Source organism: Methylobacterium currus (genome assembly GCF_003058325.1).
GTDB classification, from domain to species: domain Bacteria; phylum Pseudomonadota; class Alphaproteobacteria; order Rhizobiales; family Beijerinckiaceae; genus Methylobacterium; species Methylobacterium currus.
In genome coordinates, this window is record NZ_CP028844.1 from 925,565 (window position 1) to 974,745 (window position 49,181).

44 protein-coding genes and 11 pseudogenes (1 of these 55 cut by a window edge) are annotated in these 49,181 nt (G+C 67.1%); 32 read left to right on the plus strand and 23 right to left on the minus strand.

Annotation, left to right across the window (positions count from 1 at the left end; all coding sequences use genetic code 11):
* The 3 genes from tnpB to DA075_RS34370 all read left to right on the plus strand — a co-directional run.
* Positions 1-206: the 3' portion of an IS66 family insertion sequence element accessory protein TnpB gene (gene tnpB / locus DA075_RS34360; RefSeq protein WP_099957520.1), read on the plus strand. It extends 142 nt beyond the left edge of the window; the window shows 206 of its 348 coding nt (coding positions 143-348); its start codon lies beyond the left edge, outside the window; it ends in the stop codon at positions 204-206.
* A gap of 79 nt (positions 207-285) precedes the next feature.
* A complete protein-coding gene (gene tnpC, locus DA075_RS34365) occupies positions 286-1,842 on the plus strand; it encodes an IS66 family transposase (protein WP_099957521.1) in 1,557 nt (518 codons plus the stop codon).
* On the plus strand, positions 1,839-2,039 hold the full coding sequence (locus DA075_RS34370; RefSeq protein ID WP_091890630.1) for a hypothetical protein: 201 nt from the start codon (positions 1,839-1,841) through the stop codon (positions 2,037-2,039). Before tnpC ends, DA075_RS34370 begins: the two co-directional genes overlap by 4 nt.
* 117 nt (positions 2,040-2,156) lie before the next feature.
* Here the strand turns inward: DA075_RS34370 and DA075_RS34375 are convergent, their stop codons facing one another.
* Positions 2,157-2,414 (minus strand): hypothetical protein, encoded by a 258-nt coding sequence (locus DA075_RS34375; protein WP_123834576.1) that lies wholly within the window; start codon positions 2,412-2,414, stop codon positions 2,157-2,159.
* 97 nt (positions 2,415-2,511) lie between these two features.
* Between DA075_RS34375 and DA075_RS37275 the strand changes: the two genes are divergently transcribed.
* On the plus strand, positions 2,512-2,781 hold the full coding sequence (locus DA075_RS37275) for a hypothetical protein (RefSeq protein WP_091890636.1): 270 nt from the start codon (positions 2,512-2,514) through the stop codon (positions 2,779-2,781).
* A gap of 205 nt (positions 2,782-2,986) precedes the next feature.
* On the opposite strand, the pseudogene DA075_RS34385 reads toward DA075_RS37275, so the two are convergent.
* From DA075_RS34385 to DA075_RS34400, 4 genes and pseudogenes are all read right to left on the minus strand, one after another.
* Positions 2,987-3,883: pseudogene (locus tag DA075_RS34385) on the minus strand (IS256 family transposase); the annotation flags it as partial.
* A gap of 79 nt (positions 3,884-3,962) precedes the next feature.
* Positions 3,963-4,829, minus strand: a complete 867-nt coding sequence (istB, locus tag DA075_RS34390; protein WP_099952836.1) for an IS21-like element ISMex13 family helper ATPase IstB — start codon at positions 4,827-4,829, stop codon at positions 3,963-3,965.
* Entirely contained in the window at positions 4,826-6,091 is a 1,266-nt protein-coding gene (gene istA / locus DA075_RS34395; protein WP_200602002.1) for an IS21-like element ISMex13 family transposase, read from the minus strand. Before istA (DA075_RS34395) ends, istB (DA075_RS34390) begins: the two co-directional genes overlap by 4 nt.
* 153 nt (positions 6,092-6,244) lie before the next feature.
* Positions 6,245-6,619: pseudogene (locus DA075_RS34400) on the minus strand (IS256 family transposase); the annotation flags it as partial.
* Between the two features lie 206 nt (positions 6,620-6,825).
* On the opposite strand from DA075_RS34400, the gene flgB reads away from it, so the two are divergent.
* A complete protein-coding gene (gene flgB, locus DA075_RS34405) occupies positions 6,826-7,212 on the plus strand; it encodes a flagellar basal body rod protein FlgB (protein ID WP_091890657.1) in 387 nt (128 codons plus the stop codon).
* Between the two features lie 581 nt (positions 7,213-7,793).
* Here the strand turns inward: flgB and DA075_RS37995 are convergent.
* Positions 7,794-7,898: pseudogene (locus DA075_RS37995) on the minus strand (ATP-binding protein); the annotation flags it as partial.
* Positions 7,899-8,040: 142 nt separating this feature from the next.
* Here DA075_RS37995 and DA075_RS34415 point away from each other — a divergent pair.
* Positions 8,041-8,205, plus strand: a pseudogene (locus tag DA075_RS34415) (cation transporter); the annotation flags it as partial.
* A 64-nt stretch (positions 8,206-8,269) separates the two neighbouring features.
* Here DA075_RS34415 and istB (DA075_RS34420) read toward each other — a convergent pair.
* Together istB (DA075_RS34420) and istA (DA075_RS34425) are read right to left on the minus strand one after the other, a co-directional pair.
* Positions 8,270-9,058 carry an IS21-like element helper ATPase IstB gene (istB, locus tag DA075_RS34420; RefSeq protein ID WP_091891708.1) on the minus strand — a complete coding sequence of 263 codons (789 nt, stop codon included), beginning with the start codon at positions 9,056-9,058 and terminating at the stop codon, positions 8,270-8,272.
* Positions 9,058-10,305 carry an IS21 family transposase gene (istA, locus tag DA075_RS34425; RefSeq protein WP_091891726.1) on the minus strand — a complete coding sequence of 416 codons (1,248 nt, stop codon included), beginning with the start codon at positions 10,303-10,305 and terminating at the stop codon, positions 9,058-9,060. Before istA (DA075_RS34425) ends, istB (DA075_RS34420) begins: the two co-directional genes overlap by 1 nt.
* Positions 10,306-10,458: 153 nt before the next feature.
* On the opposite strand from istA (DA075_RS34425), the gene DA075_RS34430 reads away from it, so the two are divergent.
* Positions 10,459-10,611: a hypothetical protein gene (locus DA075_RS34430; RefSeq protein WP_164712562.1), complete on the plus strand. Its 153-nt coding sequence runs from the start codon at positions 10,459-10,461 to the stop codon at positions 10,609-10,611.
* An 11-nt stretch (positions 10,612-10,622) separates the two neighbouring features.
* Here the strand turns inward: DA075_RS34430 and DA075_RS34435 are convergent, their stop codons facing one another.
* Positions 10,623-14,768: a DUF4082 domain-containing protein gene (locus DA075_RS34435; protein WP_244936671.1), complete on the minus strand. Its 4,146-nt coding sequence runs from the start codon at positions 14,766-14,768 to the stop codon at positions 10,623-10,625.
* Between the two features lie 850 nt (positions 14,769-15,618).
* Here DA075_RS34435 and DA075_RS34440 point away from each other — a divergent pair.
* The 3 genes and pseudogenes from DA075_RS34440 to DA075_RS34450 all read left to right on the plus strand — a co-directional run.
* Positions 15,619-15,747: pseudogene (locus tag DA075_RS34440) on the plus strand (efflux RND transporter permease subunit); the annotation flags it as partial.
* Between the two features lie 312 nt (positions 15,748-16,059).
* Positions 16,060-16,884 carry an outer membrane protein gene (locus DA075_RS34445; RefSeq protein WP_244537691.1) on the plus strand — a complete coding sequence of 275 codons (825 nt, stop codon included), beginning with the start codon at positions 16,060-16,062 and terminating at the stop codon, positions 16,882-16,884.
* A gap of 112 nt (positions 16,885-16,996) precedes the next feature.
* On the plus strand, positions 16,997-17,377 hold the full coding sequence (locus tag DA075_RS34450) for an adenylosuccinate synthase (protein WP_091891723.1): 381 nt from the start codon (positions 16,997-16,999) through the stop codon (positions 17,375-17,377).
* 83 nt (positions 17,378-17,460) lie between these two features.
* On the opposite strand, the gene DA075_RS34455 is transcribed toward DA075_RS34450, so the two are convergent.
* Complete coding sequence (locus DA075_RS34455) at positions 17,461-18,126, minus strand: c-type cytochrome (RefSeq protein WP_091891719.1); 666 nt, start codon at positions 18,124-18,126, stop codon at positions 17,461-17,463.
* Between the two features lie 364 nt (positions 18,127-18,490).
* A pseudogene (locus DA075_RS34460) lies at positions 18,491-18,993 on the minus strand (IS30 family transposase); the annotation flags it as partial.
* A 335-nt stretch (positions 18,994-19,328) separates the two neighbouring features.
* On the opposite strand from DA075_RS34460, the gene DA075_RS34470 reads away from it, so the two are divergent.
* Together DA075_RS34470 and DA075_RS34475 are read left to right on the plus strand one after the other, a co-directional pair.
* Positions 19,329-19,718, plus strand: coding sequence for a copper-binding protein (locus DA075_RS34470; RefSeq protein ID WP_099957524.1), 390 nt, complete (start codon positions 19,329-19,331; stop codon positions 19,716-19,718).
* Between the two features lie 117 nt (positions 19,719-19,835).
* Positions 19,836-20,051 (plus strand): transposase, encoded by a 216-nt coding sequence (locus tag DA075_RS34475; RefSeq protein WP_276330947.1) that lies wholly within the window; start codon positions 19,836-19,838, stop codon positions 20,049-20,051.
* On the opposite strand, the gene DA075_RS38000 is transcribed toward DA075_RS34475, so the two are convergent.
* From DA075_RS38000 to DA075_RS34485, 3 genes are read right to left on the minus strand one after another with little or no spacing between them, the layout of a single operon-like run.
* Positions 20,029-20,484 (minus strand): hypothetical protein, encoded by a 456-nt coding sequence (locus tag DA075_RS38000; RefSeq protein ID WP_244936672.1) that lies wholly within the window; start codon positions 20,482-20,484, stop codon positions 20,029-20,031. The genes DA075_RS34475 and DA075_RS38000 overlap by 23 nt on opposite strands.
* A gap of 39 nt (positions 20,485-20,523) precedes the next feature.
* Positions 20,524-21,537 (minus strand): recombinase family protein, encoded by a 1,014-nt coding sequence (locus DA075_RS34480; RefSeq protein ID WP_244936673.1) that lies wholly within the window; start codon positions 21,535-21,537, stop codon positions 20,524-20,526.
* Positions 21,527-21,739, minus strand: a complete 213-nt coding sequence (locus DA075_RS34485) for a hypothetical protein (protein WP_091891446.1) — start codon at positions 21,737-21,739, stop codon at positions 21,527-21,529. The genes DA075_RS34480 and DA075_RS34485 overlap by 11 nt, the downstream gene beginning before the upstream one ends.
* Before the next feature lie 404 nt (positions 21,740-22,143).
* On the opposite strand from DA075_RS34485, the gene DA075_RS34495 reads away from it, so the two are divergent.
* Together DA075_RS34495 and DA075_RS34500 are read left to right on the plus strand one after the other, a co-directional pair.
* Positions 22,144-22,563 (plus strand): DUF305 domain-containing protein, encoded by a 420-nt coding sequence (locus tag DA075_RS34495; RefSeq protein ID WP_244537682.1) that lies wholly within the window; start codon positions 22,144-22,146, stop codon positions 22,561-22,563.
* 87 nt (positions 22,564-22,650) lie between these two features.
* On the plus strand, positions 22,651-24,174 hold the full coding sequence (locus DA075_RS34500) for a multicopper oxidase family protein (protein ID WP_091891449.1): 1,524 nt from the start codon (positions 22,651-22,653) through the stop codon (positions 24,172-24,174).
* A gap of 206 nt (positions 24,175-24,380) precedes the next feature.
* On the opposite strand, the gene DA075_RS34505 is transcribed toward DA075_RS34500, so the two are convergent.
* Positions 24,381-25,616 carry an ABC transporter ATP-binding protein gene (locus DA075_RS34505; RefSeq protein WP_244936674.1) on the minus strand — a complete coding sequence of 412 codons (1,236 nt, stop codon included), beginning with the start codon at positions 25,614-25,616 and terminating at the stop codon, positions 24,381-24,383.
* A gap of 246 nt (positions 25,617-25,862) precedes the next feature.
* Between DA075_RS34505 and DA075_RS34510 the strand changes: the two are divergent.
* The 6 genes and pseudogenes from DA075_RS34510 to DA075_RS36225 form a co-directional block, all read left to right on the plus strand.
* Positions 25,863-26,372 (plus strand): annotated as a pseudogene (locus DA075_RS34510) (transposase); the annotation flags it as partial.
* A gap of 770 nt (positions 26,373-27,142) precedes the next feature.
* Entirely contained in the window at positions 27,143-27,556 is a 414-nt protein-coding gene (locus DA075_RS34515; RefSeq protein ID WP_244537684.1) for a hypothetical protein, read from the plus strand.
* A 62-nt stretch (positions 27,557-27,618) separates the two neighbouring features.
* Entirely contained in the window at positions 27,619-29,163 is a 1,545-nt protein-coding gene (locus tag DA075_RS34520) for a TolC family protein (RefSeq protein ID WP_091891455.1), read from the plus strand.
* Between the two features lie 49 nt (positions 29,164-29,212).
* The gene (locus tag DA075_RS34525; protein ID WP_091891458.1) at positions 29,213-30,634 is read left to right on the plus strand and encodes a multicopper oxidase family protein; all 1,422 of its coding nucleotides are present in this window, start codon (positions 29,213-29,215) and stop codon (positions 30,632-30,634) included.
* 172 nt (positions 30,635-30,806) lie between these two features.
* Complete coding sequence (locus DA075_RS34530; RefSeq protein WP_091891462.1) at positions 30,807-31,541, plus strand: copper-binding protein; 735 nt, start codon at positions 30,807-30,809, stop codon at positions 31,539-31,541.
* A 415-nt stretch (positions 31,542-31,956) separates the two neighbouring features.
* Positions 31,957-32,178: a hypothetical protein gene (locus tag DA075_RS36225; RefSeq protein WP_123834578.1), complete on the plus strand. Its 222-nt coding sequence runs from the start codon at positions 31,957-31,959 to the stop codon at positions 32,176-32,178.
* A gap of 147 nt (positions 32,179-32,325) precedes the next feature.
* Here DA075_RS36225 and DA075_RS34535 read toward each other — a convergent pair whose 3' ends face one another.
* Positions 32,326-32,970 (minus strand): NrsF family protein, encoded by a 645-nt coding sequence (locus DA075_RS34535; protein WP_091891465.1) that lies wholly within the window; start codon positions 32,968-32,970, stop codon positions 32,326-32,328.
* Positions 32,967-33,524 carry a sigma-70 family RNA polymerase sigma factor gene (locus tag DA075_RS34540; RefSeq protein ID WP_091891468.1) on the minus strand — a complete coding sequence of 186 codons (558 nt, stop codon included), beginning with the start codon at positions 33,522-33,524 and terminating at the stop codon, positions 32,967-32,969. The genes DA075_RS34535 and DA075_RS34540 overlap by 4 nt, the downstream gene beginning before the upstream one ends.
* Positions 33,525-34,469: 945 nt before the next feature.
* Here DA075_RS34540 and DA075_RS34550 point away from each other — a divergent pair.
* The 12 genes and pseudogenes from DA075_RS34550 to DA075_RS34610 form a co-directional block, all read left to right on the plus strand.
* Positions 34,470-34,808 carry a hypothetical protein gene (locus DA075_RS34550; protein WP_123834580.1) on the plus strand — a complete coding sequence of 113 codons (339 nt, stop codon included), beginning with the start codon at positions 34,470-34,472 and terminating at the stop codon, positions 34,806-34,808.
* Positions 34,809-35,242: 434 nt separating this feature from the next.
* Positions 35,243-35,590 (plus strand): annotated as a pseudogene (locus DA075_RS34555) (sigma factor-like helix-turn-helix DNA-binding protein); the annotation flags it as partial.
* A gap of 709 nt (positions 35,591-36,299) precedes the next feature.
* The gene (locus DA075_RS34565) at positions 36,300-36,599 is read left to right on the plus strand and encodes a hypothetical protein (RefSeq protein ID WP_091891478.1); all 300 of its coding nucleotides are present in this window, start codon (positions 36,300-36,302) and stop codon (positions 36,597-36,599) included.
* Positions 36,600-36,685: 86 nt separating this feature from the next.
* Positions 36,686-37,069, plus strand: a complete 384-nt coding sequence (locus tag DA075_RS34570; protein ID WP_244537685.1) for a FixH family protein — start codon at positions 36,686-36,688, stop codon at positions 37,067-37,069.
* A complete protein-coding gene (locus DA075_RS34575) occupies positions 37,069-37,632 on the plus strand; it encodes a FixH family protein (RefSeq protein WP_091891481.1) in 564 nt (187 codons plus the stop codon). The genes DA075_RS34570 and DA075_RS34575 overlap by 1 nt, the downstream gene beginning before the upstream one ends.
* On the plus strand, positions 37,632-39,152 hold the full coding sequence (locus DA075_RS34580) for an efflux RND transporter periplasmic adaptor subunit (protein WP_091891484.1): 1,521 nt from the start codon (positions 37,632-37,634) through the stop codon (positions 39,150-39,152). Before DA075_RS34575 ends, DA075_RS34580 begins: the two co-directional genes overlap by 1 nt.
* Positions 39,149-42,343, plus strand: a complete 3,195-nt coding sequence (locus DA075_RS34585) for an efflux RND transporter permease subunit (protein WP_091891487.1) — start codon at positions 39,149-39,151, stop codon at positions 42,341-42,343. Before DA075_RS34580 ends, DA075_RS34585 begins: the two co-directional genes overlap by 4 nt.
* A gap of 69 nt (positions 42,344-42,412) precedes the next feature.
* A complete protein-coding gene (locus DA075_RS34590; RefSeq protein WP_091891490.1) occupies positions 42,413-43,408 on the plus strand; it encodes an NAD(P)/FAD-dependent oxidoreductase in 996 nt (331 codons plus the stop codon).
* A 756-nt stretch (positions 43,409-44,164) separates the two neighbouring features.
* Positions 44,165-44,542: a copper-binding protein gene (locus DA075_RS34595; RefSeq protein WP_091891494.1), complete on the plus strand. Its 378-nt coding sequence runs from the start codon at positions 44,165-44,167 to the stop codon at positions 44,540-44,542.
* A 25-nt stretch (positions 44,543-44,567) separates the two neighbouring features.
* Positions 44,568-45,005 (plus strand): DUF411 domain-containing protein, encoded by a 438-nt coding sequence (locus DA075_RS34600; RefSeq protein WP_091891497.1) that lies wholly within the window; start codon positions 44,568-44,570, stop codon positions 45,003-45,005.
* 47 nt (positions 45,006-45,052) lie between these two features.
* A complete protein-coding gene (locus DA075_RS34605) occupies positions 45,053-45,316 on the plus strand; it encodes a hypothetical protein (protein ID WP_091891500.1) in 264 nt (87 codons plus the stop codon).
* A gap of 103 nt (positions 45,317-45,419) precedes the next feature.
* A pseudogene (locus tag DA075_RS34610) lies at positions 45,420-45,542 on the plus strand (integrase core domain-containing protein); the annotation flags it as partial.
* Positions 45,543-45,548: 6 nt separating this feature from the next.
* On the opposite strand, the gene DA075_RS38005 reads toward DA075_RS34610, so the two are convergent.
* From DA075_RS38005 to DA075_RS38035, 6 genes and pseudogenes are all read right to left on the minus strand, one after another.
* Positions 45,549-46,580 carry a hypothetical protein gene (locus DA075_RS38005; RefSeq protein ID WP_244936675.1) on the minus strand — a complete coding sequence of 344 codons (1,032 nt, stop codon included), beginning with the start codon at positions 46,578-46,580 and terminating at the stop codon, positions 45,549-45,551.
* A 39-nt stretch (positions 46,581-46,619) separates the two neighbouring features.
* The gene (locus DA075_RS38010) at positions 46,620-46,757 is read right to left on the minus strand and encodes a hypothetical protein (RefSeq protein ID WP_244936716.1); all 138 of its coding nucleotides are present in this window, start codon (positions 46,755-46,757) and stop codon (positions 46,620-46,622) included.
* A complete protein-coding gene (locus DA075_RS38015; protein WP_338068032.1) occupies positions 46,724-47,212 on the minus strand; it encodes a recombinase family protein in 489 nt (162 codons plus the stop codon). The genes DA075_RS38010 and DA075_RS38015 overlap by 34 nt, the downstream gene beginning before the upstream one ends.
* Before the next feature lie 122 nt (positions 47,213-47,334).
* Positions 47,335-48,260: pseudogene (locus DA075_RS38020) on the minus strand (NADH-quinone oxidoreductase subunit N).
* Positions 48,260-48,787 (minus strand): proton-conducting transporter membrane subunit, encoded by a 528-nt coding sequence (locus DA075_RS38030; protein WP_244936717.1) that lies wholly within the window; start codon positions 48,785-48,787, stop codon positions 48,260-48,262. Before DA075_RS38030 ends, DA075_RS38020 begins: the two are co-directional and overlap by 1 nt.
* Positions 48,788-49,052: 265 nt before the next feature.
* Positions 49,053-49,139 (minus strand): annotated as a pseudogene (locus DA075_RS38035) (hypothetical protein); the annotation flags it as partial.
* Positions 49,140-49,181 lie beyond the last annotated feature (42 nt).

The following is a 49,181-nucleotide window of genomic DNA, read 5'->3' on the forward strand; positions in this document are numbered from 1 at the left end:
GGCGCCAGGGCCACCTGATCAAGGTGCTGTGGTGGGACGGCCAGGGCCTGTGCCTGTTCGCCAAGCGCCTGGAGAAGGGCCGCTTCGTCTGGCCGTCCACCGCCGGTGCCGCCGCCGCGCTGACGCCGGCCCAGCTCGCCATGTTGCTGGAGGGGATCGACTGGCGCACGCCGCTGCGCACCGACCGGCCGATGATCGCGGGCTGAGAGCGGCAGACTACCGAGGGAGCCGCGTCCGTGGTCAGGGCCGGTAGCGACGGCTCCTGGCAAGGGCTAAGCTGTTGGCATGGCTCTCGATCCTGCCACGCTGCCCGACGACGTCGACGCGCTCAAGCGGCTGATCGTCAGCCTGACGCGCGAGGCCGTCCACGCCAGCACCCTGATCGAGAAGCTACGCGGCGAGCTCGCCCGGTTGAAGCGGGCGCGGTTCGGCACCTCGTCCGAGAAGTTCGGCCCGCGCCTTGAGCAGCTCGAACTGGCCATCGAGGCGCTGGAGGTCGACGAGGCCGAGCGCCTGGCCGGCACGCCGGTCGTCGCCGAGGCGAGGGAGGCCGCCCGACTCAGGCCGGCCCGGCGGGACCTGCCGGCGCACCTGCCGCGCGAGAGCGTGGTCCACGCCGGTCCCTGCGCTTGCCCGGCCTGCGGCGGGAGCTTGCGCCGGATCGGCGAGGACGTCACCGAGAGCCTCGACTACGTGCCGGGCCGGTTCAAGGTCGTGCGCCACGTGCGCGAGGCGTTCGCCTGCCGTGCCTGCGAGCAGGTGGTTCAGGCGCCCGCTCCCCACCATGCGGTTCCCCGCGGGCGGGCTGGTCCCGGGCTCCTGGCCCACATCGCGGTGGCGAAGTTCGACGACCATCTTCCGCTATATCGCCAGGCCGAGATCTACGCGCGCGACGGCGTCGAACTGGCGACCTCGACGCTCTCGGGCTGGCTCGGCGCGACTGCGGCCACGCTGCAGCCGCTGACCGACCTTCTGCGCCGGGAGGTGATCACTGGCTCGGACGTCCTGCACGGCGACGATACGCCGATCCCGGTGCTGGCGCCCGGCACGGGCAAGACGAGCATCGGACGGCTGTGGACCTATGTGCGGGATGAGCGTCCCCACGGCGGCGTGCGCCCGCCGGCGGCCGTGTTCTTCGCCTCGCCCGACCGTCGAGGCGAGCGCCCGCTCGCCCACCTGGCGGCCTTCTCCGGCGTGCTGGTGGCCGACGGCTATGCCGGCTTCAACGGGCTGTACGAGGCCGGGCGTGTGGGCGGTGCCCTGACCGAGGCAGCGTGCTGGGCGCATGTACGCCGCAAGATCTTCGAGGTGCACGCCGCGACGAGCTCGGCCCTCGCGGCGGAGGCGCTGGAGCGGATTGGGGCGCTCTACGGGATCGAGCGCGACCTGCACGGCAAGCCGCCCGACCTCCGTCACCGCGAGCGACAGGTGCGCTCGAAGCCGCTGGCCGAGGCGCTGAAGGTCTGGGCCGAGACGAGCCTGACCCAGGTGCCGGGCCGGTCCGAACTGGCCAAGGCGTTGCGCTACATGCTGGCACGCTGGCCGGCGCTCATGCGCGCCTTCGACGACGGGCGTCTCGCCCTCGACAACAACGCGGCCGAGCGGGCTCTGCGCAGCGTGGCGGTCGGGCGCAAGAACTACCTCTTTGCCGGATCCGCCTTGGGCGCTGAGCGCGCGGCAGCGTTCTACACGCTGATTGAGACGGCGAAGATGAACGGGCTCGATCCCGAGAGCTACTTGCGCGATGTGCTCACGCGCATCGCCGATCACCCGGCCAAGCGCCTGTCCGATCTGCTGCCTTGGAACTGGACGCCGACCGACTGGACCCAGCAGGCTGCTTGACCAGTTGCTCCGTCACCGAGCGCTTACGCTACGCCGGCTACTACGGCGGTTATCGAGGTCACCACGGCCACTACGGCGGCGGCCTCGCAGCAGGCCTCATCGGCGGCTTGGCTCTCGGAACTCTCTCTGCGGCCACCTATCCCTACGGCTACGGTTACGCCCCAGCCTACGGCTACGGCTACGATGATGGCTTCTGAGCCGTCCGGGCCTCCCGCTGGCGGCCTATGGGCTTCTCAAGCTACCTGAAGGATCTTTTTCTTAGGCTCGCACGTTCCAGAGCACCGATATGCCTAAGGAGTTTATGTATGCCTAGATCACTGCTCGCGACCATGCTCATGGGCGCCGCTCTCGCCCTCAGTCCCGCCGGTGCGTATGCCCAGCATGTCGAGGTCGGCCCGGGCGGGATCGGACTGCATGCCGAACCCGGCGCGCATTCCACGCCAATCGAGCGCCATCTCGTTGCAGACGAGCAGCACGGCGAGGCGCACCACGAGACAACCCATACCACGCACGAGGGCGACCACGGCGAGGCGCACCATGAGACGACCCACACCACCCACGAGGGCGGCCATGACGGGGAGCGCCACTAACCCGCGCAGCCCTCCGACCTCAGTCCGGCCACGCTGATCGCGGACCGGCCAATCACTCTGCCTTTTCAGGAGCAACCCCATGCACCGCTTCACCCCGGCCGCCGTTTTCGCGGTCCTCCTGACCTTCGGACCGGCCCAGGCCGCACCCCTGCCAGTCTCGACCGCTGCAGCAGTCCCGGATGGTCCGCTGATCCAGGTTCGTGACGAGATGGGTCACGGCCGGATGAGCGGCATGCGCCATGGCGGTCGAATGAGCAACATGCGCGGCATGAAGCACGGCTCGATGCGCGGCATGCGCCATGGAGGACGGATGGGCAACATGCGCGGCATGAACCACGGCGGTATGTAAGCTCCTGCGCTCCGCCTGAACCCCATTCAGGTATAAGTTGCGGACGTGCGAGGGACGGGCCTGGTTCGTCCCTTTCGCATGACCAGATCCCGACAGAATCCAGGGTCAGCTTGGCCCTGCGACGAACAGGCATGATCGAGATCATCCTGAACTGGTGTCCCTTGATCGTGCATGAGCTATGCGGGGATTTGTGTGACGAGGCTGGTCAGGCGGCGCGGTGATCTGGGCTCGCGGTGACCTCGGTCCCGTCCCGGAAGATGACGCCGGCCACCACTTTCGGCAACTGGTTCTCGCCCGTCAGCCGCCGCCAAGTCTTGGCGGCGGCCATCACCAGCTTGAACACCATCAGCTTGGCAGTCGTCGGCGAGAGTGCCCCCTTCGTGCGCACCGTGCGGTGCCGGACCGTCGCGAACACACTCTCGATTGGGTTCGTCGCTCGCAGATGGTCCCAATGCTCCGCCGGCATGTCGTAGAACGCCAGCAGCGCTTCTTTGTCCTTCGTCAGGCATTCGCTCGCACGGGCATACTTCACTCCGTACTTCTCCACGAACACGTCCATCGCCACCTCGGCTTCCGCCCGCGTCGACGCGCCGGTGATCTCACGCAGATCCGCCTTCATCGCCGATTGCACAGACTTCGGGACCTTGTTGAGGACGTTGGCCGTCTTGTGCTGCCAGCAGCGCTGGTGACGTGTGCCGGGAAAGACCTCGTCCAGCGCCTTCCAGAAGCCCAGAGCCCCGTCTCCCACAGCCAGCGTTGGCGCCACCGACAACCCGCGCCGCTTCACATCGACCAGCAGTTCCCGCCAACTCTGCGCACTCTCGCGCACCCCAACCTGGAAGCCGACCAGTTCCTTCCTACCTTCCGGCGTGGCGCCGATCAGGACCAGCATGCATTCGGCCTGCTCCTCCATCCGGGCCTGCAGGTAGACCCCGTCGGCCCAGACGTAGACGTAGCGGCGCGCCGAGAGATCGCGGGACTGCCAGCGGGCGTACTCGTCAGCCCAGCTCGCCGTCAGCCGGGCGATGACCGCCGGCGAGAGGTTCGGGGTGTCCTTGCCCAGGAGGGCGGCGAGCGCCTCCTGGAAGTCGCCGGTCGAGATCCTGTCAACGGGCACCGAAGTCTCCGCAATTGTGGGCTTTCAAAATTCCCTGGCCGGCGGGTTCGGTGCGGATCGGTGATCAGCCGGCCGTGTGATCGGAGGCAGCCTTTCCGGGTGGACGACCGCGACGCCTGGGTGCGGGCGGCGGAACGATCAGGGCCTTGGAGCGGACGTGCTCGGGGACGAGGTCGGCGTGCTGGCGCAGGCGGTAGCTCGCCCCCTCGATCTGGATCACCACGGCATGGTGGAGGAGTCGGTCGAGCAGGGCTGTCGCCACGACCGGATCACCGAACACCTCGCCCCACTCGGCGAAGCCGCGGTTCGAAGTCAGGATCATCGCCCCGCGCTCGTAGCGCGCGTTGACGAGTTGGAAGAACAGGTTGCCGCCACCGGGGACGACGGGGAGGTAGCCGATCTCGTCCACGACCAGCAGCGAGGCCCGGCAGAGATAGCGGATGCGCTCGCGCAGGGAGCCGTCGCGCTCGGCCTTGGCCAGCGAGGTCACGAGGTCGGCCAGCGTCGAGAACACGACGCTGCGCCCGGCCTTGACCGCCTCGACGGCGAGCGCGATCGCCAGATGGCTCTTGCCGGTGCCGGGTGGTCCGAGCAGATGGACGACCTCGGCCCGGTCGATGAAGGTCAGTTCCGCCAGCGCCAGGACGCGCTCGCGGTCGAGCGAGGGCTGGAAGGCAAAGTCGAACCCGGACAGCGTCTTGATCGTGGTCAGGCGCGCGACCAGCAGGGCGGTCTTCACGCGGCGGTTCTCGCGCAGCGTCAGTTCCTCGGTCAGGATCACGTCGAGGGCGGCCAAGCCGTCGATCTCGCCCTGCTCGATGCGCCGGACCGTCGCGTCGAGCACCTCCAGGGCGCGCGGCATGCGCAGGCCGACCAAGCTGCGCTTGATGCTGTCGAGGGTCGTGATGGCACAGGATGCGGTGCGGCTCATCGCTGGCCTCCGATCCCGCCGGCGAGCCGTTCGCCGACTGCCTGGTAGACAGCCAGCGAGCGCCGGGCGACGTGATCGCCATGGCGGCCGATCGGCAGACTGTCGGGATGGCCGTGGCGCATGGCCCGAGCGGCCGTGCCTTGCCGATGGTCGGGGTCGATGCGGTACTGCCGTCGTCCCTCCAGGATCGGATGGCTCGCGACGAGCCGGCCACCATCGAGGATGCGGATCGTGTCGGGCAACTGATGCACCTCGACGACGCGCCGGGTCCGATCCGGTACGCTGTAATAGTTGCCACCGATCGAGACGAGGCCATCGTGGCTGACGCGCCGCTCCAGCGTGAGCAGAGCGTCGAAGGGCAGAGCCGGCAAGGGCTGCAACTCGGGCCGCTCGGCGGCGAAGGCTTCCGAGACGATCCGCTGCGTGGTGCCGTGCAAGCGGACGTTGGCGACGGTATCGAGCCAGCTCCGAAGCTGGCGGTTGAGGTCGTCGAGGTCGCGGAAGGAACGTGCGAGGAAGAAGTCCTGGCGGATGTAGGAGAACGGTCGCTCGACCTTCCCCTTGGTCTTGGCCCGGTACGGGCGGCAGGCGCGCGGCAGGAATCCGTAGTGCTGGGCGAGTGCCAGCAGGGATCGGTTGTAGACGATGTGGCCGTCCGCATCCTCGCCGGTGACCGCCGTCTTCATGCGATCGTAGAGGATCTCGATCGGCACGCCGCCGATCGCGGTGAAGGCCTGCATGTGACAGCGCAGCAGCGTTTGCAGGTCCTGATGCAGGACGAAGCGCGCCTCGATGTGCCGGGAATGGCCGAGCACCAGCGAGAACAGCCAGACGATGCAGGTCGTGTCCGGCGCATCCGTGAAGGTGACGAGGAAGCGGGCGAAGTCGACCTGCGCCTGCTGGCCGGCCGGGGTCTCGAAGCGGACCTCGTAGGGCTTGGCCTCGGGCGGCCGGATCGCGGCGGCGAACCGCTTCACCGCGGTGTAGGCACCGGTGTAGCCGCGCTCGCGCAACTCGCGGGTCAGGCGCACGGCACTCAGGTCGGGGAAGGCGGTGATCCGCTCGCGCAGATAATCGAGATAGGGCGCGAGCTTGCTCGGGCGGCCGGGCTGACGCGGGCCGTAGGCCGGCGGCTCGAGGCCGCGCTCGATGTACTTGCGGATCGTCTTCGGATCGCGGCCGGTCCGGCGGGCGATGGCGGAGACGGACAGGCCCTGTCGGTGCAGGTCCAAGATCATGACGAGTTCTCCCAGCAGAACCATCCTCGTCGCTCCCAGCCGATCGGTATCGGCAGGCATGGTGGCTGAGGATGGAAAAGCCCGAGAGGGCGCGGGGCGTCGCGACCCTACGGGCCAGGGCACCGACCAGGGAATTTTCGATGCCCACAATCAGGGAGTATTCAACGCCCGCTGACAGATCCCGCGCAGGTAGAGGACTGGCAGCAAGGCATCCAGGCTGCGGCTGCGCCGAGCCCACTTCGGCAGGAGGCTCGAGGAGAAGCGGATCCGATCCCCGGGGCTGGTCGCGCCGCGGTCACGGATGCGCACCCGCGCCACCGGCACCAGACCGATGCCGGTCTGGATCGCGCGCTCGGGGCCGTGCCCGTGACGCACCAGACGGGCACACCCGTCCGGCAGCCGCAGATGCTGCAGGGCGGTGAGGAAGGCCTCGGCCTCGAGCTTGACCGCCTGGGCGAGCAGGCGGCGGGCACCCGACCGCAGCACTTCGGTCAGGGGGTCGTCGATCTCTTCAGGCTGACGAAGCCGGACGATGTTGGTAGGGCTGTCCATGGCGTATCGCTCTCAACGAGAGGGTCTGGCGGGCTCGACACCCGCCTCGATAGGCCGCCTTCACCCAAACCGCGTCACCCATTCTCCCGCATAGCTCATTGTGTAATTACCCTACTTCGGGGCTGATACATAACAAGCTTCGTCAGCTTCGGACAAGGCTGCACTGATAGACCTTGAATTGCCTCAAATGCGGATTGGAGTTTGAAGTGACAGGCGTCTATCTCTTTGATCTTGTGTCGCAGCAGGCTCACTACCTTACGGTCCGTCAGTCCATGATCGCCGGCAATGTCGCGAACGCAAACACACAGGATTACAAAGCGCGTGACATTATCCCTTTCGCCGAAATCATGGCCCGTACGGCGACGGCTAGCCTGTCGACGACAGCAAGCGGCCACTTAAACGCAGCAGACCCATCATTTAGTACAACGAAGATCAAGGCTTCCGATGCCTGGGACAGACTTTCGACCTCGAGCTCCGTCAGTCTTGAGCAGGAAATGCTCAAGGCCGCTGAGATCAGCCGAGCCCATTCTCTGAATGTGGCAATCACGAAAGCATTTGATCGTATGTTGACGTTGAGTCTAAAAAATTCCTGATGATCGCTTGTTATTTTTTCACAAATCTGGACGAGTCTTTCTGGAATGGCGAACGGATGAAATGGCGCGACGAATGCAGCAGTCTAGTGCGTGATATGAGTCGGCTTGCTATCAAGAGAAAATCAGATGGAAAATAGAGTCTATCTTCCAACATCATTGAGCGCGCACGATGTAGTTTTTAAAATATTCACCCGCTCAACTGCATGATCTCACTGCTTCCGACCGCGGACCAGAGCCATTCGGCCGATCCAGCTGGGATGTTCCAACAGCGGCGCACGCCCATAAAGCCCGCTTCCGACAGGAGCTTCGGCCATGTCCCTGACGGATGGGATTTGATTGCCTCCGTGCCATAGAGCATCTGCGTAGTTCGCAAGATCGGGCTTACGGATTTGAGTGTATAGTTCTCCTAAATGTGATTATGCTTGGAATAATACCAACGGCCTTCATTTGTAAATGATATGGGTCCACTCGCGCAGTCTGCATATTCCGACGAAGCCGGCCGGGTGGTCCGATCTGAAGGCGTCCGGTGACGGCGTGCTCCCAGGGATCAGAGGGGAAGATCACGAGGTTGAGTCAACGGGTCAAGCGGCGGGCTCGGCAGCCTTGCACTTGCGCAGGCTCTCGCCGGCCGGCTCGATGCGATGAGCGTCGTGGACCAGCCGGTCGAGAACGGCGTCAGCCAGCGTCGATCGCCTGGTGCATCACGCCACGATCTTTGAGATGAACGTCGAGAGTCATCGCCATCGCGTCGCCCTCGATCGCAAGCGAAGGCCCGGTCGCCCTGCGACCCGGGCGACTGGACTTACATCAAATTAGTGGAGAGCGGTTTGGCTGGCGCTGGCGGCCAGTCTCGCCTCGGTGCTGCTACTGATGCGCTACAACGACGCCAACGTGCGCTTGGTCTGGCTGTGCTCGCGCAACGATGCGATCGGCAACGTGGTGGTGATCGCCGCCCTGGGTGTGTGGGGTACGGCCACCGCGTGGCCAGATGTCAAGCGACGCCCGGAACTGACCCCTTAGCGTCACGAAGAACTGGCCCCCCCTCCAGTTTCCAATCCTAAACGGGTGTGGGTTGAGGGACGGGCGTCGCCCTCTGCAGCAGACCGCTGCGCCGCTTCTCGCGCAGCCGGTAGCTGTCGCCCCGGATCGTGACCACATGGCTGTGGTGCAGCAGGCGGTCGAGGATCGCGGTCGCCACCACGGCGTCGCCGAACACCGTGCCCCACTCGCCCACCGCCCGGTTCGAGGTCACCAGCATCGCGCCCCGCTCGTAGCGCCGGCTGACGAGCTGGAAGAACAGGTGCGCGGCATCCGGCTCGAACGGCAGGTAGCCGAGCTCGTCCACGATCAGCAGCTTGGGCTTGGCGTAGTGCGTCAGCCGCTCCTCCAGCCGGCCCTCGGTATGGGCCTTGGCCAGCTGCGCCACCAGGGTCGTAGCCGGCGTGAACAGCACGCTGTAGCCGGCCACGATCGCCTCCCGGCCCAGCGCCACCGCCAGGTGCGTCTTGCCGACGCCCGGAGGACCCAACAGGAGCACCGCCTCGCCGTTGGCGATGAAGCGGCCGGTGGCGATCTCGCGGATCTGCCCCTTGTCGAGGGAGGGCTGAGCCGCGAAGTCGAAGCCGGTCAGGTCGCGCACGAACGGGAAGCGCGCCAGCCCGAAGGCCATCTCGATCCGCCGCTGGTCGCGCCGCGCCACCTCCCGCTCGCAGAACAGGGTCAGCGCCTCGCGGATCGTCAGCTCGCGCCGGCCGGCCTCGTCGATCAGCGTGTCGAGCTGGTCGCGGAGCGCCGTCAGCTTGAGCCGCCCGAGCAGCGCCGTGAGGTGATCGTGCCCCTCGCTCATCAGAAGCCTCCCCCGGCCACGGCCTCGTATTCCGAGAGCGGCCGCAGCAGCGTCGGCGGGGGCGCCTCGTCGAGCGGGACGGGATCGCGCCGGTACGCGGGCCGGTCCCGGCTGCCGACCAGCCCAGCCAGATGGGCGTCGTCGACCGCGCGCCCATGGCGTCCCGTCAGTTCGGCATGGCTGGCGATCTCCTGCCCGCCATGGTGGACGCGCACCCTCGCCCCGCTCACGGTGACGCGCACCGCTTCGCCGATCAGCCGCCAGGGCACCGAGTAGGCGTTGCCGTCGACGGCGACCGCGCAATCCGCCCCGACCCGGCGCACCAGGTCGCGCGCGGCGGTGAAGGGCGGCACGCCGCCGAGCGGCGTGAGGGCCCCGGCCTCGTCGCGCGCGAAGCGGTCGGCCGGCGCCTCGCCGGTCGTGCCGTGGGTGCGCTGGTCGGCTACCTCGCGGGTCCAGGCGTCGAGATGCGCTTCCAGGCCGGCAAAGCTGGCAAAGCAGCGTCCGGCCACGGCGTTCCTCTTGACGTAGCCGACCCCGCGCTCGTCCTTGCCCTTGGTGCGGGCACGGTACGGTGCGCAGGCCCGGACCCGGAAGCCCCAGTGTCTGGCGAAGGCCTGCAGGCGCGGGTGGAACACGACCTCGCGGCTGACCGGGTCGTGGTGCAGGACCAGGGCGCGGGCGTTGTCGAGCAGCACCTCGCGCGGCACGCCCCCGAAGGTCCGGAAGGCGCTCTCCAGGCCGGCAAACCAATCCTCCTGCCGCTCGTGGCCGAAGGCCCGCACGTGCAGGCGGCGCGAGTAGCCGAGCGTGGCCACGAACAGGAACACGCGAATGGGCTCCTCGCCGATCGTCACCCGGCGCTCGCCGAAGTCGATCTGCATCTGCTCGCCCGGCGGCGTCTCGAACCGCACCGTCGCCCGGGCCGCCGCGACCAGGTCCTGGCGCAGGGGAGCCACGGCGCGCTCGACCGTGCGCAGGCTGACGTGGATGCCCTTCTCGGCCGCCAGATCCTGGCGCACGACGTCGGCATTGCCCGCATGCTGCCGGAAGCGGGCGGCCAGCCACTCGGTGAGACCGTCGAGCTGCTTGGAACGTGAGGGCTTGGCGCAGGGCCGCCACTCGCCCCGCCGCAGCCAGTCCTTCACGGTGGTCTTCGAGCAGCCAAGCTCCGCCGCGATCCGCTTGGCGCCCCAACCGAGAGCCTTGAGCCGGCGCATCGCCGTCACGTCATCCGGCGTCTTCATCTCGGCCCTCCGCGGATCGTCCGTCCGCTCCAGAGCCTGAGCCTCGTTCTTCATCATCGCGACCGCCTCGCTCATCGAGGGGCCAGATCCTCATGACGCCAGGGGGTCAGTTTGTCGTGTCGCCTGACACCAGACCTGTTAGTGGCAGGCCTGATGGCCGCGATCTTCTTCACCCCGGCGGTGCAGATCCTGCGGCAGGACTGGGCAGAGTACCGCGACGGCGTGGTGATCGACAGCCATCCGGTGCCGGCCGAGTATCGAAATACCGTTATAAATACGATTTATCCACATTATACCCTCGAGTAAATACTGTATTATTAGGCAGCAGCTGATGGGTTGAAGATGACGTCGACCCAGTAGTTGGACCGATTGAAGGATTGTGTTGGGAAAAGACTGGAGCTGCCGTAAGCATAGACGCCATTGCCACCCGAAGCATCGCTCGCTGGCGCGGTGAGTGGCCCACTCGTGACGGCGTTTGCGAAGGCGTTGGCGGTCGTCGAGTAACGGCCGACACTGGTGTGGTAGGAGGCGGTGTAGGTGGCGCCAGGCGTCAGCGTCACCGGGTTCGAGAAGGTGGCGGTCTGCCAGCCGCTCGCGCTCTCGTTGGTGAAGGTGGCGGTGGCGAGCGCCTGACCCGAGCTCGACCAGAGTGTGCCGGTATGGGTGCCGGTGTCCTGGGTGCCCTTGTAGAACTTGATCGCGCTGACTGTGCCGGCGCTGGAGCTCTGGAATTTCACGCCGAGCTCGACCGGGCTGGTGTCGTTGGCGTTGGTCGAAGCCGGGGTCGCCGAGGCGGAGAACAGGCTGACCGGGGCGGTGCCCGGCGCCGAGACGGTGAGGGCGACGTTGGCGGACGCCGTGCCGCCGCGCCCGTCCGAGATCGTGTAGGTGAAGCCGGCGGGACCGGTGTAGCCGGTCGTCGGCGTGAAGGTGACGGTGGAGTCGGTGGTGTTGAGCGCGACGGTGCCGTTGGTGGGGCCGCTGACGCTCGTCACCGTCAGCGGGTCGCCGTTCGGGTCGGTGTCGTTGGCGAGAAGCGTCGACGTCCCGAAGGTGACAGCGGTGTTGCGGGTCACCGCCGGACCGGTGTCGTTGACGGCGGTTGGGGCCTGGTTTGTGGCGCTGCTGTTCGGGTTGAAGACGACGTCGACCCAGTAGTTGGTGTTCTGGAAGGTGTTGGTCGGGAACAGGCTGGAGCCGCCATAGGCGTAGACGCCGTTGCCGGAGGCCGGCGCGGTGAGCGGCCCACTCGTGACCGCGTTGGCGAAGCCGTTCGCCGTCGTCGAGTAACGGCCGACACTGGTGTGGTAGGAGGCGGTGTAGGTGGCGCCAGGCGTCAGCGTCACCGGGTTCGAGAAGGTGGCGGTCTGCCAACCGCTCGCGCTCTCGTTGGTGAAGGTGGCGGTGGCGAGCGCCTGACCCGAGCTCGACCAGAGTGTGCCGGTATGGGTGCCGGTGTCCTGGGTGCCCTTGTAGAACTTGATCGCGCTGACTGTGCCGGCGCTGGAGCTCTGGAATTTCACGCCGAGCTCGACCGGGCTGGTGTCGTTGGCGTTGGTCGAAGCCGGGGTCGCCGAGGCGGAGAACAGGCTGACCGGGGCGGTGCCCGGCGCCGAGACGGTGAGGGCGACGTTGGCGGACGCCGTGCCGCCGCGCCCGTCCGAGATCGTGTAGGTGAAGCCGGCGGGACCGGTGTAGCCGGTCGTCGGCGTGAAGGTGACGGTGGAGTCGGTGGTGTTGAGCGCGACGGTGCCGTTGGTGGGGCCGCTGACGCTCGTCACCGTCAGCGGGTCGCCGTTCGGGTCGGTGTCGTTGGCGAGAAGCGTCGACGTCCCGAAGGTGACGGCGGTGTTGCGGGTCACCGCCAGGCCGGTATCGTTGACGGCGGTTGGGGCCTGGTTCGTCGTGGTGCCGTTAGGATTGAACAGCACGTCGACCCAGAAATTAGTGTTATTGAAGCTCTGGGTCGGGAACTGGCTCGTGTTGCTGTAGACGAAGACGCCATTGCTGCCGCCCGCGGCGCTGAGCGGGCCGCTGGTCACGGTGTTGTTGAAGTAGTTCACGTCGCTCGAGTAGTGACCAAGCGTCGAGTAGTACGAGGCGGTGTAGGTCGCGCCCGGGGTGATGGGGACTGGGTTCGAGAAGGTGGCGGTCTGCCAACCATCCGTGGTCTCGTTGGTGAAGGTCGTGGTGGCGAGCTTCTGCCCGGTGCTCGACCACAGGGTGCCGGTATGGGTGCCGGTATCCTGCGAGCCCTTGTAGAAGCGGATGCCGCTGACCGTGCCGGCGGCCGAGCTCGTGAACTGGACGCCGAGCTCGACCGAGGTGGTGTCGGCAGTGTTGACGACCTTCGGCTTCGCCGAGCCCGGAAACAGCGTCTGGGAGGGCGACGACGTCACCGTCAGGGTCCTGCCGGCGGAAGGGCTCTCCACGTTGACGCTGTCGTCCGTCGCCCGGGTGCGGATCACGTAGGTGCCGGCGACCTGCGGCGCGAAGGTGTAGCTCCAGTCCTCGTCGCCCGTTGCCGCGCGCCAGGTCGCGCCGTTGTCGGTCGAGACCTCGACGCCCGCGACCACGCCCCCGCCCGCATCGCTCGCCGTGCCGGTGATCGTGACGGGCGTGAACGCCGCCACGCTGGTGCCGGTGGTCGGCGTGGTGATGGTCGAGGTCGGGGCCGTGTGGTCGGTCGAGGCGGTGGCGGGGGTGAGGCTCGGGTCGAGGGTCTGGGGCTGGATCCCCATATCGGCCAGCAGGTTGACCATCGCCTGCTGGATCCGCGGATCGGTCGGCGTCGCCTCGTTGTCATGGTTGGCCGACAGGCCCCAGGACCAGTAGACCGTGCCGGCCCCGAACACGAGGGCGCCGCTCGGTGCGCGGTAGAGCGTCAGGCTGTGGGTCGCCGTGCCCTTGCCGACGGTGTTGCCATAATCTTGGAGGTAGCTCGCCTCGTTGATGGTGGTCGAGGACAGGCGCACCAGGCCGGCCGGGGCGTTGGCGTTGTCGGGTGCCTCGTCCCACTCGTAGCCGAGATAGTTCTTGTTGAGCGAGGCGGTCTGGCCCGGCTGCAGGTTGGCGACGCTGGTATTGCGCCAGAAGCGCAGGTTGGCGTCGTCGTACGGCACCGTGATCGTGTCGAGGACGTAGGAATCGACCTGGAACATCGTGCCGGTGAGGGAATTCTCCGGGTTGTTGTTGCCGATCGTCCCGGCCGGCCCGCGGGGGTCGCGGAAGGTCCCGGTCCACTGGTTGGTCGGGTCGAGGTCCTGGTTGGCGCCCCAGGTCTCCTTGTAGGAGACCAGCGTGCGGTAGGGCGTGGCGTCGCTGCTGATGCTATTGGCGAACCGCGTGCGCCAGTAGACCTCGTTGCCGCTCCAGAACGACAGGTTCACGCCGGCGTCCCGCGCCGCCTCGACGTTAGTGCGCTGCTGGCCCGACCAGTACTCGTCGTGGCCGACATCGAGGTACATCTTGTGGTTCTTGAGCAGGCTGCCGTAGCGGTCAGCATCGACGCCGGCCATGTAGGAGACGTCGTAGCCATTCTGCTCGAGCCACATGATCGCCGGGAACTCGGCGCCGTAGATGTAGTCCTGGGGCCCGGCCGCGAGGCCGCCGCCCCGGGTGGTGATCGGCCGGTTGTAGCTGACCGCATACGCCCGCCCCTGGCCCTGGCCGGTCGCCGGTCCGTTGCCGCCGTAGAAGTTCGCCCCGCCCCAGGGATTGTAGGCCTGCCAACTCTGGTCGGCTGTTTGGAAGATGATGTCGCTGCGACTTGCGTCGTCCCGGACGATGAACGGGATCTCGTTGACGCCTGCCGTGCCGTCCTGGCGCGTCAGCTTGGCGATGTAGACGCCCGAGACCGCATCCGCTGGCACGTTCCAGGAGGCTGAGACCGACCAGTTGCCGGCATCGACCAGGCCGGTCGCCCCGTCGCGCAAAGGCGTCGGCTGGTTCTGCACCCCGGTATGCTGGATCGTGTCGATCTTGCGCGCACCCAAGCCCCCGTAATAGCCGAGCCGGTAGATGTCGATCCGGTAGTTACTCGAATTCGTATTGATCTTGAAGTCGATCGTGTTACCAACATTCACGCTGATGTCAGTGGCAAAGCCTTCGATATTGGCGCTACCACTACCATCGATGCCCCACTCGCTGACCGGATTGCCGACCTTCTGGTTCTCCAGGACGATCTTGTTGGTGGTCGAGGCGGTGGCGGTGCCGGTGGTGCTCAGCGAGTTCGGCGTCAGGGTGTTGGTGGTAATGGACTTCGTCGGAGCCACCGCACTGGTGATCGGGCCGCTCAGCTTAGCGATCTGGGACTTGGACGGACCGGTCGTGGCGGTTTCTGCCCCGCCGGGCAGGGTGGTGACGGCGCCCACCGGGGCGCTGCTGCCGTAGCCGGGCAATTGCCCGCTCGCCGACAGGATGGTGCTGGACCGCAGGTCGAGGATCCGCGTCGGGCAGTTCACGTAGCCGCACGTGCCGCAGCAGAAGATCGCGTTCGAGGCCGCCGACGGGCCCGGCTTTACCGTTGGATCCTGGGGAGTCTGGGCAGCGACACTCGAGCCGATCGGCGATACAACGCTCGGGGTAGATGCTTTCGACTTAATAGGGGCCGCGCCGACATTAGGCGGCGCAGCTGCAATCAGGAAACTCCCAGCTTCCATCATCGAGCTGGTTGAAGCCGTCTCAGATGTTGAGGAGGATGGTGTAGAGAACGATGCGTCTGTGAGATTGGCGGCCTCGATTGCGAGACCATCATCTGGTGCCACGATTTCTCGGGGCGCAGCAACGGCGTTGATAGGCGCCAGGCTGATGGAGGTGAGAGCGAGGCGCGGGAGAGTACCAGTGCCTGCGTCCGCCACCTGACGCCATGCACTCAGCGGGAGGACGGAAGGCGTTGTAGTGCTACCATCGTTGTCAGCTAGGTCTACCCCGTCATTGGTATCACGGACATTCATCTGGCGTGCGCCGGAGAGATAGCGTCCCATTCGTCGGAGATCCGCAAGAAATTTGGAACGGATCGGTACAGACCAAGAAGCATCATGGCTGTTGAACCGCATGGTGCTGGCCCTCGGAAAATAACGACACGGGGCAGTACTATCACTGCAGTCGGTTCCAGGATGACGATGTTCATCGTTCGGGATCGATCCCGTTTAGTTCAGTTTCCTAATTTTTGGCACATACTACAAATCTTATTTAAAATATTTTGCGTAATAAATAATAATTAAGCCAATTTTTCAATTGACATATTATATGATTATAGCAGTTCCGCCATAGTGATAAATGCCTATGCTGCAGGCGTACAAATCCCCCCATCCTGTCGCCATGACCGCCCTCGTCGCCTCGCTCGGGTTCGTCCCGACGGCGTTGGCGACAAGGACTGGCGCGGAGGTCGAGAAGCCGCTCGCGACCGTGGTCATCGGCGGCCTGATCAGCGCCACTCTGGGGTCATCGCAGAATGTCTCCCAAAACGTACGCTAAGCCCGCTCGGCTGAGCCCGTGGTGCGCAGGGATGTTCGCGCAGGCAGCGTTCGCGCAGGCAGCGCACCTCAACTACCGCTTCGCCGATAGCCTCCTACTCAGCGGTAGGCCCCCTGCCTCGACGGGAGCCATGAGGCCGTCGCGTTCTGCAACCCACCGTCAACCCCGCAGGCTGCCCGAAAGCGCTAACCTTAACACTCCCGTAACACCGATGTGAGATGCGTCGATCCAAGCGTGATCAGATGTGCGGACAAGAGGCCAACGATGTCGGCGAGAATGCCCCTCCTGCTCGCTTGCGGCCTGATGAGCGCGGTCGCATCGGGTGCCGCAGAGGCCGCCGACCTGCCGCCGAGCGCACCGCTGCCGGAACTGCGCGGAAGTCTGACGGCGGATGTCGAGGTCTCGGGTTTCTATCTGCGCGGCGACATTGGTTTCAGCAACCAAACCGTGGAACGGCTGTCTAACAGCTTGGACGCGCTCGGCACCATCGAGAAGGTCAATCTCGGCTTCGCGGGCGCACCGCTCGCCGGAGGCGGTGTTGGCTACCGATTCAACCGATGGTTTCGAGCCGACGTCACGGGCGAGTATCGCAGTGCCGCCGCGTTCACTGGGCTGGAACGCTACCGCGACGCGAGCCTGTCGCTCGGTTACGGCACCGACGAGTACACCGCGTCGAAGCGTGAAGTGGCCGTGCTTCTCAACGGCTACGTCGATCTCGGAAGTTGGTATGGCCTCACGCCCTTCCTCGGCGCCGGCGTCGGCGCTGCGCGGATCACGCTCGACAATTTCAAGGATACCAACGTCGTCACGCAGGGCCTCGCCTACGCGAAAGCAGGTTCCAAGACGAACCTTGCTTGGGCGCTGCACGCAGGCGTCGGCTACGAGGTGAGCCCGAGCTTCACCGTCGAGCTAGCCTACCGCTACCTCAATCTCGGCGACGGAAGGACCGGCACGGTCTACAACTACGCCGGCCAGTGCGGGTCCTGCGAGGCGCTGACTTTCAAGAACGTCGACTCGCACGACGTGAAGCTCGGCTTGCGCTGGACGCCCGGGGCCGCGGCCGTTCCGGCCGAACAGGCACCCCTGGTGCGCCGGTACTGAGTTTCGTCTACTATCCCGGTGGCGTGACGCGGTCGCCTCCCGCATGGGTGGAGCTTGGCCAAAGCCATTCGGCGTATCTCGGCGCGCCAAAGTAGGTTAAGGAACGGACATGATGAGACGATTTGCCGTACCGCTGTTGCTCGCTCTGGCGCTGACGCCCGGCGCCGTCTCGGCGCATGGGGAGGCTCCCCGGGCGGCGCATGGCGGCCTGATGCAGGAAGCGCAGGAACTTTGGGTGGAACTTGTCGTGAAGGGCGCCGACGTGGCCGTCTACGTCGTTGATCAGGATCGCAAGCCTGTTCCGGCGGCACAGATCTCCGGCACTGCAACCGTGCTCGCCGGCGGTCAGAGCTACAAGGTCGAGCTGAGCGCGGCCGGCGGCGAGGGTGTCCAGGGTAGGCTGCCGGCTCCGGTTACAGGAAACGTTGTGGCGACGGTAGCGTTGAAGGTCGTCGGCAAAGCGGTCTCGGCCCGCTTCGCCGGCAAGGCGTGACGCAACACGCACGCAAGCCTCTGGAGAGCAGCTCCGCTTGGGAGCGCACAAACACCTGACGGTTTGATCACGCGCTCACCAGGCTACTTGTGACTGTGTCCCGCTGGCGTCTGCGCGCTCCCAGCACCTGTGCCCGCAGGTGCCCCCGTGTGGTCGTCCGCGGACTGGCCCGCAGGGCCGACGCCGTCCATGTTCATCGCGCCGTGGTTCATGCCGCCCTGGCTGCCCGCCGCCTGAGCCTGCATCCACAGATCGTTGTAGGCCTCGTCCGACATCCGCGGCAGCTTCTCCAGGAACGCCACGGTCGACCAAAGCATCGCGTCGCCATCGCTCGCCATCGACGGCATGCCGCTCATCTTGATCCCGTGCTTCAGGATCCAAAATAGCTCGCCTGAGGTATAGCGGCCCGCGGCCTCCTTCAGATTGGGAGGGCGTGGATACATGCCCTCGGCCACGTCGCTCTGCTTGGCGCCTGGCGCACCGTGACAGGTTGCGCAATGCTCGGAGAAGTGCCCGACCGCCGCGACAATCCTGCTCGGCGCGTCATAGTCAGCCGGAGGAGTGAGCCCGGCCGCGTGCATCTGGATCGAGCGCACGCGCGCCCGCTCCAGCACCCAGTAGGTTGCAGGCCAATGTGGGTCTGTGGCCGCCACGTTGAAGAGGCCAGCGTAGATCACTGCGGCTGCGATCATGGCGGACAGGACGCCAGCCGACAGCAGAGTGGCGAGGACAATCTTGACGGTTCTCATGCTGTCGTAAAACGCATCTGACGCGACCGCCGTCAAGGGCACCGATGGCACAACCCTTGGTTCGGGGCAGGCTTGATCCAACACTCAGAGCAGGAACTGGCCAGCGAGGTATGCGGCCGCGAGCAGGGCGAGGACGAGCAGAACACGCGCAACATGCGCGGTCCTTGAGCCAGTCCTCTCTTGCCGGGCCTCCTCGTCGCAGTCGTACCAGAGTGGATTATCGCCATTCATGGTTTCATCTCCTGAGTTCTTACTCACCGACTGGCGCATAGGGCTTGTGGCGGCGGCCGTAATCTTGCATAGACGGATGCCTGCGCTGTTACCAGACCTGCCGCGGCTTGACGGCGAACCACTGCCTGCTGGACTGCCGCAGCAACCCATTCATATTCTCGTTCGTCCCCCGCTGCCAGGGTGAGCATGGATCGCAGAACTAGACCTGCAGACCCGCGTCGATCCGCAAGCGTGCATGCTCGGCCATCTCGGCCCCCTGGTCCCAGGTCAATGAGCGCCGCAACTGCTCCGGCAAGCGCGCGGTCGTGCCGGTGATTGCCTCGCGGACCGCCTCGGCCCCATGCCCCGTCAGCGCTGGGCCGTTCTTCGCACGCAGTATCACCCCATAACCGTCCATCAGCTGAAGATGCAGTAGCACCGTGAAGCGTGTAAGCGCTCGGCTAGGATCCCAACCGCCGAGCTCTTCAGACCCAGGATCAGGTCTCCTTCCCAGTGACCCAGCACCGCGCGGTCCTCCACCTCGGGCGGACGCTCGCTGATGAGCACCTTGGGGATGACAAACGACTTGCCTCGGCGCAGGCCGCGGGCCCACGGCACCCGCAAAGCCCGTCCTATGCGAAGACACGTAAGCGCTCGATGACGCTTCCTTTTACCCACATCCTGGCGATGTCCGCGCGAGGGCGGCTCCGAGCGCAATGTCGGTGAGCCGTGCAAAGCCGCGCCGCATGACGAGATTGCCGGGCGGCGGATCACGTGAGCGGGCGAGGTAGCCGCCGAGGCGCGCGACCTTCACCACACTGAGAACTCGTGTTAGTAGCCGGCTGGCTCTGCGACTCGCCCGATTGCGCCGTCAGGGCGGATCCGCAAATGTCGTGTCGCCCGCCGTTCCCCCTCACAATCTGGCCAGGAGGAGAGCGCATGCGACGCGTGATCGGAATGGAGGGCAGCGGGCTCAACTCTGGAGGTCCAAGATGAAGCGCATCGTACTAATGCTCGCCGCGGGGCTCGCTCTCGGTCAGTTGGCGCCATTCACGAGCATCGCTGAGGCCGCGTGGTGGGAGAGCGTTCAGCCAGAGGCACGCGTCTGGATAAAAAAGGTCGACCCCGATTACCAGAAGTACCGCTCCGACGACGAGCGCCCCTGGATTAGCGCCGAGGTCCACGGCGTCGATGTTGAGAATGGGGCATTGACGATTCACCATGACTCGCTGCCCAAGGTGGGCATGCCGGCGATGACGATGAGCTTCCCTGTGCGTGAGTCGGTCCACTTCAACATGCTCAAGCCGGGCGACAAGGTCCAGGTTCAGGTAGCCGATGTCGGCGGCGTGATAAGAATTATCAACTACCGCATGCAGCACTGAAGTCCCGTAATAAGATACGGTTCGGCCGAACCCAGCTTGACGACCCCTTATGGCTTTGGTCCAGCCTGAGTGCGATTTTTCCCGGTTTTGTGAGCCCCTGATAGGAGGAGCGGAGCCGTGACGACGAGCAGGTTTACTGAGGAGCAGATCGCCTTCGCGCCGAAGCAGACCGAGACCGGAACGCCGGTGGCGGAGGTGCTGCGCCGGATGGGGATCTCCGAGCAGACGGTCTACCGCTGGGAAAAGCTCTACGGCGGCCTCGGCACGGGCGAGCTACGGCGTGATCCTCCTCCGCGAAAGCGGGGAAGGATCAGCGCACGATCCGCTTCTTGAGCCGTGCATCCGTCGTCGGCGCTGCCCAGACGCCTTGCAGGTCCGCGGCGAGCGTCTCCAGCGCGACCGGAGGAAGGGCGGGCCGAGGGGCGAGCGCGTCGTGCGCGCCGATGCGCGTCTCGCAGGCGCCGACCCGGGACAGAGCTCGGTTCCAGCGCGCTTCGAGTTCGCCGGTCACCAAACGGTTCTCGGGGTCGGCCGCATCGTACTGCCAGAAGGCCCGGTCGGCCGCGTAGCGCGCCGCCTCCAGGTCTCGCACCATCGCCTCGCGCGCTTCGTCGCGTCGCGTGCTCGCCTGCGCCTCGGCTGCCCGCGCCGCCTCGATCGCGCCCGGCTGCATGACCGCTAGGAGCGCGGCCTCGACCACATCGTCGACGCGCAGACCGCCGAAGGCGATGCAGTTCGGCTCTCCATAGTCGATCCGCCCGCGCACGCAGGCGTAGCGCGGGATCTGTCCCTTGGCTCCAGTGTACTACACGCTGAGCTTGCGCCCGCAGCGCCAGCACCGCAGCAACCCTGCGAGCAGCGCCGCACCGAGCTTGGGCGCGCCGCGGGAACTGGTCGGAACGTTCTCGCTCACCATCGCCCGGATCGCCTCCGCCCGTTCCCACTCCACGTAACCTTCATGCGAGCCCGGCTTCAACGCCAGCCACTCCGAGCGCGGCGTGCGCCTGGCCCGCGCCTTGGCGCCGGCCGCGTCGTAGCTGGCCGTGACGCGGCTGCGGCCGTAGGCGTAGGCGCCGCCATAGGCCGGGTTGGCGATGAACTCGCGAAGCGTCGAGTAGCGGGGGCGGCGCCAGACGACCGGGCCGGCGTTGACACGTGTCGGCAGATCGAGCCCGTGCTCCAGGAACCAGAGCAGGGCCTGGCGCACGCTGCCCAGCTCGGCCACCTTGTCGATGCCGAGGCGGATCGCGGCCTGCACGCGTCGATCGGGATCGATCTCGAGCCGATCCCCGGCCTTGATGAAGCCCACGGGCGCCGCGACCACGAGCTCACCCCGGCGGGCCTTCTCGTAGCGCGCGGCGAGCGAGCGCTGGCGCAGGAGGTCGAGCTCGTACTCGTTGAGGCTGCCCTTGAGCCCGAGGAGCAGGCGGTCGTTGCCGAGACGCGGCGCGTCGATCGTCTTCTGATCGACGAGCAGGGTATCGACGACGCGACACATCTCCACCAGTTGCTGCCAGTCGCGGCTGTTGCGGGCGAAGCGGGAGACCTCGCGGGCGGCGACCGCGCCGACCTTGCCCAGGCAGACCTCGGCGACCATGCGCTCGAAGCCGGCGCGCGGCGTCCCGCCGGCGGCCGAGCAGCCGAGATCCTCATCGATCACCTCGACCTCGGTGAAGCCGAGCCCGACGAGGCGCTCGCGCATGGCGTATTGCAGAGCCTGGCTCTCGCGGTTGTGCTGGACCTGCTGCACCGAGGACTGGCGGACGGAGAAGACGGCCTTGCGAGCCCGGTGCTGCGGGCCGATCTTCTCAGCGCTCATCGGCGCCTCCGGCCCGGACATCCGGCTGTGGCATGCTGTCGGCGTGGGCAACGAGCAGGTGGGTCAGCAGACGGGTGAGGGTCTGCTGTGTCGCCGTCGGCAGGGCGCTCCAGGCCGGCGGCGTGAGCTTCGCCGGTTCTTGCGTCAGGCCGAGGTCGAGCTGCGGATCCGACCGGCGCGGTCGGCGTGGAGGCTGTGGCATGGCGATCTCCCGAGGGCTCGGGCGATGCGAGCGTTGCTCGGCGCGGGACAGGGCCTGCGCCGCCCCTCGCGGCGGCGAGGAGAGCGTGCAAGCTGATGAGTGCGGACAAGGCCGCGACCGGCTGCGCCGCTGCCCGCGTCGCGCCGCACGCGACGGGATCGAGCATCCAGACCGGGATCTCCTGCAAGCGCGCCATGGGCGCATCCGCCAGCGTGCAGCGCGCTGCCGTCCCGGTTGCCCGCTCGATCACGTCGTGGACACGGACCGCGCGTTCGCCACGCCGGTTTTCGATTAGAATCTTGGCAGGATTGTTCGCGACGTACGGAGCTGGGATCGTTGGCGCTGCGCTGAACCCAATGAGCCCTGGAAACGTTGCTCGATAATCACCGACCGAACAGGAGATCATGATGCGTCATACGTCGCTGCTGCCGATCGCCGCCGTCCTTCTCGGCTTTGCACTGCCGGCTTCGGCCCAGCAGGCTCAAACGGGCCAGGGAGGGGGATCAATGCCCGGTATGCAGATGCAAGGAAGTCAGGGCATGTCTGGCATGCAGAACATGACCCCATTCCAGAAGGACACCATGGCCGCGATGGACAAGATGAACAAGGCCATGATGGACGGAATGATGGATTCAGATCCTGGGATGGCGTGGATGAAGAGCATGGCGGCCCATCATCAGGGCGCGATCGACATGTCGGAAATCGTGCTGAAGCACACGAAAGATGCGGACGTGACAAGGGAAGCACGCAAGACCGCCCAGCAGAATGAGAAGGATCTTAAGGAATTGCATGCGAAAATACGGAAAGAAGATAAGAAGAGCTAATTATAACTGAGGGTCGGGGCGCGCCGGGCTGGGCGCTCTCCATAGTGTATTTTCAGATGAAGCCATGAAGTTGCTGGAGGCCCCTCGATGAACCGTCGAGAGTTTATCGCCGTCTCTGGGCCGGGGGCGATGCTTGTCGGGGCGGCTTCGGTTAGCGGCCGCGTGCTGGCCGCCTCGGTACCGGAGGCGGCCAGCATGGCCGAGGTCACGACCCAGCCACCGCTCGTTCCAAAAACCGGGCCCGACTACAACCCAGTTGTAACCCTCAACGGCTGGACCCTGCCCTGGCGGGTCACAGCGGACGGCTGGAAGGAGTTCCACCTTGTGGCCGAACCGGTCGAGCGCGAGATCGCGCCCGGCATGACGGCGCACTTGTGGGGCTACAACGGCCAGTCCCCGGGACCGACGATCGAGGCGGTCGAGGGCGACAAGATCCGCATCTTCGTCACCAACAAGCTGCCCGAGCACACCACGGTGCACTGGCACGGCATGATCCTGCCCTCCGGCATGGATGGGGTCGGCGGGCTCACGCAGCCGACGATCAAGCCCGGTGAGACTTTCGCCTACGAGTATGTGCTCACGAAATCGGGCACCTTCATGTACCATCCGCATGCGGACGAGACGTTTCAGATGGCCATGGGGATGATGGGCTCGTTCGTGGTGCACCCGAAAGATCCTGCCTTCATGCGGGTCGACCGCGACTTCATCTTCCTGACCGCCGCCTACGACATCGATCCAGGTGCCTACGTGCCGAAGGTCGCCACCATGACGGACTTCAACATCTGGGTCTGGAACTCGCGTGCGTTTCCCGGAATCGATCCGTTGGTCGTCGCGAAAGGCGACCGCGTGCGGGTGCGGATGGGCAATTTGTCCATGACGAATCACCCCATTCACATGCACGGCTACGACTTCGAGGTGACGGGAACGGATGGAGGCTGGGTGAAGGAGAGCGCCCGTTGGCCGGAGGTGTCCATCGACCTACCGGTCGGCGCCATGCGCGCGTTCGAGTTCAAGGCTGACAACCCAGGCGACTGGGCCATTCATTGCCACAAAGCGCATCACACCATGAACGCCATGGGGCATTCCGTTCGCACCTACATTGGTGTCGATCAACGCGAGGTCGCCAAGCGGGTCGGGCAGCTCATTCCAGGCTACATGCCGATGGGCTCGACCGGCGGTGCCGCGATGGTTGAGATGGGGATGCCAGGACCTGAGAACACCCTACCTATGATGACAGGCACGGGACCGTTCGGGTCCGTCGAGATGGGCGGCATGTTCTCGGTCGTGAAGGTGCGCGAGGGTTTGGCGCGGGGCGATTACAAGGATCCGGGTTGGTATCAGCATCCTGCTGGTACGGTGGCCTACAAGGTCCAAGATGGAGCAGCTCCTGCGGCTCAGACAGGGACGGCAGCGCCGGACATGAACCCCGCCCGCATCGGGGCGGGAAAGGGCGGGCGCGGGCCCACGCTCGAGGTGCGCGCACGGCAGCGCACGCTTGGCATGCAGGGCATGGCAACAAGCGACCCCATGCCGGCCGCGACACCCACGACCAGCTCGATGCCGGGCACGCCCATGCAGCATGATATGAGCACCATGGGACGCCAGCGCTAATCGGGAGATCGGGAGCTGACCTGACCGGTATTTTGGACCGGGCCGATTGGGAAGCTACTGCATGGCTGCGCCAATGGGTAGCCGGAAGGCCAAATCCGGGAAGGTGACAGGCGCGGGCGGCCGGTAGCCCAAGGCTGATCCTCTCAATCAGCCCGGTCCAAAGCCAGCCGGTCAGGTCAGCCGGGCGACGTAATACGCGGCGGGTTCTATTCCGCCGCCATCCCGCCTGCCAGGCGCGTAGCCTGCGGTAATCTCGCCGAAGGCGCAAGGGCGCGCGTTACCTCTTCGAAGCGGGCCCGGGCGTCCGACCAGGCCTGCGCGAAGTCGAATAATTCGCGCAATGCCGGGGTGATTTCCTTGTAGGCCGTGAGCGCCGCAATCAGCGCGCCGAGGGAGAGGCGGCCTTGGACGACGAGGTACCCGCCGATGCTGAAAAAGAAAAACGGCGTGAGGTTTGATGTGTAGTTGTAGAGACCCTTCGTCCGCCCTTTCAACTCAGCGATCGCGATGCGCAAGCGCTCTAGTTCGGCCGCTTGGCGGGCCGCGCGCCTCGCAGGCGTGCCGCCGTCGGTCGGACCATGATCATGCGTGAGCAGGCCGGTTAGCACGCGTGTGGCGTGCACCCGTTCGCGCGTGCTAGCGTTGAGGCGCCGCTGGAGCCGCGGGAGGAGGACGACCTGCACCGGCAGCATGATGAGCGCGGAGAGCGCGAGGGCCGCGTTCTGGGCAAGCAGGAAGGCGAGGCTGGTGAGCAGAGTGCCTCCTTGGATCAGGGGGACGACGAGCAGGCCACCCGCGAAATAGCCGATTGGCTCGACCTCCTGGACCGCCATGGCGGCCAGCGCCGCCCGCACGGTCGGGTCGCGCTCCCCGCGGGTCCGTCGCACGATGGCCAAGCGCAGGCGGCGCACGGTGCGTTCATTCACGCGCCCGCGCACCCGGTTCGCGGCGTATTTCACGAGCCCGCTGGCGCTAAGCACCCCGAGGTAGCTGGCGCAGAGCGCGAACAGGAGTTCTGTCTTACCCAGGTGCCAGCCCAGGAAGGTCATTCCGCCGTGTCCGTCACCGGCAGCGAGCGCGTGGTTGATGATGTGCTTGGGGATGTCGAGCAGCAGCCACGCCGCGGGCAGCGTCAGGACCGAGAGCAGCGCGAGCCGGACCTGCAACCTGCTGCTATGCCGCAAGAGATAGGGCTCGAGCGCAGTGCCCGGGCGGTCCAGTGTCGCGCCGGACCATCTCAGGAGGCGGAGCGCCGAGACGATGCGGCGGAGGAGCAGCCAAGCCAAGCCGGCTGGCGCGAGGAAGAGGCCGAGCAGGACGACGAGCGCTATCCACCAGTGATCGTGAGGGTAGTCGAGTCCGGCTATGGCATGGGCCACATCGTGCAAGGGGTCCAGAATGGCGATCACGGCGCCGCGCTGCTCCACGTCAGTATGGTTCAAGGAAGATAGCTCTGGCGCAAAAATGGGGAGCGGCTGGGTGGAGTGCACCCTGTTTGACCGGACAAGTGGCAGGGTGGGTTTAGGGGTCGTGTCCCTTGGAGTGGTGTAGCTGACCGAGAGCGGGAGAGCCCGCCTGCGCGCCCTCACAGCGCTGTAGCAGGCGGGATCTCCCGCGGGGGTGGCCATCGGCGGTGACGGGTTAGGATCGGGTTGTGAGCCACCAACCCCGAACCCGAGAGACCCCCGATGACCGACGCCATGATGAGCCTGCGGGCGCTGGCTGAGAAGAGCGCTGACGCAGAGGTACTACGCGAGATGATCGGTTTTGCCGCTCAGCGCCTGATGGAACTGGAAGTGGCCGGCCTGACCGGTGCCGCCCACGGCGAGAAGAACCCGGACAGACCGGCCCAGCGCAACGGGTACCGTGACCGGGACTGGCAGACGCGGGTCGGCATCGTCGAGTTGCGCACCCCGCGACTGAGGACGGGGAGCGACTTCCCCAGCTTCCTGGAGCCACGCCGCATGACCGAGAAGGCGCTGACCGCGGTGATCTAGGAGGCTTACATCCAGGGCATCTCGACCCGCGCGGTCGACGATCTGGTCCAGGAGATCGATGAACGGGTGAACGCCTTCCTCGATCAGCCGATCGAGGGCGAGTGGCCCTACCTCTGGATTGACGCGACCTATGTGAAGGTGCGCCAGAACCACCGCATCGTCTCGGTCGCCGTCATCGTGGCGGTCGGCGTCAACACGGATCGCGAAGAGCCGGGTGCGGGAAAGCCGCACGCCCGGATCTGTGAGGGCAAAGCCGAATGGCCGAGCTATTCGACCACGACCCGCACTGATCCTCGGCTGACCGACGAAACCGTTTCGCTGCTCGATGTTTGTGGCAAGAACCCAACACCGCTGCGGTTTCGCCGTTCGGGGCTCATCAACGGCTTGTTAACGGGTGGGCCGCGTGGAACCCTGGCAGATGTTGAAGGGATCTGTCCGATCTTGCGGTTGCCGCACACCATCGCCGTTCTCCTGCTGGCTGCCGCGGCCCTCGTGCTGATGGTTTGGACGAGCGCCTTCGCGGGCTCGGCCGCCTCAGCCGACGCCGTTGTGATCGGACACACACAGGCCGCAAAAGCGGATCTCGCCGCAGCGGAGGCTGAGGCGCCCCAGATCGGCGCGGTACCCTGCGATCATGCCCGCATAAGTCGCCATGTCCGCACGGGTCACAGGGCCGCGCACAACCCGCGCCAGCCCTGCTGCAATGCAGCTGCCGCACATGGCCTCCAGCCGCGTGGGACAGGATCGCTCCTGGAGCGCGAGGCCCGTCCCGTCGTGGTAGCCCGCCTCGTGGCTGGGCCCCTCGTGCCATCGCCGCACCTGAACAGGATCGAGCGGCCGCCCCGGCAGGGCTGAGCCGCCCTGGCGCTCTCGCGCCTTTCAAGCCGCGACCCCCATCCGTCATGTACGCGCCAAAGCCCACGGCGGGCTTCGGTCAGCCGCCATGCTGCGGATCACCCAGAGACTAAGCCATGCGGATGTTTCTTCCCCTTGCCCTCGCCGGTTCGGCTCTGCTCAGCGGCTGCAGCGATCCGCCCGCCTACCTGGTCCAGCCGGCCGATCCGAGGATCGCCGTGCGCCCGCCCCGCTACACGACCGTAGTCGCCGGCGTGAAGCGCTACGACGTCGTCGACCCAAAGGACTGGCGTGAGCTCAACCGCGCGGTTACGCCCAAGCCCGGCCAGGGCGGCATGGAGGGCATGGACCACTCCAAGATGCCCGGCATGAACGGCAAGTCGGGCCAGAGCGGCATGGATGGGATGCCTGGAATGAGCAAGCCTCAAGGTGGAGGCGCGTCCCAGGACGGCGACAGCATGGACCATTCCAAGATGCCTGGGATGAACATGCCCGGCATGGGCGGCAAACGCGACACGGGAGGGCGGTGATGAGGGCATTTCGTAACCTGACTGCCCCGAACACCAAACAATCTTATGAGAAGGGGCATCCGATGAAGGGTCCGTCACGCCGGGCCGCCGCGCTGGATCATGCGGAAATTTCGATGCGGGGCCGCCGCTTGCGCGCGTGGACGAGCCTCGCGAGCCTCGGCCTGGCTCTCGGCGGTTGCGCCAGCTTCTCGGAAGATGGTGGTCTCTCGGTGGCCAGGAACTATGCCGCGCTGGAACTGCGCAAGGACATCGTCAAGGTCAACGAAGAGGGCGTTGCGCTCACCGCCGAGGCGCGGGTTGAGCAGCTCCTGCGTCGCCCGCTCACGGCCGACAGCGCCGTGCAGGTCGCGCTTCTGAAGAACCGTGCCCTCCAGGCCGCCTTCAACGATCTCGGCATCTCGGAGGCTCAGTTCGTTCAAGCAACCCTGCCGCCCGTGCCCCGCCTCACGCTGTCCCGCGTCGGCGGCGACTTCGCGGTTGAGGTCTCGCGGCAGGTCGTGATTAGCTTGTTCGAGCTCGCCACTCTGCCGGTTCGGGCCGAGGTCGCCCGCGAGCGCTTCCGCTCCGACCAGTACCGCGCGGCCGAGCAGGTGCTGCGGCTCGCCGGCGAGGCCCGGCGCCAATTCTATCGCACCGTGTCGGCCAATCAGTCGACCGCCTACCTGGAGCAGGCGCTCGCCAGCGCGGAGTCCGCCTCGACGTTGGCCAAGCAGCTCGGCGAGACGGGAGCGCTGAACAAATTGGAACAGGCGCGCGAGCATGCCTTCTACAGCGAGCTCGGGGCGCAGCTGGCCAAGGCGCGGGTGCTGCAGCGGGTCGAGCGCGAGCGGCTCGTCCGCCTGCTCGGCCTCTGGGGCCGCGAGATCGACTTCAAACTGCCGAACGGCCTTCCGGCCCTGCCCAAGCATCTGGTCACGGGTACCCAGATCGAGGCGGAGGCGGTCAAGAAGCGCGCCGACATCCAGGTCGCCCGCTTCGAGCTGCAGTCGCTGGCTCTCCAGTACGGCCTCAACCAGGCCAGCGGCTTCATCAGCGTCTTCGATGTCGGCTACTCCGATCTCTACGACCGCACTAAGACCTTCACACCCAACAGCCAGGGTGGCTTCGATGTCAGCCGCGACAAGACGTTCCAGCGCGGCTACTCGATCGACCTCGTCATCCCTATCTATGATTTCGGAACCGTTGCGATCCGCGGTGCCAAGGAGGCTTACTTGGGGGCCGCCAACCGCCTCGCGGAACGCGCCGTCAACGCCCGTTCGGAGGTGCGCGAGGCCTACCAGCGCTACCGCGGCCAGTACGATATCACCCGGCACTACCAGGGCAGCGTGCTGCCCCTGCGCAAGACGATCCAGGACCAGGCGTTGCTGCAGTACAGTGGCATGCTGATCGACGTGACGACCCTGATCATCGACGCCCGCTCCCGGATCCTGAGCAACATTCAGGCCATCGAGGCGCAGCGCGACTTCTGGATCGCGGCGACCGACCTCAAGGCTGCGGTGGTGGGCGGCGGCTTCTCGGGCGGGAACTTCGGCGGCGAGAGCGCGGGCGTCGAGGGGGTGGCCGGCGGCGGCGGCGCGACCCTGGCGGCGGCGACCCCCGGAGGCTGAGAGCGCGGCCGGCGCAATCCGGTCGGAACGTGAGACGAGGACAGGGACGATGACCGATCTATCGCGCAGGGGCCTGCTCGGGGCCGGAGGCTTGATCCTGGCGGGCACCTCGATGATCAGCGGACGCGTGCAGGCGGCCGGTCTGCCCGAGGCACCCTCGATGGACAAGGCGACCATGCAGCCGCCGCTCGTGCCCACCACCGGGCCGGACTACCAGCCGGTGGTGACGCTCAACGGCTGGACCCTGCCGTGGCGCATGCGCGGCGATTGGAAGGAGTTCCACCTTGTGGCCGAGCCGGTCGTGCGCGAGATGGCACCTGGCATGAAGGCCCATCTCTGGGGCTACAACGGGCAGTCGCCCGGGCCGACCATCGAGGCGGTCGAGGGCGACAAGGTCCGCATCTTCGTCACCAACAGGCTGCCGGAGGCCACCGCCGTGCATTGGCACGGGCAGACGTTGCCCAATGGCATGGACGGGGTCGCCGGCCTCAACCAGCCCGGCATCCCGCCGGGCAAAACCTTCGTCTACGAGTTCATCCTCAGGCGCTCCGGCACGTTCATGTACCACCCGCACTCGGACGAGATGATCCAGATGGCGATGGGCATGATGGGCTTCTTCGTCGTGCATCCGCGCGACCCCGCCGAGCGGCGGGTCGACCGTGACTTCGTCTGGCTCCTGAACGCCTACGACATCGAGGCCGGGTCGTACGTGCCAAAGGTCAACACGATGCTCGACATGAACATGTGGTGCTTCAACAGCCGGGTCTGGCCGGGCATCGATCCGGTCGTGGTGCGCCAGGGCGACAAGGTGCGCATGCGCATCGGCAACCTGACCATGACCAACCACCCGATCCACGTTCACGGCGTGGACTTCCACGTCAGCGGTACGGACGGCGGCTGGATCCCGCCGGAACGGCAGTGGCCCGAGGTGTCGGTGGACATAGCCGTCGGGCAGATGCGGGCCATCGAGTTCAACGCCGACGCGCTCGGCGACTGGGCGATGCACTGCCACAAGTCGCATCACACCATGAACGCCATGGGACACTCGGTGCGCACCTATATCGGCGTGAACCTCAAGAGCACCGCCAAGCAGATACAGAAGGTCGCGCCGGGCTACATGCCGATGGGTTCGACCGGCGGCGGCATGATGAGCGAGATGGAGATGCCGCTGCCGGAGAACACGCTGCCGATGATGACTGGGACCGGCCCGTTCGGCTCGGTCGAGATGGGTGGCATGTTCACGGTGATGAAGGTCCGTGCCGGTTTAGCCGCTAACGACTACAGCGACCCGGGCTGGTACCAGCACCCGAAGGGCACGCTGGCCTACGAATGGACGGGCGAGCCCCTTCCTGAGCCGAGCCGTGATCCGAAGACGCCGAGAGGCAAGCGGGCGCGGGAGACCGATCTGCGCGTGGTCGACCCGCGCAAGCGCCGCACCGCCGCAAACACCGGCGGCCACGAGAACCACTGAGCTCTGTGCTCGTTCAAAACCGAGCCGGTCGTACTCCGGGCATGGCCTGGATCGCCGGCTCGACGGTTCGGTAAAGGGGCAAGCCACTTTCCGAAGTTCGCCGCGCGGGTCGTTCACCCCACCCCTCATCGGGAACCCGTGCGCCGGTTCATCTCAGCCTGAGGAGACCCCCATGACGCGCCCCACCGCCCGCGCCGCCGTTCTGACGGCGGCCCTGCTCAGCCTCGCCTCTCCTAGCTTTGCGCCCGTTGCCGAGGCGCAGCCGGCGCGCGGCGCGGCCGGAGAGTTCGAGCGCGTGCGTAGCGTGATATCGGACCGCTTCAAGAACACCAAGCTGACGGGCGACCCAGACCAGGACTTTGCCGCCCTCCTCATTGCCAGCTTCGAGGAGACGCTGTTCCTGGCCAAGGCGCAGCTCAACTACGGCGGTGACCGCGAGCTGCGCGCGGTGGCGCAGAAGATCCAGGATGAGCAGCAGGAGCGGATTGACGCGCTCAAGACCTGGCGGGTGCGCAGCCGCGAGCCAGGCTACCGGGAGCAGCCGAACCAGACGCCCTCCGGCGCGGGCCCGCTCGATCGCCCGGGGCAGGCGAACGCGGCCGAGGCGCGCTCAGCTCAGGCGCAGGCAGCGCCCTCTTCGGCTCAGCCGCCCGCCGCCTCTGCGCCTGCCTCAACTGCAAACACGCCGCTGGTCAAGGGCACGGTGCAGAAGGTGGATGAGGCAGGCGGCAAGGTGACGCTCGATCACGAGCGCATCCCCAACATCGACATGGATGCGATGACGATGGCCTACAAGGTCCAGGATCCTGCCTTGCTGAAGGGGCTGAAGGCGGGCGACACGGTGAAGTTCTCGGCCGACCGGGTCAACGGTCAGCTCGCCATCACTCGGATCCAGACAGCCAAGTGAGCTGATTGCTTCTGTTTGAGCGATGACGCACTCCGGCATCCGCTCAGTCGCCCGTACCCTGATGAAGTACCGGGCTGGGCATGGTGAGGAGCGCATGAGCCAGCGCTCCCTTGCCTACGCCGCTGGGCGCGAGAGCACCTGTCCGCTCTTGGGTCACCGCTGGCGAAAGCCCCTCTGCCGGACGCCTCGCTCAGCCGTGTTGCTCAACGTCCAACAGGTCTGCTGGCAGACCTGAGCCGGCGAGCCGCACTGGCGGTCGTCCGCCGCCTGTGGGCCGAGTATGCGGCGCGTGTGCGCGCGAGCAAGGGCAAGGCCGAGCGGATCATGGACGGCGGATGAGGACCTGCGGGATCTTCTCGCTCGGGGAACTTTCTCTTGAGCGCGAGTCCACCATCAGGATTGGTGAGCCTGGGCGATGAGCAAGAAAATGGGCCGCCTGACAGTACCGTACGGACGCGCGCAGCCCGGGCGGCGGCGGCATGTTCGACCGCACGTGGCGCGCAGGGCGGCGCGGGATTTTCGGCACGCCCTGCTCGCTCTGTTGCTGGCCGGCACTCTGTTCAACCTCTTCAGCATGCTGGCTTCATCCTCTGATGTGCTCCTCAGCGGCAGCGTGATCTTGCACCCTTCCCACTGAGACGATGGGCAGCGGGACAACGAGCAGCGCAGTCCATGCTGCCCTGCTTGCATGTGCCGCATCAGAGTAAGGGGATCCTTCAGGTCATGGCTTTTCTTCCATCCCGTAAAACGCGGTTTAGCGCACAAACCTTGATATTCCCCTAGGTCACCACCGCAGGAGACGGGGCCCGAGCAGGGCGCCGGCGAGGGTGCAGAACGCAATGGTGCCGCCGTACCAGAGCGCCACAAACGGGACCGAGTCGTCCATGCAATTCAGGGCATACCCGATCGCGCTGATCCCGCCAGCGGCCATCCCGACGAGCGCGCCCGTCCGGACAAGGTCGGTCGGCGCGGCAAATCGGCGGACGGCCCAGACCAGGACGGCGAAGGGTAGCACGCCGATGATCGGGATCGACACGAGGCACTCCAGCCACATGTGGCCGACAAGCATCCTGTCCCAGTGCGAGCTCGGCGCCGAAGCCAGGCTGAACGCGGCCAGCAGCATGACCCCGAGGAACGGCGTCGCGGCGACCCAGGGTCGAGCTCTGGTCTCGCCGCCCGGGCGTGCGACCTTCGTCAGCAGCCACCCGGCTAAGACGACGATACCGGCACCGAAGGCGACCTTCAGGAACAGGAAGCCGAGCACCCCGTGATTGTGGAGGTCCGGCCTGACCCCGAGCGACAGGAGCGCGACGCAGAGCGCCGCCCCCGTGCCGAGCGCCGCGGCGAGGCCGAGGCCGCGCTTGAGCCGGCCGTGGTCGGTCGGCTCGATGTTCGTGCTGAGCATCTCGATCAGCTCGTTCGTTCTCATCGTCCCCTTCCTTGGCTGATCGCGGACGCCAGGGCCTTGAGACCCCGGTGGACGCTGACCTTGATGGCGGATTCCGACATGCCGGTCCGGCTGGCGGCCTCAGCGACGCTCAAGCCATCGAGCTTCACGAAGCGAATCGCGCGCCGCATCTTCTCGGGCAGCTTGGCCAGGAGTCGATCCAGGTCATACGTGCTCTCCACGCCGGCATGGTCGTCCTGTGCCTCAAGGTCGCCCGCATCCTCGATGGGCACATTGGACATCGCAGTGCGCGTACGGCGCAGGTGGTCGATCAGCTTGTAGCGGGCGATGGCCTGCGCCCAAGGGGTGAACGGCTGATCTACGTCGTAGGTATGTCGCCGCGTATGGATCGCTATCAGCGTGTCCTGCACGAGGTCTTCGGCCTCGGACGGACTTCGTCCAGCGCGGTGGAGCTTTCCGCGATAATAGGCGCGCAGATACAGGCTCAGCCGGTCGAGAACCGCCCGGTACGCGGCCGCGTCGCCGTCCAGGCTGGCCCTCATCAGGCTCCTGAGCTCAGTCTCACTCGCAATCATCACGCGCTCGTAACTGAGTTCGCGAGGCAGGGCCCGATGGTTACAGCTGCCCGCATGTGCGATGGCAACGGGGACCGGTCAGGAAGGGGTAGGTCGTGATGGGGCTTCGCTCGGCCCCTCGCCCGATGGCTTGGGTCAGGCGTCGGACCGGGGAGGGAATGGTCGCGTGCGTGGGTGCGCGCCGAGGACAGCCGGCCATCGGCCGGGTCAGGGTGAAACGACATCGGTTTCGTTCTGGAATGCTGTAGGGGCCGCCCGATCCCGGGCCGGCCAGGGGCCGTCGCCAGAGGCGCTATCGGGCGGTCCGTGCAGGCTCCGGCCGTCGACATCCGCTAGCGCAAACGCGACCGAGGGCCCGGTGATCCGGGGGCCGGCCGCCGCAGGGCGACGGCGATGAAACCGGCGCACAGCAGCGAGTTGGCCCCGGAGGCTTTCCCTGCCTCGTCGCAGCCGTCGCAGCCGTCCGGCATCGGCCCCTGCAGCGCCGCCACGGGCATGGCCGCCTTCATGTGCGCGGCCTGCACGCCATGCAGCGCGAACCTTGCCACGAGGGCGAGGGTCAGGAACTACGCGCAGACGGGGCGGGACCGGAGCTAGGATATCAAGCCCAGCATACCAGGCCGCCGCACGCCCCGAAAGGGCGCGCATCGGCTGGGCGACCGGTTTGCCGCGCATGAGTTGAGCGGGTGTACCGGCGTCAAACAGGCGTGGTTCGGGCAGCCCACCTTGTAACGAAGCGTTTGCTGCCTCCGAACTTAGCACCATGGATTGGATGTCGCAGGTGGATCGTGCGGGGTTTCGCGGCGGCTTGCACCGCGGGCCTTTGCGGCGGGCGCGGATCGCGCCGGTCGCGCTCCGCAGCGGCGCGGGATACACGGCGCCAACACGCCGTCATCGAGGATCGGAGACACCTGGCCGGACATGGTCAGAGTGGCTTCGAGGCGTATGAGGCCGCCGAGGGGGAGGCGGGCGGACCGCGGAATTCCGGCTTCGCGGGAAGGCCGCACCGGACCTTGGGACCAGAGCGCCAAGCTCGCCGCCGCCCCGGCGAAGACCCCGACGCGCTCCTACGTCGTCTTCGAGTCGCGCTTCGCCCAGGACCTGTTCTGCGCAGTTCCGACAAGCCTCCCGATCCCGGTCTTTCTCACCGATGCGGGCTGGCAGTTCCGGGGTACCCTGGGCAAGCGAGGCTTCAGGCCGCCGGGCTTCAGGGCGGCCGCGGCCCGGAAGGCGGCCAGCCGTGACGGGTTCTACCTGTTCTCTCCGCCCCATTCCGAGGATTGAGGCTGCCCGACCGTGCGAAACCTCTCCTCGGGCGGAGGAGCGGTCCCCGCCGATGGGCGTTCGCGTCGGCTCCTTGCGACGCCGGCGGAACCACTGGGAAAAGTTCGAGGCGCTGTAACGGACTTGGCGGGACATCCGAAATCAAGAACAGAAGTAGCAAGCTTTAGAGCCAGCAAAGAGTTCCACCATGAGTAGCAAGATGATCACTGTCCTCGCCGGCATTGCTATGATGGCCGGGCTGCCGGGATACGCCCTGGCCGGGTGGATCGACAATGTGCCGCTTCGCTTCCGGCCTGGCGTGCACCAAGCGGCGCCCCGCAATCTCGGAGCGCCGGATGCCGTCCGGACAACTGGGTCGGTCAACGTCGTCCCCCGCCGCCCGGCGACCCGTCGGCCGGACTCCCGTCGGCCAAACTTCTGACATGACTCGCGGCGCTTTCAACCCGCCCTTGCAGGAGAAGGGCGAGGGCGAGTGGCAGGACTGGCTCGCCGACGACGGGCCGAGCCAGGAGACGGTGCTCGCCGCCGCGGAAGAGGGCCAGAACCGGCTAGCGGCCCTGCGCGACGCGCTCTCCGTGCTGAACCCGCGCGAGCGGCGCATATTCGAGGCGCGGCGCCTCGCCGACGATCCGATCACCCTTGAGGATCTCTCGGGCGAGTTCGGCGTGTCCCGCGAGCGCGTGCGGCAGATCGAGGTCCGCGCCTTCGAGAAGGTGCAGGACGCGGTCAAGCGCAGTCTCACCGTGCGCGAGCTACCGCAAGTCCGCGCGCAAGCCGCCTGACCGCTGGCCCCTGGCGAGCACGGACAAGCCTCAACCCGAGCGGCCTGCCACCTGGGCGCTCGTCACGGTCCCTGACCCGGATTTCCCGCATCCCACGTACGACCTGACATCTCGACGGAAGATGCCTCGGGCCGACCCGCCAAGCAGACCGACGACATTCAACGCGCTCCGCCAAAGCAAGACGGCGTGTAACCATCGATCTGCCAAACTCAAAGTAACGGCAGTAAATTTGATGATCATGCCTCTGCACATCATCTTCGGGGTGCAATCGTGAATAATTTTTTCGCTGTCGTCTTGGCTCTCGCGGCCTTCGTGGCGCCTGCATCGGCCAATCCTCACTCCGGCACCCGGGATCCTGCCGCGGCATCGATCCTTCAGGCTCGATCCGCCCCCGGCATCGGCCCCCAGGCGACCGGGAGCTTACCCAACGGCTCTCGCTCGGAGCTAGACGCTCGCGGCGGGCTCGGCCGAGATATGCGGAGCAGCACGCGTGACAATGCGCAGTTTCCCGAACGAGCGCCGGAGGCACAGAACCTCGGCGGTACCGCCGGCGGCCCGCAATACTAACGGGACGCTGAGAGGCACCCTCGCGCCAGCAGCGGTCGCAGTCTGAAGGCAACCCGTCGAGTGTAACGAAAAAATCCTGCCCCCCGAACTCGTCAGTAATGGCGCTGAACGGATAGCGCTTTCCAGTCAACGGAGAGGCGTCATGAAGCTCACGGTTGGCATCATCCTTGCCTCACTGATATTGGCCGATCCGGCAATCGCCGCGCCGGGATTACAGGCACGAACCGGCCCGCAGCGACACCACCATGATCGATCTTCGGCTTACGCGCTGCGCGAGCCGGTGACGACCGGAAGCCTCGCTGGCAGCACGGGCCACGTTCGGGTCCCTCGCGACCTGCAGAGGCGGGATTTCCGAAGCAGCACCCGCGGAAACGCGCAGTTCCCGGAGCGTTCGCCTGTTCAGCAGAACCTCGGCAACACGTCGGGCGGGCCTGAGTTTTGAGCGCCCCACCTTGCACGCCTCCGCTGGCCGCAGCACGTGCTGCGGCCCCCCCCGCGCAGCGGCGGCTCTCATTGTGGCGTGCACTCGTGCTGGTGCTGCTTCTCATGGGTGCCGGCGCGACCCTCGCATCTTCCTTCAGCCGCGCCTCTTCGGGCCATTACGCCTTTGAGCTTGTCGAGCGCGAGGTGAAGCAGGGTTACGGCACAACCATTCTGGTCCGGCTCGTCGACGAGCGGACCGGAAAAGTGGTTCCGGATGCGATCCTGTTCATCAGCCGCATCGACATGTCGCCTGACGGCATGAACACGATGACCGCTCCGTTGGAGCTCCAGGCCGACGCGCTGCCCGGCTACTACCGTTTCGAGACCGACCTCTCGATGGAGGGCGGCTGGGCGCTCACGCTCGCGGCCAAGATCCCCGGACTTCCAGACCCGGTCCAAGGCAGGCTCGTCCTGCAGGCAGTGCCATAATGCATCAGAACACGCCCTTTCGCGACTTCGAGGAGTTCGAGACCGCCCCTGGCGGCGGTCGAGCAAGACGGATCGTGGGCATCGCTCTGTTTGCCACGATGCTCCTGGCTGCCATCGGCCTCGGCTACGGCTTGGGGCGTGGGACCTGGGCGGTCCCGAGCGCGATTTCAGACCACGTTCCGGCCGCTCTTGCCGGTTGGCTGCCGCGCCGAGGCACGAACTCCGAGGCGGGTGCACCTGCCGCGCTCAAGGACTACGCCTTCAATCTCGTCGGGAGCCAAGCCAAGCAGGGCGAGGCGACGCTGGCGCTGCGCTTGGTGCATAAGCCAACGGGCAAGCCAGTCCCGGACGCGATCATCTTCGCGCACCGCCTCGACATGGCACCCGCCGGCATGCCGACCATGACGACGGAGCTGGAGTCGCAGCCCGCGACCGAGCCCGGCCTCTACCGGTTCAAGACCAATCTCACGATGGCGGGCGATTGGCAGCTCTCGCTTGCCGCCAAGGTGCAGGGCGAGATCGGCACAGTGCAGAACCAGCTCGCGCTCAAGGTGGTACCGTGATGGACCAGAGGACGCCTTTCCACATCTCCGAAATTCAGGGACGCGGTTACGGTCCCGTGCGCCTTGCCGCCAGGATCGCTGGCTTCACACTCGCGCCAGCCGCTCTCGTGGGCGCACTCGTGCTTGGCCTGAAGGCCGGCGAGGTCCACTGGCCCCTGCCGGCCTGGCTGCCGGGCCCGGTCTCCACGCTCCTCGTCAGGGACGAGGCGGGTCCGGCAGCGGATGCCCCAATCCTGTACTACCGTGATCCCGATGGAAGGGCAGCCTATGCGCTCACGCCGACGAGGACGCCCGATGGCCGCGACTACCGGCCCGTACGCGTCGGCGAGGATGTCGACTTCGAGCCCCGGCCCGCCGCGAAGGAGGCCGAGGCGAACGCCACCTACGCTGCGCCCCCGGGCGGGGCCCGAAAAATCCTCTACTACCGCAACCCGATGGGCCTGCCGGACACCTCGCCGGTGCCGAAGAAGGACTCGATGGGGATGGACTACCTCCCCGTCTACGAAGGCGAGGCCGAGGACGGCAACATCGTCAAGATCTCGCCCGGTAAGGTCCAGCGCACCGGCGTCCGCTCCGAGCGGGCCGAACGTCGCGTCGTCAGCCGAGCCGTGCGGGTGCCCGGCACCGTGACGCTCGACGAGCGCCGCGTCACCGTCGTGGCGACACGCTCGGACGCCTATGTCGACCACGTCGAGAACGTCACGACCGGCGACCGCGTCCGCAAGGGTCAGGCACTGGTCCACGTCTACTCGCCCGAGATCAACGCGGCGGCGGCCCAGCTCATCGCCAACCCGGGCTTCGACGGCTCCCGGCGGCGCCTGCAGAACCTGAACGTCTCGGAAGCCGTCATCGACGAGATGGAGCGCACCCGGAAGGTGCCGATGGCCATCACCTGGTCGTCCCCGCGCGACGGGGTCGTCCTGGAACGCAACGCCATCGAGGGCATGAAGGCGTCGGCCGGAGACACCCTGTTCCGGATCGGCGACATCTCGACGATGTGGGTGCTGGCCGAGGTACCCGAGTACGACCTCGGCAGCGTCAAGGTCGGCCAGCCCGTCATTGTGCGCGTGCGCTCGCTGCCCGGGCGCAGCTTCAGCGGCAAGGTCGGGCTGATCTACCCGCAGGTGAACACGCAAACCCGCACCACCCGCGTGCGCATCGAGTTGCCGAACCCCGACGGGGTGCTCCTGCCCGACATGTACGCCGACGTCGAGATCGGGACTGGCGCGGCCAAGCCCGTGGTGGCGGTCCCGAACGATGCCGTCATCGACACGGGCGCGCGCCAGATCGTGCTCGTCGATAAGGGCGAGGGCCGCTTCGAGCCGCGCGAGGTCAAGGTCGGCGCCCGCGGCGAGGGCTACACCGAGATCCGCGAGGGTGTGCAGGCCGGCGAGCAGGTCGTGACCGCGGCCAACTTCCTGATCGACGCCGAGAGCAACCTGAAGGCGGCGCTGCAGAGCATGGCGGCGCCCAAGTCCGCCGCCGAGTCGCAGGCGCAGGCCACGGAGGCCACCCGATGATCGCACGCCTGATCGCCTGGTCGGCCCGCAACCTCGTCCTGGTGCTGATCGGCACCGTCTTCGTGGTGGCGGCTGGTCTCTACAGCGTGCGCACCCTGCCGCTCGACGCCATCCCGGACCTCTCGGACGTGCAGACCATCGTCTACACCGAGTACCCGGGGCAGGCCCCGCAGGTGGTCGAGGACCAGGTCACCTATCCGCTCACCACCGCCATGCTGACGGTGCCGAAGTCGAAGGTGGTACGCGGCTTCTCCTTCTTCGGGGTCTCGTTCGTTTACGTCATCTTCGAGGACGGCACCGACCCGTACTGGGCCCGCTCGCGCGTGCTCGAATACCTGAGCGCGGCCGGCAAACGCCTGCCGGCCGGCGTGACGCCGACGCTCGGGCCCGACGCGACGGGCGTGGGCTGGGTCTACCAGTACGCCATCGTGGCCAAGCAGCAGACGCTTGCCGAGCTGCGCTCGCTGCAGGACTGGGTCGTGCGCTTCGGGGCCTCGCGCGCCGAGGGGGTGGCCGAGGTCGCCGGCGTCGGTGGTTTCGTGAAGCAGTACAACGTCGTCGTCGACCCGAACCGGCTGCGTGCGCAAGGGATTTCGCTGAAGGCGCTCCGCGACGCAATCCGGTCGAGCAACGCGGATGTCGGCGGCCGCACGGTCGAGCTCTCCGAGTTCGAGTTCATGGTGCGCGGGCGCGGCTACCTGAAGAGCATCGCCGACATCGAAAACATCGTGCTGAAGACCGAGGCCGGCACCCCGCTGCGGGTGCGCGACATCGCCCGGGTCGAACTCGGGCCGGACGAGCGGCGCGGCATCACCGAGATGAACGGCGAGGGCGAGGTCGCGGGCGGCATCATCCTGCAGCGCTTCGGCGCCAACGCCCTCAACGTCATCGAGGGCGCCAAGGCGCACCTCGCCGAGGTCGCCGCGAGCCTGCCGAAGGGCACCGAGATCCTGCCGGTCTACGACCGCTCGCAGCTCATCGACGCCGCCATCGAGACGCTCAAGGGCACGCTCGTCGAGGAGAGCGTCATCGTGGCGCTCGTCTGCATCGTGTTCCTGCTGCACCTGCGCAGTGCGCTCGTAGCCATCCTGATGCTGCCGGTCGGCATCCTGATGGCGCTCGGCGCCATGCATCTCCTCGGGATCGGCGCTAACATCATGTCGCTGGGCGGCATCGCCATCGCGGTCGGCGCCATGATCGACGCGGCCATCGTCATGATCGAGAACGCCCACAAGCACTTGGAGCGGGCGCCCTCGGGCAAGCCGCGGGTCGAGATCCTGGTCGAGGCGGCCGCGGAGGTGGGTCCGTCGCTGTTCTTCTCCCTCCTCGTGATCACGGTCAGCTTCCTGCCGATCTTCACCCTGGAGAGCCAGGAAGGGCGCCTGTTCGGGCCGCTCGCCTTTACCAAGACCTTCGCCATGGCGGCGGCGGCGCTCCTGTCGGTGACCCTGGTGCCGGCCCTGATGGTGCTGTTCGTGCGCGGGCGCATCATCCCCGAGCATCGCAACCCGCTGAACCGGCTGCTGATCTGGGTCTACCGCCCGGTCATCAGGGTTGTGCTCAGGGCCAAGGTGCTGACCATCCTGCTGGCGGTGGCGGCGCTCGGCCTGACCATCTGGCCGGCCCGCCAGCTCGGCTCCGAGTTCATGCCGGACCTGAACGAGGGCACCCTGATGTACATGCCCACGACCTTGCCGGGCATCTCTGTGACCCAGGCCGGGGAGCTGCTGGCGACGCAGGACCGCATCATCAAGTCCTTTCCCGAGGTCGCCTCGGTCTACGGCAAGGCGGGGCGTGCCTCGACGGCGACGGACCCGGCCCCAACCGAGATGTTCGAGACCATCATCGCCCTGAAGCCGAAGGCGGATTGGCGTCCCGGCGTGACGCTGGCGAGCCTCAAGGCCGAGATGGACAAGGCCCTGCAGTTCCCCGGCGTGTCGAACGCCTGGACGCAGCCGATCCGCGCCCGCATCGACATGCTCTCGACCGGCATCCGCACGCCGGTGGGCATCAAGGTCTACGGCACCGACCTCACTGAGATGGAGAAGGTCTCTCGCGAGGTCGAGGCCGTGGTGCGGAACGTGCCGGGTACGTCCAGCGCCTACGCCGAGCGGGTCATCGGCGGCTACTTCCTCGACATCACGCCGGACCGGGAGGCGCTCGGGCGCTACGGCCTGATGGTCGGGGACGTGCAGGACGTCATCGCGACGGCGCTGGGAGGCGAGAGCGTCACGAACACGGTCGAAGGGCGCGAGCGCTACACCGTCAACGTGCGCTACCCCCGCGCCTTCCGTTCGGATCCGCAATCCATCGCCACCGAGGTGCAGGTGCCGTTGCCGGCCGGCGGCACGGTGCCGCTGGGCGAGGTGGCCAAGGTCCAGCTGACCCGGGGGCCGACCTCGATCCGCACCGAGAACGGGCAGCTCGCCGTCTACATCTTCGTCGACCTGGCCGGGCGCGATCTCGGCGGCTACGTCGCCGAGGCCCGGGACGCGGTCAACAGGGAGGTCCAGCTTCCGCAGGGCATGAGCGTCCAGTGGAGCGGCCAGTTCGAGTACCTGGAGCGGGCGGAGGCCAGGCTGAAGATCGTGGTGCCCGTGACGCTGCTCGTCATCTTCCTGCTGCTCTACCTGAACTTCCGGCGCCTGACCGAGACGCTCATCGTCATGCTGTCACTCCCGTTCTCGCTGGTGGGCGGGGTCTGGCTGCTCTGGTGGATGGGCTTCAACATATCGGTCGCGGTGGCCGTCGGCTTCATTGCCCTGGCGGGCGTGGCGGCCGAGACCGGGGTGATCATGCTGATCTACCTCGACCATGCCTGGGACGAGCAGCGGGCCGCGGTTGCCGCCGCGGGCCGCGAGGCGACACGTGCGGACCTGTACCAAGCCATCATGGTGGGGGCGGTCGAGCGCGTGCGCCCGAAGATGATGACGGTGGTCGCCATCATGGCCGGGCTCGTGCCGATCCTGTGGAGCACGGGTGCCGGGTCCGAGGTCATGCAGCGCATCGCGGTGCCGATGATCGGCGGCATGGTGTCCTCGACCGTGCTGACGCTCGTCGTGATCCCGGCCATCTATGGCCTAGTGAAGGCGCGTGGGCTTCCGCACCGAAGCCCTCCTCGCACCGGCACTCCGAAGCCTGGTAAGGCTCTGGTCCGCGTGCAGCCGCGCCTGGTCAATCCCGCCGAGTGAGTGCGGGGCGGCGTCGCCCCGACCATCGGGAAAAGTTTTCATCACACGCCACGAGAGGAAGCCGGAACCATGCCGCAGAGTGTATTGGATTGCCTCGTGATCGGCGGTGGACCGGCAGGCCTTACGGCCGCGATCTACCTGGCCCGCTTCCGCCGGCGCTTCCAGGTCTTCGATGCCGGTGCAAGCCGTGCGGCCCTGATCCCGACCTCGCACAATCACGCGGGCTTTCCCGAAGGCATTCACGGCCGGGCGCTTCTGGGCCGGATGACGGAACAGGCGCGCAAGTACGGTGCCCATATCGTCCCGGGGTCCGTCACGCGCCTGGAGCGCCGGCCGGACGGCGTCTTCCTGGCCACGCTGGACGGGGAGCCGATCCCGGCCCATACCATCCTGCTGGCGACCGGGGTTGTCGACCGCGAGCCGGACCTGCCCGACGTGCCGGACGCGATCCGGCGCGGGCTGGTGCGCCATTGCGGGATCTGCGACGGCTACGAGGCTATGGGCAAGCGGGTCGCGGTGATCGGGCACGGCAGCAGCGGGCTGCACGAAGCGCTGTTTCTGCGGACCTACACCGCCGACATCACTCTGCTGTCGCTGGGTCGGTCCCTGGTGCTGACGAAGGAGGAGCGTCGGCAAGCGGCACAGGCCGAGATCGTGATCGTCGAGGAGCCGGTCAGGCGCGTGGTCGTCGAGGGGGATCAGGTCCGTGCGCTCGACATGCTCGGCGGGGCGTGCCGGTCGTTCGATGTGCTCTACGCGGCGCTGGGCAGCGACGCCCGGTCCGACCTTGTGCACGGTCTGGGCACCCGTCTGGATGACAAGGGCTGCGTGGTGACAGACGAGCACCAGCGCAGTTCGACCGACGGCCTGTTCGCCGCCGGCGACGTGGTGCGCAGCCTCGACCAGATCAGCGTCGCGATGGGCCAGGCCGCCATCGCCGCGACGGCGATCCACAACCGCCTGCGCGGGGTGCCGTCGCCGAGGGGAGCTCCGGACGACACGCTGTCGTTCTCACCCCAGGACCTGTGCACCTGCTGTTCGCCGCCTGACGCAAGACGGCACTGAGCCCCGGCACCGGCGACGTTGCGATGCGACCGGCCGGACGCGAAATCCCGCAGCGTCCGCGATCCCGCGGCGGCGGCACACTCGGCTGGGCGTCCGCTCTTGACCTCGGGACTTGTCCTCGCATGCTGAACGCTTTCCGAGTGGGCCCTTGCGACCGCGCACGCTCTCGTCAAGAGGCCCTCCGCGTCGGCCACCCGCGTCAGCTCGGTCTGATCCGCTTGGCCGCCCTGCCGCTCACTCGAAAGACATTCCCACTATAATCGTTCGCCTGCCATTCCGAGTTTATACAAGACGCACCAAGATCCAGTCAAATCCGGAGAATATCTTGTCATGTGACGCAGCTTTTCTGTGCTGCTCCCCGGAGTTTTTGTGAATTCGACTACGGCGCGCTACGCCTCTGCGGGTTGAATGGATAACGTCCCGGACTGTTTCCGTCTGGGCGCGAACCGGAACCCGCCCCGGACATCGGAACCGACCGATGGCGTCCTGGTGATCGGCTCGGTCGACAAGACACCTGCCCGCTCCAGGCGTCCCCCCCGGTCGGGTCGGGCCGGGAAGCCGTAGGACGACGTCGGTGCCGCGGCTTGTATTCTGTGGCAGCCGGCGGCGAATTGTAACCTTTCCTGCGCCGGGTCCGAATGTTCGATGTGAAGGGGCCGCAACGCGCGCGCCCTCCGCCTCGAAGGAGCGTCCGGGCTCTCGCCAGGGCGGCGCCTAAGCCGTCCCGGCCAGCCGGATCAGAAAGAAGGACCACCGATGTCTGATCTTGGCCAATCGAGCCGAAAGAGCGCGCTCACTGCGGCTGTCGCCGCGCTGTTGCTCGCGGGTGGCGTGCAGGCGCAGGCCGCGCCGATGGGCGACATGACTGGTATGAGCGGCAAGGCTGGCGCGGAGAGCGGAAAGCAGCAGACGGCCAGCACCACTGGGACCGTCGCGGCCGTGAACACGGGCCAGCACAAGGTGACCTTCGACCACGAGCCGATCCCGGCGATCAACTGGCCCGCCATGCACATGGAGTTCCCGGCGGCCTCCTCGGTCGATCTCTCGAAGGTCAAGCCGGGCGAGAAGGTCAAGTTTACTCTGAGTGGGAGCAAGGGCTCCTACACCGTTCAGTCGATCACCCCGGCCCAGTAGGGCAGACGGGCCGGAAGGGCATGCCATGATCCACCGCCGTGCACTCGTCGGCGTTCTTCTTGCGGTGACCGTGCCGTCCATGGCCGCGGCGCAGGGCGCCCAAACCGCCATTCTCTACAAGAACCCGCAATGCCAGTGCTGCGACGCCTACGCGAAGGTGCTCCAGCGCAACGGGATTGCGGTTACCGTCGAGGAGACTCCCGCGCTCGCGGCACTCAAGCGCGAGCACGGCGTGCCCGAGCCGCTCCAGGGCTGCCATACGCTGCTCATCGACGGCTACGTCGTCGAGGCACACGTGCCGGTCGCCGCGGTCAAGAGGCTGCTGGCTGAGCGGCCCGCCATCAGGGGCATATCGCTGCCGGGCATGCCGGCGGGCTCGCCGGGCATGGACGGGGAGAAGACGGCGCCGTTCACGGTCTACGAGATCAGCGACGGCGCCCCGAAGGTCTTCGCACGCGAGTAGCGCGAAGGCAGGACTACTTCGAAACGCACGGACGACAGGAGAAATTTATGTCCAAGATCTCGCAGCTCGCACCCGCCGCTCTCGGCTTTGCTCTGTTCGCCGGCATCGCCGCTGCCTCGGCCGAAACTGCCACGAACCCCGCACCCTCGGACAAGGGGGTGATGGGCGGCATGATGCAGGGTGACGGCATAATGCCGATGATGCAGGAGATGTCGAAGATGATGGGTAACTGCAACAAGATGATGCAGACCATGATGGACCGGCAGAACCAGGGCGGGTCCGGCCAGCAGAACCCAGACAAGCGCGGCTGAGCCGGAGACGCGCGCTGACCCGCTGACCGCGAGGGCCGCGCGCAGTCGGACCTCCCGCGGTGGTGGCCGGGCCGTCGGTGGGCGAGCTCCAATTGTAGCTAAGCTTCCCAACGCCTTCGTGGAGTCGTTCAACGGCAGGCTCCGGGACGAGTGCTTGAACGAGACCCTGTTCCGCAGCCTCGGCCACGCACGGGCCGTGCTGAGCGCGTGGCGGGACGATTACAACTGCTCATCAGAACGCACATCTCGCTATGTTATTGAGGCGAAGAGGGATTGTTGCGCCGGATGCGGTACCGCGCGGTGTTTGCCGCGGTTCGATGCCTCCTGCGCGAGGGCTTTGGCGCCCGGGCCGTCGAGAGCGGCGCGGCTGAACACCCAAGGTCCGTCGGCGAGCGGATGCATGGCATCGACCTCGCCCCGTTCCGCCGCCAGACGAAGCGTGCGCGCGGCGACGCCGACACGAGCGGCGGCTTGGGTCAGGGTCAGCCAGGGCTCGTCGCCCGCCGCGGCCTCGCGGAACACCGGGATGCGGTATTGCGAGCGCAACGCCGTGACGCGCTCGCGCGTGAAAGCGGTTGCCGTGCCCCGTCCTGACGCCGTTGCGGTTGAGCACGCCCGCAATCACGTCGTCACGCGCGATCAGCGCCAGCGCGCGCACGGCCTCCACCACATCGGCAGGCGTACTGGTCCGCTGGCCGCGTCGCCGACGCGGGAGGCGATGCTCGGTGTGAGCACCGCCGATCCAGTGCAGGGTGAGCACGATCTCGGCCCGCGCCTCGTCGAGGTCCGCGACCGCTTCGTGGATCAGGGTGCGCACGATCCGCTTCTTGAGCCGTGCATCCGTCGTCGGCGCTGCCCAGACGCCTTGCAGGTCCGCGGCGAGCGTCTCCAGCGCGACCGGAGGAAGGGCGGGCCGAGGGGCGAGCGCGTCGTGCGCGCCGATGCGCGTCTCGCAGGCGCCGACCCGGGACAGAGCTCGGTTCCAGCGCGCTTCGAGTTCGCCGGTCACCAAACGGTTCTCGGGGTCGGCCGCATCGTACTGCCAGAAGGCCCGGTCGGCCGCGTAGCGCGCCGCCTCCAGGTCTCGCACCATCGCCTCGCGCGCTTCGTCGCGTCGCGTGCTCGCCTGCGCCTCGGCTGCCCGCGCCGCCTCGATCGCGCCCGGCTGCATGACCGCTAGGAGCGCGGCCTCGACCACATCGTCGACGCGCAGACCGCCGAAGGCGATGCAGTTCGGCTCTCCATAGTCGATCCGCCCGCGCACGCAGGCGTAGCGCGGGATCTGTCCCTTGGCTCCAGTGTACTACACGCTGAGCTTGCGCCCGCAGCGCCAGCACCGCAGCAACCCTGCGAGCAGCGCCGCACCGAGCTTGGGCGCGCCGCGGGAACTGGTCGGAACGTTCTCGCTCACCATCGCCCGGATCGCCTCCGCCGTTCCCACTCCACGTAACCTTCATGCGAGCCCGGCTTCAACGCCAGCCACTCCGAGCGCGGCGTGCGCCTGGCCCGCGCCTTGGCGCCGGCCGCGTCGTAGCTGGCCGTGACGCGGCTGCGGCCGTAGGCGTAGGCGCCGCCATAGGCCGGGTTGGCGATGAACTCGCGAAGCGTCGAGTAGCGGGGCGGCGCCAGACGACCGGGCCGGCGTTGACACGTGTCGGCAGATCGAGCCCGTGCTCCAGGAACCAGAGCAGGGCCTGGCGCACGCTGCCCAGCTCGGCCACCTTGTCGATGCCGAGGCGGATCGCGGCCTGCACGCGTCGATCGGGATCGATCTCGAGCCGATCCGATGCACATCGCGCTACCTCCCCTTGCCTGAACGGCATCTTTCGGACCTCGATCAATCCGAGCCGTCCGCGCGCCCGCGACACCCGGCAGGGCGGCCGCGCGTCGGTGCATGGCCCTGGGGCTGCCGGGTGAGCGCGGATCGAAGGCCGACCGAGACCGGGCCGGATCGGAGATCCTGGGCCGGTGGATTCACGACCATGCCGCTAGAGCGTACCGGCCCGCATCGCGTTCGGCTATCGCAGCAGCGTCGCGCCGAGCTGCGCCACGCCGCGCAGCACGCTCGGTGCGATGCCGAAGGCCAGCGTCGCCGCCGAGCACAGGCCGAGCGCGAAGGCGTACCCGACGCCGGGCGCCACCCCCTCGGGGCGCTCGGGCTCCCGGAAGTACATCTCGGCGATGACGGCGACATAGTAGGAGAGCGCCACCGCCATGTTGGCGGCCGCGAGCACGGCGAGCCAGGCGAGGTCGCCGTCGATGGCGGCCAACAGCAGGAACACCTTGCCGGCGAAGCCCGCCAGCGGCGGGACGCCGGCCAGCGACAGGAGGGCGAGGGTCAGCGCCGCCGCCGACCACGGCGCGCGCCGACCGAGGCCGCGCACCGTCGCGAGGCCGTCGCTGCCGGACATGCGCTCGACTTGCGCGACCACCGTGAACGCCGCGAGGTTCATCAGGAGATAGGCCACGACATAGTATCCGATGGCCGGCAGCGCCTGGGGGACGCGACCGGCGACCGCGACCGCCATCAGCATATAGCCGGCCTGGGCGATGCTGGAATAGGCCAGCAGCCGCTTCAGGCTTGCTTGGCGGAGCGCACCAGATTGCCGAAGGTCATCGTCGCGGCCGCCATGAGGGCGAGCACGGAGGGCCAAGCAGCTAGAGCCCCCGGCATCGCCTCCAGCAGAAGGCGGAGGAGACCGGCGAAGGCGGCCGCCTTCGGCACGACCGAGACGAAACCGGAGATCGGGGCCGTGCCGCCCTGGAACACGTCGGGGGCCCAGACGTGGAACGGCACCAGCGTCATCTCGAAGCCGTAGCCGACGACGACCAGGCCAAAGGCCAGCGCGACCCAGGCCCGGTCGGCGCCGGCGAGGCCGGCACCAATGGCGCGCAGGTTCAGGCTGCCGGTGAGGCCGAACAGGAACGTGAGCCCGTAGGCCATCACCGCCAGCGCGGCGGCACGTAGAGGAAATATTTGAGCGTCGCCTCCTGGGCGGGCCCGTCGCTCCGGACGAGCAGCACGAGCAGGTAGGAGGGGAAGCTCACCATCTGCAAGAACAGGACGATCAGGCCAAGGTCGGTGGCCGCCGCGAGCCCCATGCCCCCGACGGTCGCCATGAGCAGTGCGACCGGATGGTGCGGCTCCTGCTCGCTCGCCCGGAAGTGGGAGGCGAGCGACAGCAAGCTCACCACGGCGCCGGCCTCGATGACGAGTTGGTAGAAGGCCCGGAACGGGTCGACGGCGTAGGTGCCGCAGAAGGCCTCCCGCGGCGTGGCCGTCAGCATCGGCACGGTCAGGCCCATCGCGGCGAGGAGGGCGAGGAGCGCGAGCGCGGCGGGTAGGCGGCGCCACCGGCCGCGGGCCCAGCCGGCGGCCGGGACCAGGGCCAGGGCGGTTCCGGCCAGGACCATCTCGGGCGCGACCGCCCCGAGATCCATGCAGCCGCCCATCGCCACCCCGCCGGTCACGGGAGGTGCGCCAGGGCGGCGGTCGTGCCGTCGAGCAACGCGACCAGGGTAGCGGGCAGGATCCCGACCGCGACCGACAGGGCCGCGAGCGCGGCCGCCGACCAGACCTCCCCGCAGTCAGGGGTGGCAGGGCCGGTGCATCCGCCGGCGCCCGCCCCATCAGCAGGCCGGTCACCAGCCGGAGGTAGACCGCGGTCGTGACGACGAGCGCGAGGACGGCCAACCCGGCGACCCAGGCGGAGAGCTGCAGGGCGGCGCCGACGGCCTGGAACTCGGCGATAAAGCCGGACAGGCCCGGGAGCCCGAGGGAGCCGAAGGCGAGCAGGCCGAACAGGCCGCTGAAGACCGGCATCGAGCCGATCAGGCCGCCGAAGCGGTCGAGATCCCGCGTGCC

Excerpts from the sequence above, each read along its gene's own strand:
- tnpC (WP_099957521.1), top strand. The coding sequence starts at position 286 with ATGGCTCTCGATCCTGCCACGCTGCCCGACGACGTCGACGCGCTCAAG.
- DA075_RS34375 (WP_123834576.1), bottom strand. The coding sequence starts at position 2,414 with ATGGCCGCCCTCGTGGGTGGTGTGGGTCGTCTCATGGTGCGCCTCGCC.
- DA075_RS37275 (WP_091890636.1), top strand. The coding sequence starts at position 2,512 with ATGCACCGCTTCACCCCGGCCGCCGTTTTCGCGGTCCTCCTGACCTTC.
- istB (WP_099952836.1), bottom strand. The coding sequence starts at position 4,829 with ATGAGCCGCACCGCATCCTGTGCCATCACGACCCTCGACAGCATCAAG.
- istA (WP_200602002.1), bottom strand. The coding sequence starts at position 6,091 with ATGGTTCTGCTGGGAGAACTCGTCATGATCTTGGACCTGCACCGACAG.
- istB (WP_091891708.1), bottom strand. The coding sequence starts at position 9,058 with ATGAGCGAGGGGCACGATCACCTCACGGCGCTGCTCGGGCGGCTCAAG.
- istA (WP_091891726.1), bottom strand. The coding sequence starts at position 10,305 with ATGAAGACGCCGGATGACGTGACGGCGATGCGCCGGCTCAAGGCTCTC.
- DA075_RS34430 (WP_164712562.1), top strand. The coding sequence starts at position 10,459 with ATGGCCGCGATCTTCTTCACCCCGGCGGTGCAGATCCTGCGGCAGGAC.
- DA075_RS34445 (WP_244537691.1), top strand. The coding sequence starts at position 16,060 with ATGCCCCTCCTGCTCGCTTGCGGCCTGATGAGCGCGGTCGCATCGGGT.
- DA075_RS34450 (WP_091891723.1), top strand. The coding sequence starts at position 16,997 with ATGAGACGATTTGCCGTACCGCTGTTGCTCGCTCTGGCGCTGACGCCC.
- DA075_RS34455 (WP_091891719.1), bottom strand. The coding sequence starts at position 18,126 with ATGAGAACCGTCAAGATTGTCCTCGCCACTCTGCTGTCGGCTGGCGTC.
- DA075_RS34470 (WP_099957524.1), top strand. The coding sequence starts at position 19,329 with ATGAAGCGCATCGTACTAATGCTCGCCGCGGGGCTCGCTCTCGGTCAG.
- DA075_RS34480 (WP_244936673.1), bottom strand. The coding sequence starts at position 21,537 with ATGAGCGCTGAGAAGATCGGCCCGCAGCACCGGGCTCGCAAGGCCGTC.
- DA075_RS34485 (WP_091891446.1), bottom strand. The coding sequence starts at position 21,739 with ATGCCACAGCCTCCACGCCGACCGCGCCGGTCGGATCCGCAGCTCGAC.
- DA075_RS34495 (WP_244537682.1), top strand. The coding sequence starts at position 22,144 with ATGATGCGTCATACGTCGCTGCTGCCGATCGCCGCCGTCCTTCTCGGC.
- DA075_RS34500 (WP_091891449.1), top strand. The coding sequence starts at position 22,651 with ATGAACCGTCGAGAGTTTATCGCCGTCTCTGGGCCGGGGGCGATGCTT.
- DA075_RS34515 (WP_244537684.1), top strand. The coding sequence starts at position 27,143 with ATGCGGATGTTTCTTCCCCTTGCCCTCGCCGGTTCGGCTCTGCTCAGC.
- DA075_RS34520 (WP_091891455.1), top strand. The coding sequence starts at position 27,619 with ATGAAGGGTCCGTCACGCCGGGCCGCCGCGCTGGATCATGCGGAAATT.
- DA075_RS34525 (WP_091891458.1), top strand. The coding sequence starts at position 29,213 with ATGACCGATCTATCGCGCAGGGGCCTGCTCGGGGCCGGAGGCTTGATC.
- DA075_RS34530 (WP_091891462.1), top strand. The coding sequence starts at position 30,807 with ATGACGCGCCCCACCGCCCGCGCCGCCGTTCTGACGGCGGCCCTGCTC.
- DA075_RS36225 (WP_123834578.1), top strand. The coding sequence starts at position 31,957 with ATGAGCAAGAAAATGGGCCGCCTGACAGTACCGTACGGACGCGCGCAG.
- DA075_RS34535 (WP_091891465.1), bottom strand. The coding sequence starts at position 32,970 with ATGAGAACGAACGAGCTGATCGAGATGCTCAGCACGAACATCGAGCCG.
- DA075_RS34540 (WP_091891468.1), bottom strand. The coding sequence starts at position 33,524 with ATGATTGCGAGTGAGACTGAGCTCAGGAGCCTGATGAGGGCCAGCCTG.
- DA075_RS34550 (WP_123834580.1), top strand. The coding sequence starts at position 34,470 with ATGAGGCCGCCGAGGGGGAGGCGGGCGGACCGCGGAATTCCGGCTTCG.
- DA075_RS34565 (WP_091891478.1), top strand. The coding sequence starts at position 36,300 with ATGAAGCTCACGGTTGGCATCATCCTTGCCTCACTGATATTGGCCGAT.
- DA075_RS34575 (WP_091891481.1), top strand. The coding sequence starts at position 37,069 with ATGCATCAGAACACGCCCTTTCGCGACTTCGAGGAGTTCGAGACCGCC.
- DA075_RS34580 (WP_091891484.1), top strand. The coding sequence starts at position 37,632 with ATGGACCAGAGGACGCCTTTCCACATCTCCGAAATTCAGGGACGCGGT.
- DA075_RS34585 (WP_091891487.1), top strand. The coding sequence starts at position 39,149 with ATGATCGCACGCCTGATCGCCTGGTCGGCCCGCAACCTCGTCCTGGTG.
- DA075_RS34590 (WP_091891490.1), top strand. The coding sequence starts at position 42,413 with ATGCCGCAGAGTGTATTGGATTGCCTCGTGATCGGCGGTGGACCGGCA.
- DA075_RS34595 (WP_091891494.1), top strand. The coding sequence starts at position 44,165 with ATGTCTGATCTTGGCCAATCGAGCCGAAAGAGCGCGCTCACTGCGGCT.
- DA075_RS34600 (WP_091891497.1), top strand. The coding sequence starts at position 44,568 with ATGATCCACCGCCGTGCACTCGTCGGCGTTCTTCTTGCGGTGACCGTG.
- DA075_RS34605 (WP_091891500.1), top strand. The coding sequence starts at position 45,053 with ATGTCCAAGATCTCGCAGCTCGCACCCGCCGCTCTCGGCTTTGCTCTG.
- DA075_RS38015 (WP_338068032.1), bottom strand. The coding sequence starts at position 47,212 with ATGCACCGACGCGCGGCCGCCCTGCCGGGTGTCGCGGGCGCGCGGACG.